This window comes from Sphingomonas sp. (assembly GCF_031372575.1).
In the GTDB taxonomy this organism is placed as follows: domain Bacteria; phylum Pseudomonadota; class Alphaproteobacteria; order Sphingomonadales; family Sphingomonadaceae; genus Sphingomicrobium.
On sequence record NZ_JANMLM010000109.1, the window covers coordinates 1 to 51,031 of the forward strand.

Consider the following 51,031-nt stretch of genomic DNA (forward strand, 5'->3'; position numbering starts at 1 on the left):
CTCGGCCTTGTGCGCGAGCATCGGGCCGGGGATGCAATCGCCAATCGCCCAGATGCTGGGAACCGACGTGCGGAAATCATGGTCGGTTTCGACCTGGCCGCGCGCGTTGACGGTCAGCCCGACCTTGTCGAGGCCGAGGCCGTCGGTGTTGGGGCGCCGCCCGATCGAGACGAGGACGACGTCGGCCTCAATGGTCGAAGCCTGGCCGCCGTTTGATGGCTCGACGGTAAGGCTCGCCTTGCCGCCGTTGACGCTCGCGCCGGTGACCTTGGTTCCGGTCTTGATGTCGAAGCCCTGCTTCTTGAAGATCTTGGCGCTTTCCCTGCGCACTTCCTCGTCCATGCCGGGGAGGATCTGGTCGAGATACTCCACAACCGTCACCTTGGCACCAAGCCGCAGCCAGACGCTGCCGAGCTCGAGCCCGATGACCCCGCCGCCGATCACGACCATATGGTCGGGGACCTTGGGCAGCGCCAGCGCGCCGGTCGAGTCGACGATCACGAACGACTCATTGTCGACCTCAACGCCGGGCAGCGGAGTGACTGACGATCCGGTGGCGATCATGATGTTTTTCGCGGTAACCGACTTACCGCCGACGTTGACTGCATTTGGGCCTTCGAACGTCGCATAGCCCTTGAGCCAGTCGACCTTGTTCTTCTTGAACAAAAATTCGATTCCGCCGGTCAATTCCTTGACCGCCTTGGCTTTTTCGGCGTGCATCTGGTCGAGGTTGAGCGAGACTCCCGAAAAATCGATCCCGAACTTGGCCAGCGCGCCGGAATGGGCTTCCTTGTACAGTTCGGACGCGTGGAGCATCGCCTTGGACGGGATGCAGCCGACGTTGAGGCAGGTGCCGCCAAGCGTCGCGCGCCCCTCGGCACAAGCCGTCTTCAGCCCGAGCTGTGCCGCGCGGATCGCCGCGACATAGCCGCCCGGGCCGGAGCCGATGACGAGAAGGTCGTAGTCGAAATTGTCAGCCATCAATTTTTCTCTTTCCGGTCATAGAATCCGGTCCACGGCAGACCCTGTTCGACTTCGGTAGGTTCCGGAAATTTCGCTCTATACTGAACTCGTTGCTCACTCGCGAGCGAGAGATACCAATCATCGAACTCCATCCAGTAATCTTCGCCATACCCCATTCGCCAGCCAATCGAGCCGAGCCCGATATGTGGGTATTTCAGCCATGGCGGAAGCAGCTCGTCAGGCATCATAAATCGATCAGAAGACGCGTCGGGTCCTCGATCGCTTCCTTGACGCGGACGAGGAAGGTGACCGCCTCGCGGCCGTCGATCAGGCGGTGGTCGTAGCTCAAGGCGAGATACATCATCTGCCGGGCGACGATCTGGCCGTCCTTGACCACCGGCCGCTCCTCGATGCGGTGCATGCCAAGCACCGCGGACTGGGGCGGGTTGATGATCGGGGTCGACAGCAAGCTGCCAAACACGCCGCCGTTGGAGATGGTGAAGGTGCCCCCGCGCATATCCTCGGCGGTCAGCGCGCCGTCCTTGGCCTTCTTGCCGTACGCCGCGATGGCTTTTTCGATCTCGGCGAAGGTCATGCGGTCGGCGTTGCGGACGACCGGCACGACCAGCCCCTTGGGCGCCGACACCGCGACCGAGACGTCGAGATAATCGTGATAGACGATCTCGTCGCCCTCGATGCTGGCGTTGACCGAGGGAACGTCCTTGGCCGCCAGAGCCACGGCCTTCACGAAGAAACCCATGAAGCCTAAGCGGATGCCGTGCTTTTTCTCGAACAGATCCTTGTAGCGCGCGCGGGCGTCGATGACGGCTGTCATGTCGACATCGTTGAAGGTGGTGAGCAACGCCGCAGTGTTCTGCGCTTCCTTCAGCCGGGTTGCGATCGTCTGGCGCATCCGCGTCATCTTGATCCGCTCTTCGCGGCGATCACCGGTCGGGGCAGGTTGCGTAGTGGACGATGCTGGCGCTTCGGGCGCGGATGCAGGCGCGCTGGTTTTGGCAGTCGCCGCCGCGAGGACGTCGTCCTTTGTGATCCGGCCGTCCTTGCCGCTGCCCTTGATGGCCGAGGGATCGACGTGGTTGGCTAGCACGGCACGGCGGACTGCGGGGGAGAGGGTTAGCGCGGCGTCTTGCGCGGTCGGTGCGGGCGGTGCTTCGGCAACCTTAGCTTCTGGCACCACGGCTCCGGCCTGCGCTGGAGGACTTGCTACGGCCCCGTCCCCGATCAAGGCAATCAGCGCGCCGACCGCGACCGTATCGCCTTCCTTGGCGACCTGCTCGGCGAGCGTTCCGGCGACTGGCGAAGGAACCTCGACCGAGACCTTGTCGGTTTCCAGGCTGACGATCGGCTCGTCGATCGCGACCGCGTCGCCGGGCGCCTTGAGCCACTGGCCGACGGTCGCTTCGGTGATCGATTCGCCCAGCACGGGGACTTTGACCTCGGTCGACATGATAATCCTAACTCCCGGCCTTGCCGGCTTGGTGAACGGTTTCGGTCGCGGCCAAAGCAGCGGCCGGGGCCGCATCGCGTTCGCCCAGCGCGTAGGCGACCAGCGCGGCTTGCTCGGCCACATGGCGCTTGGCAAGGCCGGTGGCGGGCGAGGCCGAGGCGGCGCGACCGGCATAGATCGGCCGCAGATTGGCAAAACCGGCGTCGGACAAGCTCTCCTCGAGCAAATTCTCGACGAAGCCCCACGCGCCATTATTCTTCGGTTCTTCCTGCGCCCAGACCAGCTCGGTGAGCTCGGGCATCGCCTTCAGGCGCTTTTCCAGTGGCTCCGACGGGAACGGATACAGCTGCTCGATGCGGAGGATTTCGGTCGTGGCATCCCCAGCCTTGTCGCGTGCTTCGATCAGTTCGTAAGCGAGCTTGCCCGAGCAAAGCACCAGCCGTTTGGTAGTGCCGGGCGCGGGCGGGTTTAGGTCACTGAGGATGCGCTTGAAATGCCCCTCGCCAATCAAATCGTCGCGGCTAGACACGGCCATCTTGTTCCGCAGCAGCGACTTGGGGGTCATGATGATCAACGGCTTGCGGAAATCGCGCAGCATCTGACGACGCAGGATGTGGAAATAATTGGCCGGCGTGGTGCAATTGGCGACTTGGATATTGTCCTGCGCGCACAGCTGGAGAAAGCGTTCGAGCCGCGCCGAACTATGCTCCGGCCCCTGCCCTTCGAAGCCGTGCGGCAGCAGCAGAACCAGCCCCGAGGCGCGCAGCCACTTGGCCTCCCCCGCCGCGATGAACTGGTCGATGATGGTCTGCGCGCCATTGGCGAAATCGCCGAACTGCGCTTCCCACAACACCAGCGTTTTGGGGTCGGCGATCGAATAGCCATATTCGAAGCCGAGCACGCCGAATTCGGACAGGGGACTGTCGCGGACTTCGAAGCGTGGCTTGTCGGTGTGGCCGTCGTTGATCTGGCGCAGCGGGATATATTTCTCGCCAGTCTGTTGGTCGATCCACGCGGCGTGGCGCTGGCTGAAGGTGCCGCGCCCCGAATCCTGGCCCGACAGGCGGACGCCATAGCCATCTTCGACCAAACTGCCGAACGCCAACGATTCCGCCGTCGCCCAGTCGATCCCCTGCCCGCCCTCCAGCGCGCCTTTCCGCGCATCGAGAATGCGGCCTAGCGTCTTGTGGATCGTCAGGCCCTCGGGCGGCGTCGTGGTCAGCTTGGCCAGCCGCGCGTACAGTTCGGCATCGATCGCGGTGTTGACGTTGCGGCGCGCATCGACCGGCTCGCCCGGCCGCCCGAGCCCCGCCCAGCGGCCTTCGAACCAGTCTGCCTTGTTGGGCAGATAGCTCGCCCCGGCGGCGAATTCGCCTTCGAGCAGCTTAGTGAATTCGGCGGTGCGCGCGTCGATCCACGCCTGGTCGACCACGCCCTCGGCAAGCAGCCGCTCGGCATAAACCGCGCTGATCGGCGCGTGCTTGGCGATCTCGGCATACATTAACGGCTGGGTGAAGCTCGGCTCGTCGCCCTCATTATGCCCGAACCGGCGATAGCACCACATGTCGATGACGATGTCGCGGTTGAATTCCTGGCGATACTCGATCGCCAGCTTGCAGCAGAAGGTGACCGCTTCGGGATCGTCGCCGTTGACGTGGAGGATCGGCGACTGGACGCCTTTCGCCACGTCCGACGGATATGGCGAGGAGCGGCCGAACTGTGGGCTCGTGGTGAAGCCGATCTGGTTGTTGATGATGAAGTGGATCGTGCCGCCGGTGCCATAACCGGGCAGGCCCGAGAAACTGAGGCATTCCCACACCACGCCCTGTCCGGCGAAGGCGGCGTCGCCGTGGAGCAGGATCGGCAGCACGGTATCGCCCTCGCGGTCGCCCTTGATGGTCTGCACCGCCCGGCTTTTCCCAAGCACGACCGGGTCGGCGGCTTCGAGATGCGAGGGATTGGGGACCAGGCTGAGATGCACCTTGATCCCGTCAAATTCGCGGTCGGACGAGGTGCCGAGGTGATACTTCACGTCGCCCGATCCGCCAACATCGGCCGGGTTGGCCGCGCCCCCGGCAAATTCGCTGAAGATCGCGCGATACGGTTTGCCCATGACGTTGGCGAGGACGTTGAGCCGGCCGCGGTGGGCCATGCCGATGGTGATTTCCTCGACCCCCATCTGGCCGCCATATTTGATGATCGATTCAAGCGCCGGGATCGCGCTTTCGCCGCCGTCGAGGCCGAAGCGCTTGGTACCGACATATTTCTTGGCGAGGAATTTCTCCCATTGCTCGCCATGGATGACCTTTTCGAGGATCGACTGCTTGCCCTCGGGGGTGAAGGTGATGGTGGCGTTCACGCCCTCCATCCGGTCTTGCAAGAAGCGGCGCTCGGAAAGGTCGTTGATGTGCATATATTCGAGGCCGACATGGCCGCAATAATTGGACTCGAGCACCGCGATGATCTGGCGGACAGAGGCGCTCTGGAAGCCCAATGCGCCGCCGAGCCAGATCGGGCGATCCATGTCGGCGTCGGTGAAGCCGTGGAAGGCGGGGGTCAACTCGGGCGGGATGTCGTGGTGGGCGAGGCCGAGCGGGTCAAGCTTGGCCGAAAGGTGCCCGCGCACGCGATACGAACGGATCAGCATCATCGCGCGGATGCTGTCCTCGGCGGCATGATGGATCGCGGCTTCGTCGGTTACGCCAGCGGCAGTCGCGGCGGCCTTTGCGGCTGTCGTGACTTGTTCGACCGTCGCCTCGGTCGGGTCGAGCCCGACATTGACCGGGTCGAGCGCCACCACCGGCCAATGCGGCCGCGCCCAGCTCGGGCCTTGTTCGCTCTCGACGGCCATCGGTTCCATGCTGGGACTAACCCTTGAGCAACGCACTTAGTGTCGTGCCAAGCTCGGATGGCGACGGGGAGACGCGGATACCAGCAGCTTCCATCGCCGCAATCTTGCTTGCCGCGTCGCCTTTGCCACCGGCGACGATCGCCCCGGCATGGCCCATCCGGCGGCCCGGGGGCGCGGTGAGGCCGGCGATGAAGCCGACGGTTGGCTTTGAGCGCCCGCGCTTCGCTTCGTCGGCAAGGAATTGCGCGGCGTCTTCTTCGGCCGATCCGCCAATCTCGCCGATCATGATGATCGACTTGGTGGCGTCGTCGGCGAGGAACAGTTCGAGCATGTCGATGAATTCGGTGCCCTTGACCGGATCGCCGCCGATCCCGACCGCGGTGGTCTGGCCCAAGCCCTCGTTGGTGGTCTGGAACACCGCTTCGTAGGTCAAGGTGCCCGATCGCGAGACAACGCCGACGCTGCCCTTGGAGAAGATGTTGCCGGGCATGATCCCGATCTTGCATTCGCCAGGCGTGAGCACGCCGGGGCAGTTCGGCCCGATCAGCCGCGACCTGGAGCCGCACAACGCGCGCTTGACCTTGACCATGTCGAGCACCGGAATGCCCTCGGTGATGCACACGATCAGCGGCACCTTGGCATCGATCGCCTCGAGGATCGAATCGGCGGCGAAGGGCGGCGGCACGTAGATCACGCTGGCGTCGGCCCCGGTCTGCTCGACCGCGTCGCGGACAGTGTCGAACACGGGCAGGCCGATGTGGGTCGATCCGCCCTTCCCCGGCGTCACCCCGCCGACCATCTGCGTGCCATAGGCAAGCGCCTGCTCGGTATGGAACGTCCCGGTCTCGCCGGTCATGCCCTGGGTGATGACCTTGGTGTTACGATTGACGAGAATGCTCACTTTTTTCTCCGGAAGAAATCGAACCAGCTCGCTTTCGGCGGGGCTATCGTAGTTTCAGTATCCTTGAATTGCTGAGAGACATCCCGCCATGCGCCGCCGGATGGTGGCCGCGGAGTGTCGCCGGGGAAATAGATTTCGCCGTCTCCGTCATCGCCACTAACGTCATAGAAGCCAACCCGGTGCTCAATGGCCAAGCGACGAACTGCTTCGTAGGCTTCTTCCGCCGCCGACCAGCGGAAATCGGCGTAAATTGAGCTTCTGCTGATCGTGTAGCCCGTCACGTGCGGATCATCGACTTGATCGTCGTTGATCTCCTGCATGTTCGGCCAAGCCGGGAGCATCGATCTATACCAACTTTGCAAGCCCTCGGCAGAAATGGCCGGATCTACGTCACTGTAAGCGTCCGTCCATTCAGTTTGTTGTCGATACCAAATTACAAACTGCTCCCGCTCCCGGGGGGCAGCCTCTGGATCAAACACCATCAGGTCATAGCTCATCGACTATGCCAAGCTCTCGTCGATCGCCTTGCACGCCTCGAGCAATTCCTTGACCGCATCCACGCTAACGGTGAAATTCTTCTGCGCTTCGGCGTCCAGCTCGATCTCGACGATCTTCTCGACCCCGCCCGCACCGATCACCACCGGGACTCCGACGTAGAGATTGTCGACGCCATACTGGCCGGTGAGGTTGGCGGCGGCGGGGAGGACGCGCTTCTTGTCCTTGAGGAAGCTGTCGGCCATCGCGATGGCGCTGGTCGCGGGGGCATAGAAGGCGCTGCCGTTGCCGAGCAAGGCGACGATCTCGCCGCCGCCGCCCCGCGTGCGCTTGACGATCGCGTCGATCCGCTCCTGGCTCGACCAGCCCATCTTGATCAAATCGGGGATCGGGATCCCGGCGACGGTCGAATATTGGACAATCGGGACCATCGTGTCGCCGTGGCCGCCGAGCACGAAGGCGGTGACATCCTCGACCGAGACCTTGAACTCATCGGCGAGGAAATGGCGGAACCGCGCGCTGTCGAGCACGCCCGCCATGCCGACCACCCTGTGGTGCGGCAGGCCGGAAAATTCGCGCAATGCCCAGACCATCGCGTCCAATGGGTTGGTGATGCAGATCACGAACGCGTTCGGGGCATTGGCCTTGATCCCCTCGCCGACCGCCTTCATCACCTTCAGATTGATGCCTATGAGGTCATCGCGGCTCATCCCCGGCTTGCGCGCGATCCCGGCGGTGACGATGCACACGTCGGCCCCGGCGATGTCGGCATAATCGTTCGAGCCCTTGAGCGTCACGTCAAAGCCGTCGACCGGGGCGGCCTGCGAAATGTCGAGCGCCTTGCCCTGCGGCGTTCCCTCGGCAATGTCGAACAGGACGATATCGCCCATTTCGCGCATCGCGGCGAGGTGGGCCAGCGTTCCGCCGATCATGCCCGCGCCGATCAGCGCGATTTTCTTGCGAGCCATAAAGTGCCGGTCCCTTGTTCGGTCGTGAGTCCCGCCCCGCGCCACTGCGGAGAGGAATTGGCGCGCGCTCTAGCCCGTGAAGACCAGACGGGCAACCGCCCGCCGCCTGCCTCGGACGTGGTGTGAGGACCCCGAGCGCGTCGTTCATCGGGCGGCAAGAAAGGAACCGGCGGCGCAGTCCGGTCGTTTCACCACCGACACACTCTTTGTAGCAGAGGGTATTTCCCAACTTGGAAGGACGACCAATGAAACATCTGTTCATTCTCGCCGGCATTGCAGCGCTCGCCGCGACTGCGCCTGCCGCTGCCAAACCGCACGGCGATAAGGGCCATCACGGCTATTCGAACAATGGGTATGGTTATAACGACCATCGCGCCAATTGCCCGCCGGGCCTCGCCAAGAAGCACAATGGCTGCATGGCGCCGGGCCAGTATAAGAAGCGCTTTGCCCAGGGTCAGCGCTACAATTCGACCTACGGCGAGCGCTATGGCTACAACCAACTGCCGTACAATGTGCGCAACCAGTACGACCTCGATCGCTCGAACCGTTATTATTACGATCAGGGCTATCTCTATCAGGTCGATCCGCGGACGATGCTGGTCGAGCGGGTGATCCAGACCCTTCTCGGCCGACGCTAATCGCTGATTGATGTTCGAAAGGGCCGTGCCGGGACCACCGGCGCGGCCCTTGTGCTATTTGCCGGCCAGGCTGCGGATCATCATCTCCCAATGCAGCACATTGTCGTAGAAGGCCTTGACCGGGATCCGCTCGTCGAGGCCGTGGGCGCGCTCGTCATCGGGGGAGATGCCGTAGGAGCCTTCGACCCCGTAGACCGGGATTCCGGCGGCGCGGAAGTATAACCCGTCGGTCGCCCCGGTCGACATTTGCGGGATGATCTGGGTGCCCGCGCCATGGGTCTGGCGGACCGCGTCGGTGTAGGCTTTGACAACATCGGGGCGGAGCGGCGAGGCCTGCGTGATTCGCCCCTGGTTGGCGAACGGCGTCACCTCGACCCCGGCCCCGACCGCCGCCTTCAACTCGGCCTCGACGGTCTTGGGATCGATCCCCGGCATGATCCGGCAATTGACCGTCGCCTGCGCCATTTGCGGAAGTGCATTCTGGGCATGGCCGCCGTCGAGCATGGTCGCGACGCAGCGCGTGCGCGTGATTCCTGTCTCGAGCGGATTTGCCTCAATGGCGTCGGCAGCGGCGGCATCGTCGGGATTGGCGAGCCAGGCGCGCATCTGCGCCCCAAGCGCCCCCGTCTCCTGCTTGGCGCGCTCGGTGAAATAGGCGCGCGTGGTTTCATTGAGCATCGGCGTGAAACGGTGAGTCGACAGCTTGGTCAGCGCCGCCGCCAGATCGTAAATCGCATTATCGGGGCGCGGACGGCTGCTGTGCCCGCCCTTGTTGCGCGCGATGAAATGATAGCTTTGAAAGATTTTCTCGGCGGTCTGCAGGCCGAAACCGAGCGATCGTCCGTCGGCGGTGAACGCGCCCCCGCCGGAATCGGCGTTGAGCGCATATTCGGAATCGATCAGCGCCCGCCAGTCGCTCGCCCCGAGCGCCGCGCCGCGACCCTCGGTTTCCTCGTCGCCCGAATAAAATATGATGATGTCGCGGCTCGGCTTGAACCCCGCCTCGCGAAGCTTGATCAGCGCCGCAGCGGTGGCGATCACGCCCTGCTTGTCGTCGCTCGTCCCGCGCCCGTAGAAATAGCCGTCCTTCTCGATGAAGGCGAACGGATCCTCCTTCCAGTCGGCGCGCTTGGCCTCGACCACGTCCATGTGGGCGAGGATCAGGATCGGCTTCTTGCCCTTGGCGCCGCTGCCCTTCCAGCGCGCGATCAGCGACACCGTCTGGTCGCCCTTGCGCCCCTCATGGGGCTTGATGCTGATGTCGCCGTCGGCCCAGCCGCCCTTCTTCAATTCGGCGGCAACGAAGTCGGCCATTTTGGGCATGTGGCCGCGCTCGGCGACGGTCGGGATTTCGATTGCGGTCTTGAACATCGCCCTCGATCGCACTTGCCACGCGGAATCGAGTTTCGACGGCCCAAGTACCGGATTGGCCGCCGCAGCGGCGGTTGTGGTCGACAGCATTAAAAGGCAGGCGGCAGCGAGTCGGCGCATCATCTTCTCCCCCATGTTGGCGGCGAAGCTAGGCGCTTTCACTGGCGCGTCAATCGGCCGACGGCTGCTCGCGCCGGTCGCGCTGCGACGTCCACCACACGATCGCGACGATCGCCACCAGCAGCGCTGCCGACGCCAGCGGCCGCGACAAAGCAAGCCCGCCCTTGGCCAATGGCTTGTCGAGGAAATCGCCGACCGTCGCGCCCAATGGCCGGGTCAGGATGAACGCCGCCCAGAACAAGGCCACACGGTTGATGCTGGTGGCGAAATAGAGGATTGCGACGACCGCGATCATCCCGCCGAACAGTAACGCCCCGCCGAGATAGCCCAGGCCGAGAGTCGCCGGATCGGCCGCCCAGTCGCCAAGCGCGGTGCCGAGCGTTTGCGAAAAGGTGATCGTCAGCCAATAAAATGCTTCGGTGCGCGGCGCGACGATATGGTCGGACGAAATCTTGCCCTCGACCTTGTACCAGGTGCCGAGCGAAACCAGTACCAGACCGAGCAGCAGGATCGAACCGCCGCTGTAGCCAAGCCCGAGCGAGCGGGTGGCGAAATCGGCCAGCGTCGTCCCCGCCGTGGTCGAAGCGATGATCGTCGCCCAGTACAGCGCCGGGTGGAATTTGCGGGCGCGAATCTGCATCACGACCAACGCCAGCAGGATCGCCCCGAAGAGCGCGGTTCCAACCAGGTAACCGTTGAGCCCACCAGACCCGGCCTGCGGGGTCGTTTCGCCAAGCCAGCTCATGCTCACCGTGTCGCCTGCCGTTTCACCCAAAGTGGTGGCGAAAATCTTGGCGATCCAGAAGCCCAAGGTGACCGCGGGGACCTTGCTCAACGTTTCATGTCTGTCGTCGCGGATCATCGGTCTCTCCTCAAAATACGCGTAGCCCATGGCCTTCGCCAAGGTAATCGGCGCTCTGCATTTCCTCGAGTCGGCTGACGGTGCGCTGGAATTCGAAATTGCCGTCGCCTGCGGGGTAAAGGCTTTCCGGCTCAGCGTCGGCGGCGGCGAGCAGTTTGACCTTATGCTCGTACAATTGATCGATCAGCGTCACGAACCGCGATGCTTCGTTGCGCATCTCGCGGGTCATGACCGGGATTCCGACCAGGATGATAGTGTGGAAGCGCCGCGCGATGGCGAGGTAATCCGCCGCGCCGCGCGCCTCGCCGCACAAGCGCTTGAAGCTGAACACCGCGACGCCCTTGAGCGATTTGGGGACATGCATCGTCCGCCCGCCGCCGACGTCCAGCTCCTCGACCGGCACATTGGCGCGATCTTCGACCGGATAATCGGTCAGGCGGAAAAAGGCTTCGCTCAGCCTGACGGTCGACGCGGGGCCATTGGGCACCAGCCACGTGTCGAGCCCGGCCAGCCGGTCGAGGCGATAATCGGTCGGGCCGTTCAAGGGCAGCACCGCCATCCGCGCCTCGATCAGGCGGATGAAGGGTAGGAACAAATCGCGGTTGAGCCCGTCCTTGTACAGATCGCCGGGCGGGCGGTTGGAGGTGGTGATGATCGCCACCCCGCCCTCGATCAAGGCGGTGAACAAGCGGCTCATGATCATCGCATCGGCCGGGTTGGTGACCATCATTTCGTCGAAGCACAATAATCGCAGCTCGTCGGCAATGTCGCCCGCGACCGCGATCACCGGGTCGCCAGACTCGGTCAGCCGCGCCTCACGCAGCCGTTCGTGCACCTCGATCATGAATGGCGCGAAATGGGTCCGGCGCTTGGGGCTCACGTCGATCGTGTCATACGCTAGGTCCATCAGCATCGACTTGCCGCGCCCGACCCCGCCCCACAGATAGATGCCGCTGCGCACCGGGGTCTCGCGCCCGAACAGGCGAGTAAGAAAGCCGGTGCGGGTGTTGCCAAGCTCACCGGCCAGCCGGTCGATCGCGACCGCCGCCGCTGCCTGTTCTGGATCGGCCTTGAGTTCGCCCGCCGCCACCAGAGCGGCATAAGCGTCAGCGACGCGCTTCATCGCCGGTTTCGGAGCGCGTCTTGATCCGTTTCAACGTGCCAGTGAAGCTGTAACAGATTGCCCCATCCTGCTCGCAATGGCCGGTTAAGAACACTAGCCCGCCGGGAGTCTGCTTGAGCAAGCGGACATGCGCGTCGAGCGGAATCCCCGATTGCCCGCGCGCAATGAACCGGGTGTGGAGATCGAGCGTGACGTAATGGCCGCGCCCCATCCCCGAGCAGAAGCCACCCGAGAATAATGCCATGTCGATGAAGCTCATCACCGCCCCACCGTGGATCGACCCGCCGAAGTTCATGTGTCGTTCCTCGGGGAACATCCGCACCACGGCATTGCCCGGCGCACGCGGCTGGAAGATGATCTTGCCGGTCTGCGCCGCGAACGACTCCGCGGGCAGCGCACCCCAGCCATACCAGCCGGGATGTTCGGGATCGTCGCGCGCTCCGGTGGGGAGCGTCGGCGCTTCGCTCACGCGACGCGCTCGGCGATCAGTTTCTTGGTTTCGGCGATCGCCTTGGCCGGGTTGAGCCCCTTGGGGCAGACGCTGGCGCAATTCATGATCGTGTGGCAGCGATAGAGGCGGAACGGATCCTCGAGATTGTCGAGCCGCTCGCCGGTCATTTCGTCGCGGCTGTCGGACAGCCAGCGATACGCCTGGAGCAGCACCGCCGGCCCAAGGAACTTGTCGCCGTTCCACCAATAGCTCGGGCAGCTGGTCGTACAGCAGAAGCACAAAATGCATTCGTACAACCCGTCGAGCTTGGCGCGATCGTCGGGCGACTGCAGCCGCTCCTTGCCCGACGGTTCGGGCGATTTCGACTTGAGCCACGGCTCGATCGACGCCAGCTGGGCGTAAGCGTGGGTCAGATCGGGGACGAGGTCCTTGACCACGTCCATGTGCGGCAAGGGCGTGATCCTGATTTCGCCCTTGAAGTCCTCGATCGCGGTGGTGCAGGCCAGCCCGTTGCGGCCGTCGATGTTCATCGCGCACGACCCGCAAATCCCCTCGCGGCACGATCGGCGGAAGGTCAGCGTCGGGTCGATTTCATTCTTGATCTTGATGATCGCGTCGAGCACCATCGGCCCGCATTTGTCGAGATCGATCGAAAAGGTGTCGAACCGCGGGTTGGCCTTGGTGTCGGGGTCGTAGCGATAGACTTTGAATTTCTTGGTGCGCCCGCCGCTGTCGGCCGGATAGGCCTTGCCCGACTTGATCTTGCTGTTTGCAGGAAGCGCGAATTCGGCCACGATCAATCCTCATTTCTCGGTGTTGCAGCGCCGCTAACATGACCCCGCACGCGGTTCAACGCTTCGTCGTACCCACCAACGGAAAAGCGGTGGTGCGTTTGACCGTTTCCATCGCGATCATCGAAGTGATGGTCTTGAGCGGCACGGCGGCAGTGATCGCGCGGTAAAAGGCGTCATAAGCAGCGATGTTCGGCACCGCGATCTTGAGCAGATAGTCGACCTCGCCCGCCATCCGGAACACTTCCATCACTTCAGGCATGGTGGCGATCGCGTCAGCGAAGGCGCGGGTCCAGGCTTCGCTATGGTCATCGGTTTCGACCGTGACGAAGATGGTCAGGTCAATCCCGACCTTGGCCGGATCGAGCAAAGCGACACGGCGCTCGATCACGCCGGCAGTCTCGAGTTTGTTGATCCGCCGCCAGCATGGCGTCGGCGACAAATTCACCTGCGCGGCGACTTCGGCCAGGGTCAGCGCGGCATCCTCCTGCAGCAAACCGAGGATTTTCAGGTCGGTGACATCCATCAAAATTCCACCCAATATTAGAATATTATTCCAATTCTTGCGCAGCGGCTGCAAATTTGCCGCTTTATCCTGCACGCTGGTCAATCTCGCTGGCTAGCAGGCGCGCGACAATCTATAGATTCTTAGATGGATTTTCCCAATGCCTCTCTGCACGCAATGACTCCCTAATTCTAGCGCGCATCCACTGGAGCCCCGTTCGCGGGGCTCCTTTTTTATTCGAGGACCTCCGCCGATGACCGAGAAATCCGCAATCTACCGCGAAGTTGTCGACGCCAATGCCGCTTATGCCGCCGATTTTGGCGACAAGGGCAATCTCGCGCTTCCACCGGCGCGCGGCTTCGCCATCCTTACCTGCATGGATGCGCGGCTCGACCCGGCCAAATATGCCGGACTTGCCGAAGGCGACGCGCACGTCATCCGCAACGCCGGCGGCCGCGCCAGCGACGATGCCATCCGCAGCCTCGTGATCAGCCACAAATTACTCGGCACGCGCGAATGGTTCGTCATCCACCACACCGATTGCGGGATGGAGTTGTTCAACGGGCCGACGATTGCCACTTTGCTCGAGCAAAGCCGCGCCACCGCTGCGTTCGACGGCACAATCTGGACCAATCCGCAGCATGAAGGCGGATCGACCGAGGGCTGGCACATCGCCTGGCTCAATTTCAAGGATCTCGCGCAAAGCGTCCGCGACGATGTGTCGCGCATCCGCAATCACCCGCTGACCCCCGAAACGATCCCGGTTCATGGCTTCATCTACGACGTCAAGAATGGCCAGCTGGTGCCGGTTGAAGCGGACGCCAGCACCTAAAGCGCGACCCGCTGCAACCGTTTCCGAAGGCTGGTCAGGCCGATTTCCTTGACCGCCTGCGCGGGCTGGTCGGTCACGAGCAGTGCCGCAACATGGCCAAGGATTTGCGACGCAATATCGAGATTCTGCAGTTTTTCGGCATGGCGAGCCACCACCAAAGGTTCGTTGCACAAATCGTCGCCGAGGCTTTCGAGCAGGCGGCCAACATAGGCCAATTCCTCGGCTAGTCGCTGCGGTAGGGCATCGATCAACGAATTCAGCGATTCGACTTTGGGCTCGGGCAGGATGTCGATGGAGCCCGACTTCGCCTGCTCAACCATCGCATCAACCACCAATTGGTCGCGCCACGCCGCGGCCGGCATCCATTGTTCGAGCGCCAGGGGAAGTTCGAAGCGGAGGCCGCATCCCTTATGGTCGCGCCACACGATCGTCCCGCTGGCTTGCAATGCGCCGCGCGTGATCAGTGCAGTCGCGCCAACCGACGGCAGGCTGCTGCCCTCGATCCGTGCTCCGGTGCTGGACAAATCGCGTAGCCGGATCGCGGCAGAAAACGCGCCGAAGCGGATCGTTGCCGACAGAAACAAGTGAGTCCGACGCTTGGACCGAGAATCACTTTCCTGGCGCAGGATCGGTTGGGCAATCATTCGAGCAATTCCTTCGCTCGAATATTACGATCCCGACATTAACACGAACGCGCTCAAACCTCCGTTTCGGATCATTCTCCCGCTGGTTTGACTTTTCGGTTGGGCTCGACCGGATCCATCAATTTGCGCGTGAGATAGACCATTTGCAGCGCCTGCGTGCGCGCCTGCTGCTTCAGATTCGCACCCGCCGCATGGCCGCCCTCGGTGTTCTCGTAATAATAGAAGGGCAGGCCGAGCTCCTCCATCCGCGCCGCGAACTTGCGGGCGTGCTGAGGACCGGTGCGATCGTCCTTGGTGGTAGTGTAGATGAACGGCACCGGGTAGCGCTTGCCCCGCTTGAGATTGTGATAGGGCGAGGTCTTCTCCCAGAATTTGCGCACCGCCGGATCGGTCGAGACGCTGCCATATTCGCCTTCCCACGAAGCGCCGGCGGCGATCTTCGAGATGCGCAGCATGTCGAGCAATGGAATGTCGATGATTACCGCATTCCACAAATCAGGTTGCTGGGTGAAGGAAACCCCGGTCAGCAGCCCGCCATTCGAGCCGCCGCGAATGCCCAACCGCCGCGCGCTGGTAATCTTGCGCCGCGCAAGGTCCTGCCCCACTGCGGCAAAATCGTCATAGACAATCTGGCGCTTGGTCTTGAGCCCGGCTTCATGCCAGGCAGGGCCGAATTCGCCACCGCCGCGGATGTTGGCGAGGACATAGACCCCGCCGCGTTCGAGCCACAATTTGCCGGTGCTGGCACCGTAGGACGGCGTCTGGCTGACCTCGAACCCGCCATAGGCGTACATCAAAGTCGGATTCTTGCCGTTGAACTTCATGTCGCGGCGGTGGACCACGAAATAGGGAATCTTGGTTCCGTCGCTCGATACCGCTTCATATTGATGGCTGACCAGCCCCGAGGCGTCGAATTTGGCCGGCTGCTCGCGGAACTTGGTCGCGGTGCCGGTGGCGGCGTCGACCAGCCATTGCGACGGCGGGGTGAGGAAGCTGGTGACACCAAGCAAGGCGCGATCATCGGTATTGCTGGCGTCCGCCACGCCGATGGTCGAATTGTCGGGCAATTCGAGCGCCGACTTCTGCCAGCCGCCATTCGCGCCGGGCTTGAACAGCAGGATACGGCTGCGGACATTGTCGAGGATCGACACGACCAGCATGTTCTTGGTCGCGGAGGCACCCTGCAGCGCTTCCTTGGCGGTCGGCGAATAGATCAACGTCGGCTGGACCCGTGCTGGATCGGCCTGCAATGCGACGAGATCGACCGAGAATAAAGAACCGGCCTGATAGGGCTTGCTCGCACCGACCGGGGTCCAGGCCTCCTGGCTCTGGATGATCACCCGACCGTCGACCATGTCGATCATGTTGGCCTTTTCGGGGATGACCAGCCGCTTCGGCCCGGAGTCGGTCAGGATGAAGGTCTCGCTGTGGAAGAAATCGGTCGCGCGGATGGCATACTTCAGGCTTGCGCCATGGCCATCGCGGAGCACCCCGCCTTGCGCCGCGACATCGTCGACCGTGCCGCGATAGACTTCGCGCGCCGCCGACAGCGGCTGGTCGCGCTTCAATGATTTGACGACATAGGCATAGCCCGACTTGGTCAGCTGCCCCGGCTCCCACTCGCGCCCGACCAGCAATTCATCGTCATTGACCCAGCTCGCGTCCTGCTTGCCCTTGGGCAGCACGAACCCGCCCTTGACGAAGCTCTTGGTGACCAGATCGAACTCGCGCACTGTCACCGCATCTTCGCCCGCGTCGGACAATTCGATCAGGCAGCGGCGCTCGGCCGGTCGCGAGCAGCTGGCGCCCTTCCACACCCAATTGGCCTTTTCTGCCTTTGCAAGCGCGTCGAGGTCGAGCACCGTTTCCCATTGCGGGATGGCGGTGGTGTAACTTTCCGCGCTGGTCCGCCGCCAGATCCCACGGACATGCTCGGCATCCTGCCAGAAATTATAGATTTGCCCGCCCAGAAATCGCCCCGTCGGGTTGCGGTCCTTGGCCTCGGCGATCGCCAGCGCCTGGTCGTAAAATTGCTTGTAGCGCGGGTCGGCCTCCAGCTCGGCGAAGGTCGGTGCATTGTGCGCCGCGATCCACTGGTCGACCTTGGGCGACGTGACCTCCTCCAGCCAGATGTAGGGATCGTCCGCCTGTACCGCACTCACCGCCACACCGCTTGCTCCAACCATCGCGGCCGCAGCCAGCAGGAAAAATTTCAAACCACGCATGACCATCCCCTTTGCCGAAATGCTTTAGCTCAGCCTTTGACGGCCGCAAGCACCTCGGCGGCATGGCCCGGGACCTTCACCTTGCGCCATTCGCGGACAATCTTGCCGTCGGCGTCGATCAGGAAGGTCGCGCGCTCCATTCCCATATATTTGCGGCCGTACATGCTCTTTTCGACCCACGTGCCGAAGGCGTCGCTGATCGCCCCGTCGGTGTCGGCGGCGAGCGGCACGGCGAGGTCATATTTGGCGATGAACTTGTCATGCTTCTTCATCTCGTCGCGCGAAACGCCGACGACCTTCGCGCCCGCTGCGGCAAAGTCGGCCGCCATCGCGGTAAAGTCCTGCGCTTCGCGCGTGCAGCCCGACGTGTCGTCCTTCGGATAGAAATACAGCACCAATTTGCCGCCCGGTGCGGCGAGATCGAGGGTCGATCCGTCGCTCAATACGGTCGAAATTGTGGGTGCCTTGTCGCCTATCGTCATTGTCCGTCCTTCACCTTAGCCCATAGCTCGGCGATCCTTTGCCGCGCCGCATCGTGCGCATCAAGCAGGCTTTGCCAGTCGGGGTGCCCGCACACCTGCGCTACCAGCGCCTGCGACTGCGGCAACGGCAGCCCGCCACCCGGCGTCACCAGCCGGCTGGTCACCAAAATCCGCGACAGCAAACGCAAATCGGCGTCGGCCTCCGCCTCGATCAGCCCGGCGTCGTGGAGCGCCTCGATCGCCACTTCGAGCCGCGAATCGAAGCCGATGCGGTGGGTCAATTGCAGCGTGTGGACGGCGAATTCGAGATCGACGAGGCCCCCCGGCCCAAGCTTGATATCGAGCGGGCCCGCAGGCGGTTTGTGCGCCGCCATGTCGCCCCGCATCTTGGCGGCATCGGCGCGCACCTTGGCCGGATCGCGCTCCAGCTTGAGCACGCGCTCGATGGTCGCCGCCAGCTTGGCCCGCCCGGCCTCGGTGCCATACAGCGGCCGCGCCCTCAGCAGCGCCATATGCTCCCACGTCCACGCCTCGCTGCGCTGGTACGTCTCGAACGCGTCGAGCCGGACGGCAAGCATCCCCTTCTCACCCTGCGGCCGCAGCCTTGTATCGACATCGTACAGCGGCCCCGCTGCGGTCGCGACCGACAGTGCCGCGACCACGCGCTTTGCCAGCCGGTTGAAATAATCGGTCGCGCCAAGCGATTTCGCGCCGTCGGACATGGCATCGTCAGGGGCGTCGAACAGGAAGATCAAATCGAGGTCGCTGGCGTGGGTCAGCGCCATCCCGCCGAGACGTCCAAGCCCGAGGATCATCATTTCGCCGCCCGGCACCCGGCCATGCGCACCCTCGAACTCATGGCGCGCGGCATCGGTCAGCGCGATGATCGCCCCTTCGGCAACCGCCGCATAGCCGAGCGTGATGTCGAGCGGGTCACGGTGGCGCGCGATCAATTGCACCCCGAGCGCGAACCGCCGCTCGCCGACCAACAGTCGCACCCGGTCGAGCCGTTCGTCATAGCTGGCGCGCGTCATCCCCTCGGCCAGTTTGCCCGCCACCGTCACAGCGTCGGGCGGGGCGGCGAAGCTCGATTCGTCGATCAGTCCATCGAACAGGCCCGGCCGCCGCGCCAGTTGCTCCGCCAGCGCGGGGGCATGGACCAAAATCTGGCTGAGGATCGCCGCCAGTGCGGGCCGCGCTTCGAGCAAGCGGTATAAATTCACCCCGCTCGACAGTCGCTCGACGATATCGCTGAAGCGGTTGAGCGCGTGGCCGGGATCGGGCCCCTCGGCAATCGCTGCCAGCAGCACCGGGAGCATCGCCTCGAACGCCGCGCGCGCGGGCTGGGAGCGCAACGATCGCACCTGCCCCGACCGCCAGCCGGCGATCATCCGCGCAACCTGCCCGGTGTCGGCATAGCCCATCGCCCGCAACTGATCGGCGAGCAAATCGGGATCGTTTGAGAGTTGCGATCCCTGATCTGGTGACAGGCCGTCGAACCGCTCGCGGACGAAATCGACGTGGGCCCGCAAACTCTCGATCAGCGCCGCGCCATCGGCCAGCCCGTCGAGCCCAGCCACCCCGTCGAGCGCGTCGGCCGCGACCGGCAGGCGGTGGGTCTGCTGGTCATCGATCATCTGCACCCGATGCTCGACCGTGCGCAGGCGGCGATAGGCATCGGCCAGCGCCTCGGCGACGTCGGCTTCCAGCCGATCAGCGGCAACCAGGGCCGGCAAGGCATCGAGCACCGCGCGCTGGCGAAGCCCAGGATCGCGCCCGCCGTGGATCAATTGCTGGACCTGGGTGTAAAATTCGACTTCGCGAATCCCGCCCAGCCCGCGCTTAAGGTCATAGCCGGGGGCAAGTGCGGCGCCTTGTGCATAATGGTCGCGAATCCGGCTGCTGATGGCGCGAATCTCGTCGATTGCGCCGAAATCCAGCACCCGTCGCCAGATGAATGGCTGGATTTCGCCCAGGAACCGCTCGCCGAGCGCGATATCGCCGGCGCAGGCCCGGGCGCGAATGAACGCCGCGCGTTCCCACGGCAACGCCTGCGATTCATAATAGGAGATGGCGGCTTCGGCGGGGAGCACGATCGGCGTTACTTCAGGCGACGGGCGGAGCCTGAGATCGACCCGCGCGACATAGCCATGCTCGGTCCGCTGCTGAAGCAGTTCGACCAGTCGCCGCCCGATCCGCACCGCCGCCTCGCTCGGGTCGTCGCGCTCGCGGCGCGGCATCACCCCCGGGTCGAACAAAAGGATCAAATCGACGTCGGACGAATAATTGAGTTCGCGGCTGCCCAGCTTGCCCAGCGCGAGCACCGTAAAACCGTCGGTCCCTGCCCCCGGCACCCGCTCGTCGATCGCCGCGCCCAGCGCCTGGTGGATGGCATGGTCGGCGAAGTCCGACAGCGCGGCGGTCAGCCGTTCGAGCGAAAGCTCGCCCGACAAATCGCCGAGTGCAACCGATAGCGCCAGCGCGCGGCGCTGATGGCGAAGCGCTTCACCGACCGTCGCGCCGCCCAGCGCAAGGGCGTCGCCGACCGCGGCATCGGCACCATCCGTGGCAAAGCGATTCGCGATTTCGGGGAAGGCCAGCATTCCGTCGCGAAGGAAGGGGGCGAAGCGCGTCGCGCGCTCGATCGCGCCGGCTCGACCGTCAGTTGGAACTGTGCTTTTCACGTCGCACGCTGTGCCCCAATTCGCGCGCCAACGAAACCGACCGCGTCGCGGTGCGTTGGTGCGGTCTGATGTCAATTGAATATGAAGCGAAAGCGACCGGCAAAGATCCCATGGAACGTCGAATCATCCGTGTTGATAATCTGCCTGACCAGGCCGGGATTGCCGCCGCACTTCGGCGTGCGTTTGCGCAACGTCCGGTTGCTGCGCTGCGCGAAGAGCTCGATCCTTTCGCGGCATTGCTCAAGCAAATCCACTAATTTTCTGGGTCAGTCGTTCTCGTCTTCGCCTCGTTCCGGGGCGGGCATCTTGTCGCGGCTAAGTTCGTCGACCTGGGCCATGATCACCGACAGCGCCGACACATTGGGGTCCGATACATGCTGGCGGCGCGAGGGCAGTTTGCCACCGGTCAGCAACGCTTCGAGCGCCACGCGGCCGCGCGCCACCCGGCTCTTGATCGTGCCTACCGCACAGCCGCAAATATCGGCCGCTTCTTCGTACGCAAAGCCACCCGCGCCGACCAGAATCAGCGCCTCGCGCTGCGGCTGCGGCAAGTGCAGCAACGCGCGCTGCATGTCGCCAAGCTCGATATGCTTGTCCTGGCTGGCGGGCGCGGCGAGGATCTTGGCGGCGGTGACATCGTCCCACTCGCCCTTGAACCGCGCACGGCGCATCTGGCTCAGAAACAGATTGCGCAAGATGATGAAGGTCCAGGCACGCATATTGGTCCCGGCCTGGAAGCGCTTGCGTGCGGCCCATGCCTTCAACAGTGTTTCCTGCACCAGATCGTCGGCGAGGTCGCGGCTGCCCGACAGCGAACGGCCGAACGCGCGCAGATGCGGGATGACCGCTGCAAGCTCGATCTTGAACTCGGGATCGTCGAGCGGCACCAGCTCGGGGCGCGGCGCTTCGACCTCGTCCTGATCGTCTTCGTCTGGCTGTTCGGACAAATTCCCACCCGTTCGCTCGGCCGGTGCGCGATACTGTCGCGCCTCGGCTGGATCATGCAGCACGTAAGATAAGGACTTAGCGGAAAATCACCAAGATCACCGCGAAAATGACGACGACCATCGCGAGGCCGATATATAATGGATAGCGATTGACGTCGGTCGACGATCCGGCGCGCGCCTCGGTGGTGGTCACATGTTCAACGGGGTCGGCCATGATGGCTCCAGCTGTGAAAGAAAATTGTTACGGATCGCCAACGCTGCGACGACAAAACCGGTTCCCTAAGACGCCGATCAATCGGCCGGGACGGTCGCGGCGTCGAAGAACAAGGCCTGGCTGATTGCTGCCTTTACCGTCGAGCGCTGGAACGGCTTGGTGATCAGGAAGGTCGGCTCGGGCCGGGTGCCGGTCAGCAATCGCTCTGGGAAAGCGGTGATGAAGATTACCGGCACGCTGAATTCGGCCAAAATGTCCTTAACCGCGTCAATCCCGCTCGAATCGTCTGCCAGCTGGATGTCGGCCAGCACCAGGCTCGGCGGCGACTGACGCGCCTGCGCCACTGCTTCCGACCGGGTAACCGCCACGCCGGTGACATTGTGACCAAGGTCGCGGACGATCATTTCGATATCCATCGCGATGATCGGCTCATCCTCGATAATCAGCACTTCGGCGTGGGTCTGGCGCTCGATCTCAGCCAGTGCCTCGGCGACCAGACTGTCGACGTCGTCGGGCTTGCTGTCGATCAGATAGGCCGTGTCCTCGGTCGAGAAACCTTCCAGGCTGGTCAGCAGCAACGCCTGGCGCGACAGCGGCGTGATCCGCGACAGGCGCGCCTGGGCAATCCCCTCCGCGCCGCCAAAGCCACTGTCATCGCCGTCGCCGCCGGTTTCGATATTGGCGGTCGACCAGATGGCGTGGAACGTCCGGTACAGGCCGAGCCGTGGCTCGACATCGCGCGGGAAGTCACCGGGGGATGCAACAATCGCCTCCAGCGCCGCGCGCACAAAGGCATCGCCATGCGTCTGGCTACCGGTCAATGCCCGTGCATAGCGGCGCAAAAAAGGAAGATGCGGGGCGAGTTCCTGGCCAAGCGACATAGATGAAAAGCTCCCTCGAAAACTTGGCGCCCTATTGGGCTGTGGCGAAATGCGTTGCAACCCCGGAACGGCCCCACGTGTCATATTAGTGACAGCATGCCCCTCGTGTCGTCCAAGGCTGGAACAAAGCATCGCGCCTTTGGTTTCCTTTTCTTAGCGACGGGGACGGAACGCAATTGACGATGCGCATCGCACCGATATAGGTGCGCGCATTAATCGGCCGACCCGAGTTGCGTTTAACGCCGAGTTGATTGGTGATCTTGTAGTTCAGGATCGCGGCTTAGGGGGACGAGAGGTTGAGTGACGCGACTGGTAAGAAACCCCGACCCTCAGCCGGTCGTGACAAGAGGTCGAGTGCGTTGCCGAAACCTGCCGGTCGTAGCTCCAGATCTTCAAGTGACGTGGGCAAGGCGCTACGCTCGGTCTATGACAACACGCTTGGCGAGCGTGTTCCCGACGATTTTCTCGATCTGCTCGGCAAGCTCAGTTAACCGCGCCGCGCGCGTCAACGCTTGATAAGCATGGCCCGCCAAAACCCATTTTACAGTCACTGGTCGACCGGCACCAAATTGTTGGTGTTGCTGACGCTCGCCCTGTTTCCGCTTGGGCTGGCACTGGCGTGGACCGCGCGCTCGGCGCTGGCGGACGCGCATGGCGCGGTCCTCGATGACACGTATCAGGATGGCACAGTTGCAGCGCGCGCGGTCGAAAATCTGATCACTCGCAACGGTCTGGCACTGCGGATTGCCGCCAACGCCGCGTTATTTAGCAATCCTGCCAAACCGTGCGAAGCAATCGCCCGATCGCTGGCGCTGACTCCGGCTGTCGCCAGCCGCTTCACTGTCCGTGACCCGCAGGGTGAATTGATCTGCATTCAGGGCGTTTACAGACCGAGCGACAATCGCGACCTGGTTGCGCCCGGTGCGCTGCAGCTTTGGATCAACCGCGAGGCCAATTCGATACGCTATCGGGTCGGGGTCAATGGCGGGATGGCGACGGGCGAGCTGACTCGTGACGAAATTGCCAAGGCAGTTCGAAGCGTGAGCCCGACAATCGATGCAATTGCGGTGCGCGATCGCCAAGCGACGCTCGACGTCATCACGCACAGCAGCCCAAGGGCGACCCGGATGCTGCAATTTCCAATTGGCAGCGGCCAGCTGACTGCGCTTGTCCGCACCCCATTGGCCGATGCGACGATCATGGATCGGCTGGCCGTTTTCCTGCCGATGCTGATGTGGGTCATCGCCGCCTTGCTCAGCTGGTATCTCGCGCGGCATTTATTGCTGGTCCCGCTCGCCAGGCTCGAACGTGCGGTCGGCGATTATCAGCCCGGCGGCGAGAGCATGGTGCTGCCCGAACAGCGTGGTGGGGCGGACGAGATCCGCTCGCTCGGCGCGGCGTTCGAACGCGCGGTCGATCGGATCGAATCAAGCGAGCAGCAGATGGCCGAGGCGCTTCACGGTCAGCGCCGGCTGGTCCGCGAAGTCCATCACCGGGTGAAGAATAATCTCCAGGTCATCGCCTCATTGCTCAACATTCATGGGCGCAGTGCCAACACCCCCGAATCGCGCGCTGCGTATGCCGCGATCAGTCGCCGGGTCGATGCCTTGTCGGTGGTTCACCGCAACCATTTTGCCGAGGTCGAGGAAAGCCGCGGGATCGCGCTTCGCCCGTTGCTGACCGAGCTTGGCCAAATCCTCAAGGCGTCGGCGCCCGAAGGTTCGCGAGGCGCGGCGATCCAGATCGAAACCGACTCGCTCAGCACGACCCAGGACGCTGCGGTGGCCGTCGCTTTCTTCGTCACCGAGCTGGTCGAGTTCGCGCTCCTCCAGGGCGCCGCCGAGCCGATCGAGATCGAGCTCAAGCGGATCAGCGAACTTGCCGCCAGCTTGACTGTCTCGAGCGATGCGTTGGTCGATAATGACCCCGAGCCAAGTATTGCCCGCAAGCAATTCGAACGGGTCGTCGGCGGACTGGCGCGGCAATTGCGCTCGCCGCTCGAACAGAAAATGGGGCGGATGTGCGTTAATCTGCCGGTGTTTCCCGACTAACCCACGGGACTCGCGGGATTTCACCGATTTTCCACAAAAAAAGATCATTTGGCGTGGAACCCGCCTCTGGGGTCGGCGTTATGATATTCGGATAGCGACCTTTTGCCCCCCCGCTCTCGCTATCCACGTAAATGGGCCCGAAACCGTCAACCCTCCCCCCCCCGGTGACGATTTCGGGCCCAAATTGCGCCCGGGCTCCTAACCCTCGTCAGTATCGGTCGCTTCAGGGGTCGCCTTGCGCGAGGCACGCCAGTGGGTCAGCCGGATCGCGATCAGCGCCAATTCGTAGAGCGAGTAGAGCGGCACCAGCAGCAGCAGCATCGACACCACGTCGGGCGGGGTCAGCACCGCTGACACCGCAGCGCAGGCGACGATTGCATAGCGGCGCGACTTGGACAGCTGCTCGAGCGTCACGATCCCGGCGCGCTCGAGGATCATCAGCAGCACCGGCGCCAGGAACGCGACCCCGAACCCGAACAGGAAGCGCGTCGTGAAATTCAGATAATTGCCGATCGCCGGCAGCGCCTCCTGCTCGACCCCGCCCACATTGCCTTCAAACCCGAGCAGGAATTTGAGCGCCCACGGCATCGCGACGAAATAAGCAAAGCTCGCCCCGGCCGCGAAAAACACCGGGGTCGCCAGCAGGAACGGCAGAAAGGCGCGCTTCTCTTTGGCATAGAGTCCGGGCGCAACGAATCGCCAGATCTGGGTCGCCAGCACCGGGAAGCTGATCATCAGCGACGCGAAGAAAGCGACCTTCACTTCGACGAAGAAGGCCTCGAAAATGTCGGTGTAGATCAATTTGCCCTGCCCGGCGGCGAGCAATGGCTGGACCAGCACCGCGAAGATCGGCTTGGCGAACGACAGGCACACGAAGAAGCCGACCAGCAAGGTCGCGACCACCCACAGCAAGCGCTTGCGAAGCTCGATCAGATGGTCGAGCAACGGCGCCTTGCTGTCGTCGAGGTCGCGGATCATGGCAGCGGCCGTTCGGCTGGCGGGGTTGGATCGTCATCGGGCGCAGCGGGGACTTCGAACGGCAACGGCGGCTGGTCGGGGTCGAGTGCAGCGGGCGGCAAGGCGGTCATCACCGGCACCGCCCCGGTCTCGGTCGCGGCGGGCACCGGGTCGGGATACAGCCCGTCAGCCGGGTAAGCGGCAAGAATCTTCTGATTTTCCTCGCGCCATTTCTTTTCCATCTCGTCCAGCTCGGCTTCGCGAATGACATTTTCGATACCCGAGGTGAAATGCCGCGCATAGCCGCGCGCCTTGCCTACCCAGCGCCCGATCTGCATCATCACGCGCGGCAGATCCTTGGGGCCGATGAACAGCAAGGCGATCACCGCCACGACCAGGAATTCCGACGTATCGACGCCGAACATCGGCGCTGCTCCGGTCTAGCGGGCTTGGTCGTCGACCGGCGGCGGCGGCGCCACCGGATCGGCGGCTCGCGGCGTGATATCGATCGGTGGCTGCGGCGCCTGGGCCTGCGGCGGAAGCTGCTGCGGCGGCGGCACGGGCTGGCGGTTCTTGGCCTCATCGTCGTCCGACAGGCCCTGCTTGAAGCTCTTCATGCCCTTGGCGATGTCGCCCATCATGTTCGAAAAGCGGCTTCCGCCGAACAATAACAGCACGAGGATCGCCAGGATCAGGATATGCCAGAGGCTGAAACCGCCCATCAGTAATACTCCGCGAAAAGAGGATATGCCCCCTCTTAGCCCTCCTCGTCGCCGCTTTCCAGTTGAAGCTCAAACATCGCTTCCTCGAGCGGATCGAGCAGCCCTGCGGCCTTGAGATCGTCGATTCCCGGCAAATCCTTGCGCGATCCAAGCCCGAAGTGGGTCAGGAAGTCGGGCGTCGTCGCGTACAGCAATGGCCGCCCCGGCCCTTCGCGGCGGCCCGCCGTGCGCACCCACCCCGCCTCCATCAGCACGTCCAGCGTGCCCTTGGATATCTGCACCCCGCGGATCGCCTCGATCTCGGCGCGGCTGGTCGGCTCGTGGTAAGCGATGATCGCCAGACATTCGGTCGCCGCGCGCGACAATCGCCGTTGCTCCTCGCGCGTCCGGCGCAGCAGATGCGCAAGATCGGGCGCGGTCTGGAAATGCCACCGCCCGCCGCGTTCGACCAGTTCGATGCCGTGACCGACAAAGCGTTCGGCCAGCCCGGCAAGCACACCCTCGACGCTGTCCGCCCCGACATGCGCTGCAATCTCCTCGGCGCTCATCGGCTCGGCGGCGGCGAACAGGGTCGCCTCGACTGATCGTTCAAGCTCGTTCATGCCACCCGCCGCACGTAAAGATCATCGAACGCTTCGGCCTGCTCCAGCTCGAGCCGCCCCTGCCGTGCCAGCTCCAAAGCCGCCACAAACGAACTCGCCAGCGCCGACTTGCGATAGGCATGGTCCCCGGTCACCGGCAAAAACGACTCCAATATCGTCCAGTCGATCGCCGCGCCGAGCAACGCCAACACCCGTGTAATCGCATCGTCGAGCGTCATCACCGAGCGGTGCGCAACGACATGCATCGCCGGCTGGGTCCGTGCCCGCACCCGCCCATAGGCCGCGTAAAGGTCGAACGCATTCGCCTGCCATAAAGCCTTCTTGACCAGCCGCAGCCCCTCGGGCCATCCGCGCACGAACACGTCGCGGCCGGTGCGGTCGCGCCCCATCAGCCGCGCCCCGGCCTCACGCATCGCGTCGAGCCGCTGCAGCCTGAGCTGGAGCCGAAGCGCCAGTTCCTCGGGGCTCGGATCGATGTCCGGATCCTTGGGCAGCAGCAGGCACGATTTGAGGTAGGCCAGCCACGCCGCCATCACGAGATAGTCCGCCGCGACCTCGAGCTTCAACGCGCGGGCATCGTCAATGTAGGCGATATATTGATCGGTCAGCGCGAGGATCGAGATTTGCGCCAGATCGACCTTCTGCGCCCGGGCCAGCGTCAGCAGCAAATCGAGCGGCCCCTCCCACCCGTCGAGGGTCAGGGTGAGAATGTCGCCTTCACGCGGAGAAAGATCGAACGCGTCCATCGGCGCAGTCTGTCACACCAATGCCAGCAACGCATCCCTCTTCGCTACCGCTGCGGCATAATCGAGCCCGTCCTCAGGCGTAAAGCGCATCGCCATTGCCCGCGTCAGCCGCGCTTCACCATCGTCGGACAATGTCGGCACCGCTTTCGCCACCGCCACCATATTGTCCATCTTGCCATCGCAATGCAGCGCCACGTCGCACCCTGCCGCAACACATTCCGAAGCGCGCTGGCCGTGGTCCCCGGCGAGCGCTTGCATCCCAATATCGTCGCTCATCAGGAAGCCGTCGAAGCCGATTCGACCGCGGATGATATCGTGGATGATGGTCGGCGATTGGCTCGCGGGCCTGATCGCGTCCCACTGGGTGTAAAGCAAATGGCTGGTCATCCCCATCGCCGCGTCGCGCAAGCGCTCAAACGGCTCGAGGTCGATCGCCAGTTCGTCCTCGCCCGCGTCGACCACTGGCAGCGTCAGATGGCTGTCGAACAAGGCGCGGCCGTGCCCAGGGATGTGCTTGATCACCCCAAGCACCCCGGCCGAGGCCAGCCCGTCGAGAATGGCCCGCCCGAGCGCCGCGACCTGCATCGGCTCCGACCCCAAGGCGCGGTCGCCGACGATGTCGGTCGCGCCCGGCTGGCGGACGTCGAGCATCGGCAGGCAATCGACATTTATCCCGACCTCGTGGAGCATCAGCCCCAATGCGCGCGCGTTGACCCGCGCCGCCTCGATCGCCGACGATGGCGCGAGCTGGTATAAGGCGTCGAACTTCTCGCCGCTCGGGAACGCATGCCATTCGGGCGGCCGCATCCGCGCCACCCGCCCGCCTTCCTGGTCGATCAGGATCGGGACGCCGTCATGCCCTTCGAGCTCGCGCAAGGAATCGGTCAGCCGCTTCAATTGCTCGCGAGTCTCGATATTGCGGCGGAACAATATGTAGCCGGCCGGGCTGGCGTCAGCGAAAAACCCTCGCTCCGCTGCGCTCAGTTCCAGCCCTTCGATCCCGTAAATCGCTGCTTGCATTACCTTACCACGAAGCAATTCTCGCCGCCTGCGGTAACCGCTGCACATGCTGCCTTGGCCTGCTCGGTCGACGCAGCCCCGGCACGCAAGCGGAAGCCCCCGCTATAGGGCACGATTTGCTTGGTCAGGCTGCCCACCGCGGGGAAGCGTGACGACAGCATCCGCCACGCGGTCTCGGCCTTGGCGGTCGATCCATAAGCGCCCAGCTGGACCGTCGGTCCGGCCGCGCCTGGCACAGCGGGGGTCGCCTCGGCCACCACCGGCGGCGCCACCGGCTTGGGTGCGGGCGGCGGGGTGGGTTTCTCCTCGCCCGCCACCGGCAATGGCGGTGGCGGCTCGGCCATCTTGCCGACGTCGAGCCGCGAATCCTGGTCCTCGCCAGCCCCGGTGGCAAACGCCGTCCCGCTGTCGCCCGCGACATCGAGTCCGCCGGGATCGGTCGGCTTGATCTTGTACGGCCCGGCGTCGGCGCGGATCAGCTCGGGCGGGCCGGATCCGCCGCTTTGCCGTCCCAGGTAAAACAGCGTCCCGGCGATGATCGCCACCGCAATCCCGACCATCAGCAACGCGCCGAACATCTTCCTCGCCGACACGCCGCGCGGCTGGTCTTCGTCATCGACTGCCTCGAGCCACGGCAGCGCCTCATTATCGCCTGACGTGGCCCTGTCATTCATCTTGCATCGCTCCTCAGCCGATCACCAGGCAATGGTCGCCGCTGGCCCGAAGGTTCTTGCAGACGATTGCCGATTGTTGGCGCGAAGTCGTGCCGAGGCGCAAGACGTAAAGCACTTGCCCGCGCGGGCGGGTTATCACCGGCACCACGACGCGCGGCATCTGACCGAGCGATGGATATCGCGCCAGGCGGCGGCGAAGCGCGGCATTGGCCCGCGCCGGATTTTTGAACGCGCCCAACTGGATCACCTGGCCCGCGGGGCCGGGCGACGGCATCCTGGGCCATGGCCGACTGACGACGCGCGGCGGCGTTGGGATTGACGGCGTCAATACCCGTGGCTGTTCCTGCGCAGCGAGGACCGCCTTGATCTGCGCCGATTCGATCCCCGCGCTGCGGATCTTGCGCTGGCGAGCGGACTGCCGCGACGATTGCCGCGATGACGACTGCGCCACGCGCACGGTGGGCCGACGCTCGACCTTCGCTGCGGCGGGCGCTTCGGTGACCGGCGGCGCAATTACTGGCGCGGGAATAGTCGCGGCCGGCACTGTCCTGACCGCAATTTCCGCCGTCGGCGTGACCGGCGCGGGCTTGCGCTGGCCGATGATGTAGCCGCCGCCCGCCGCGACCAGCACTGCCACCGCCGCAACCGCCGCCAGCATTCCGCCGCGCGATTTGCGCTGGGGGCGGACCAGTTTCGCCGCCGCCTTGCTGTCGCGATACGGCTCGAGCCACGGCAGCCGTTCCTCGTCATTGGCGGGCCCCGGCTTGGCCATCAGCGCATCTCCTCGGCGGCCTCGACTCCCATCAAGCCTAGGCCATTCTTCAACACCTGCCCGGTTCCGCGCGCCAGTTCCAGCCGCGCGCGGGTCAAATCGGGCCGGTCCTCGATCAGGAAGCGCCGCCCCGGATCGTCATTGCCCCGGTTCCATAGGCTGTGGAATGCCGACGCCAGATCATTGAGATAGAAAGCGATCCGATGCGGCTCATGGCTCAGCGCCGCCGCCTCGATCGCGCGCGGATATTGCGCCATCACTTTGACCAGCCCCAATTCCTCGGCATCGAGCAGAGCGAGATCGGCCGCCGTATCGAGCGACACCCCCGCTTCCGCCGCCTTGCGCCCCAGCGACGCAATTCGCGCATGGGCGTATTGGACGTAGAATACCGGATTTTCCTTCGACGCCTCGACCACTTTGGCGAAGTCGAACTCGAGCGGCGTGTCGGCGCGCTTGGTCAGCATCATGAACCGCACCACGTCCTTGCCGACTTCGCGGACGACATCGGCCAACGTAACGAAATTGCCCGACCGCTTCGACATCTTGATCGGCTCGCCAGTGCGCAGCAGCTTCACCATCTGGATGATCTTCACATCCAAATCGACCCGCCCGTTGGTCAGCGCGGACACCGCCGCCTGCACCCGTTTGACCGTCCCGGCATGGTCGGCGCCCCAGATATTGACCAGATGATCGGCCTTCTCGGCCTTCTGCAAATGATACGCCGCATCGCCGCCGAAGTACGTCCAGCTGCCGTCCGACTTCTTGAGCGGCCGGTCCTGGTCGTCACCGAACTGGGTCGAGCGAAAGAGGGTCAGTTCGACCGGCTCCCACTCGTCATCGTCGGTCAGGCTCTTGGGCCGCTCGAGCTCGCCCTGATAGACCAGCCCCTTGGCCTTAAGCGCCTCCATCGCGCGATCTGGCCCGCCCGCGGCGGCCAGCGCAGCCTCCGACGCGAACAGATCGTGGTGGATCCCGAGCAAGGCGAGGTCATGCTTGATCAGCTCGATCATCGCCGCAACAGTCTTGGCCTTGAACAGTTCGAGCCAATCGCTTTCGGGCGCGGCAACATAAGTGTCGCCAAATTCCGCTGCGAGCGCCTGGCCGACCGGGACCAGATAATCCCCCGGATAAAGCCCTTCCGGAATATCGCCGATGGTCGCGCCAAGCGACTCGCGGTACCGCAGGTGCGCCGATCTCGCCAACGTATCGACCTGGCTGCCGGCGTCGTTGACATAATATTCGCGCGTGACCGCAAACCCCGCCGCTTCGAGCACGGATGCCAGCGCATCGCCGACCACCGCGCCGCGGCAATGGCCCATGTGCATCGGCCCGGTCGGATTGGCCGAGACATATTCGACATTGACCCGCTCTTGCCGGCCGATCTTGCTCAGCCCGTAGGCCGAGCCTTCGCTTAAAATCGCCTGCAACTCGTCGCGCCAGATCTTGGCATCGATCCTCAAGTTGATAAATCCCGGCCCGGCAATCTCGACCCCGGTTACCCCCGGCAGGGCGGCCAGCTTGGACTCGATCAGCCCCGCCAGCGCGCGCGGATTGGTCTCTGCCGCCTTGGCCAATACCATCGCCGCATTGGTCGCTAGGTCGCCATGCGACGCGTCGCGCGGCGGCTCGACCGCGACATGCTTGCGCTCGATCCCGGACGGCAACGCGCCCTCGGCAACAAGCTGATCCAGCACCCCGTCGAGGAGCGCGCCATAACGTGCATAAAGTGACATCCCGCGCCTCTAGCGCAGGCAAGGCCGTGCGTCACGCGGCAAGCGTCGGTCTAGCGCCCCGCGCGAGGGGCGTAGACCACCCGCCATTGGGTGACTTCGCCACGGCCCGCGAAGACCATCTTCGGGCTGGCGCGGCGCGGCTTGGTTTCGCCGGCCAATCCGAAGGCGAAATGGCTGTGGTCGCCCTCGTCGAGCGATTCGAGCAGCGAATAACCGGCAGCCCGAAGCGCCGACGCAATTTCCCAATGACCGACGCCGGGGCGCCGCGCGATGTCGATCGCCCGCCCGCGAAGATGATGGCTGTTGGCGACTCCGCCGACCGCGCGATTATGCTGCGCGCTGCGCAACATGCTCGTCACCCGCCCCCAGCGCGCGCCGAGCCGGGCGATATCACTCATGTCGATCGACCGGCCGCCGCCCTGGTAGCTCAGCGAGGGGTCGGGATTGTTGCTATTGTCGAACGCCGGATCGCGCTCGCGGCCCATCACGCGCAGCGCGTTGGGCGGGGCCATCGACGGGTAGGTGACTTCCTTGGGAGTCGACGCGCCGACCGTGCGGATCGCGAACTTGCCCGATGACGCGGCCTGCGCCCCACCCGCAATCGCCGTTAAGAACAACGCAGTCACAACCCGTCGCATGCCGAAATCCCCCTCAGCCCAGCGACTCGTATAACATAAATTTAACGCGCGGATCAAAGATGCGGCGGATTGCCCGCTTCAGGCGACCAGTCGTTGCCCCAGCAGCCCCGGCCTGGTCTCGGGGAACAGCAGTGCAGCGGTGCGCGCGCCGTCGAGCCCGAAATGCTGGCTAAGCGCGCTTGCAATCAGCGCGTCGAGGTTGATCGTCGGCTTGAGGTCGCGCCCTTCGTAGAGCGCGCTTGGTCCCAAGCCCGGCCAGTCGGCAATCACCTTGCCGCCCGCCACCGCGCCGCCGATCAGCATCGCCATCGCGCCGGTGCCATGATCGGTCCCGCCGGTGCCATTGGCCTTCGCCGTGCGCCCGAATTCGGTCGCCACCAGCACAAATGTATTGCTCCAATCCGCGCCCAGCCCGGCCTTCAAATTTGCCACGAGCGCATCGAGCCCGCGCAATTGCGCTGCCAGCCGCCCGCGCTGGCCATTGTGCGTGTCCCAGCCATTGGTCTCGATCATCGCGATCCGCGCGCCGTCGGCCCCGCTCATCAGCTTCGCCGCGAGTTGTCCCGCCGCCGCGCCGCCCTTGGCATCGCCCAGCTCGCCGGCCTTCATCCGCGCCGCTTGCGCCTGGGTCCACAGCGGCCCCAATTGCGCGTCCTGCGCATATAATTCGCCAATCCGGATCAGCAGGTCATCGCCCGCTTGCGGCAGGTTCGACGGCGCATAGCTTTGCACTGGAGCGCTCCCACGCAACGCCAGCGGCACGGTCGGCGCCAGCGCCACCGCCTTGCCCCCGGGAAGCTCGGTCAGCAGCCGGTTGAGCCACCCGTCCTTGACCCGATACGCCCCGGCCCCGCCGCTCTCGAGCACATTCTGCCCGTCGAAATGCGACCGGTCGCGATAGGGGGAGGCGACCGCTTGGACGAACAACGCCTGCTTCGCCGCATAGAGCTTGGCCGTCTCGACCATCCCTGGGTGAAGCGTGAACATCGCATCGAGCTTCGCCCCGCCCGCGACATCCGCCGCCAGATCGCCGCGCAAGCCCGCATAAGCCGGATCGCCGGTCGGAGCGAGCGTCGCCAGCCCGTCGGCCGCGCCGCGCTGGATGACGAACAGGAAGCGCTTGTCGGTCCGCGCGGTGGCGGCAAAGGCGATCGTCGGCAGCCCGAGCCCAAAGCCCAGCGACGCCGCCCCGGCTCCACCAAATTGCAGCAATCTGCGGCGATTCAACATTTCTACCTCCGCAACATTTCAGGGGATGCAAGTAACAGTGCGAGCCCGGTCGTCGGGCTTTCCGATCGCGCAATCGCCGTCTTGGTCTTGTCGCTCAACCGGGCGCCAAGCAAATTCGGCGCGAGCGCCCGCGCATCGACGCGGTCACCCGCCCGCACCGCAATCCGCTGCGCCGCTTCAACCCGCCGCACCAGCGCGTCGGGCCCGGCCCAGCTGGCGGCGTCATCGTCCCAGCCGGCCGGGCTCGGCGGCATCCACACTGGCTGCCCCAATTCGCGGAACGTGCCGACTGACACCATCGGCTCAAGCGCGCTGATGCCCACCGCGCGCAGTGATGCGATCGTCCAGTCCCACGGGCTGCGGAACTTGACCGATGCCGGGTCCCACGCCTCGGGACTATCAATCAAGGCGCGATAGACCGTCGGCAAATCGCCACCGCTTTTGAGGAACGCCTGCTCCAGCCGAACGACCATCGTCGGCGGCGGATCGTCGGCGGCGAAATGCCGTGCCAGCTTGGTCGCGATATGCCGCGCCGTCGCCGGATGAACCGCCAATGCTTCGAGCACTGCGCGGCCCTGCGCTACGCCGCCCTCGGCATAGCGCCGCCCGATGATGGTCCGCGCGCCGGGCTCATGCAGCAGTTCGACGAAGCTGAAGTCGCCCGGTTCGCCAGTCGCAAACCGCGCCCCCGGCCCGCGCGCGATCCCCGCCACCGTCCACCCGGTCAGGGCCCGCGCAAATTCGGTGACATCGGCCTGAGCGTAGCCGGTGCGCACGCCCAACGTGTGCAATTCCAAAATCTCGCGCGCCAGATTCTCGTTGAGCCCGCGATTGTTGCCCCGCGCTGCGGCTCGCGTTCCGAGCTGGCTGTTCGGCCCGATCGACTGCGCTTGGTCGAGGTAGAATAGCATCGCCGGATGCTGTTCGACCGCGAGCAGCATGTCGCCGAACCGTCCCGTCACATGCGGCCGGATCGCTTCCATCTCGAGCAAACCAGCGAACCCCAGCGTCGTCTGCTTCTGCGCCGAGACCGCGAAGTGATTAGCCCAGAAATGACTCATCCGCTCAAGGAACGGGGTCTGCGTCGTCAGCGCCGCATTGACCCGCGCCGCGACCAGCCGGGCGTAGGTCTCGCGCCCCTCGCGCCGCGCCATCCTGACGTCGGGATCGATCTGCTTCTTGGCCGCCGCCGAATCGCCCTTGGGCATGTCGGCGGCCGTCATCATCGCCGCTGGGGCGGGCGCCGCCTCGCGCCGCTCTATCCTGGCTTCACGCTGCACCGCCAGATAATCCGCCAGCCCCTCGGCCACCTCGCGCCGGCTCGGCACCCCGGCCAGTCGCGGCGGCGCGCCGCGCACCTGCGCCGCAGCCCAGCCGCGCGGATCACCCCCAGCCGCCGCATCGCCGCGCGGCCCAAGCCCGAACCTGTTCTCGGCAAATGCCAGATCGACCATGCGCGCTCCTCGTCAACGCGAAAGCTGCGCCGCCAAGCCTGAACCCCCGATGAGCCGCTATGGTGAACGGGTTGGTTCATGCTCCAGGGACTTGCCGATCTGCTTGAGCTCATGCTGCAAGCTGAGCTCGTCAATGCTGTCGAGCGGCAGAGCGAGAAATAATTGAATGCGCCGCTGCAAGGATTGATAGGCGGTCCAGAAGGCGTGGTGCTGCTGCTCGCCGTCGATTGCGGCGGGGTCCTCGATTCCCCAGTGTGCTGTCATCGGCTGCCCCGGCCAGGCCGGGCACATTTCACCCGCCGCATTGTCGCAAACAGTAAACACGAAGTCGAGCGGTGGCGCGCCGGGCTGTGCAAACTCGTCCCAGCTTTTCGAGCGCAGTCCATCAGTCGGCAGCCCAAGCTCGTCGAGCAAAGCGATCGCGGCAGGGTGCACCGCGCCTTTCGGATAGCTCCCGGCCGAAAAGCCACGGAACCGGCCCTTTCCGTGGCGATTGAGGATCACCTCCGCCAGGATCGAGCGCGCCGAATTGCCGGTGCACAGGAACAGCACATTATAAATTTTGTCGGTCATGTCGCTCACCCGCAATTGGCGTTGCGCGCCGGTCCGGCGGTCATTGCCGGGGCGCAGCAGCTATCGTTCGATGCACTGGCCGACATCGCACCAAGCGCGGGGCTGTCGCCATAGACGGTCGCCTCGCCATTGGTGTGGAAGGCTTCCCACACCACGCCGTCGGGATCGCTGATCCATGACTTCTCGCTCCTGGCGTAGCAGCAGGTGGTTGTGCCTTCCTCCAGCATCGGCCGATCGGCGGCCTTGAGCCGGGCGTAGACGTCGCTCAGTTCGCCCTCATTTTCGGCCTGGATGCCGAGATGTTCGATTCCCTTGGCGGCATGATGCTCGGCCGAGATGGCGAAGTTCACGCGCGGGTCGTCGAGCATCCACTTGGCATAATCGGCCTTGGTCACCGTCGGTTGCGCGCCGAACAAGGTGGAATAGAAAGCAATCGACTGATCGAGGTCGCTGACCCCGACGTGGACGTGGAAGCGCTTCATGCAGATTTCCTTTCGCGCATGGGGGTGGCGGCAGGCGAGCAATCCGCCCCGCTGCAGCAATTTTCCATGAGGTAACCTACCAAGTTGTTCATCGCGGCATAATTGGCCGAGTAGATCAGCGACCGTCCGTCGCGGCGCTGCTCGATCAGCCCCGCGCGGTTGAGGTGGGCGAGGTGGAACGACAGCGACGAGTTGGGGACCGACAAGGCTGCGGCCAGCGCCCCTGCCGACAGACCGTCCTGGCCGGCCTGGACCAGCAGCCGGAACAAGGCCAGCCGATGTTCCTGCGCAAGCGCGCCCAGCGCGTCGATGGCATTGGCCGATTGCATCACAATCTCACAGACGTTTCGACTTATCTCGAAATGACTGAGCGGTCCTTATTTGTCAATAACATTTCTACTTTGATCGAAATGTCACCAACCTCAACCCGCCGGACGGACGGCCCTGACCTGTGCTTCCAGTTCAGCAGCAGTGATCCCGATCGTCCCCGAACCGTCGGCCCCGATCGCAATCCCCGATCGCGGAATGCTGATCTTCTGCCCACCGGCCAGCTTGATCGTGACACTGTCGCCAGTGGCGGAATCGACCGTTCCGATTGGCGTTCCGCCCTTGCCCTTGACCTCGGCTCCAATCGCCAAGGCCGCGGTAGCAGTGCTCGCAAGGCTATTCTCGACCGACGCATTCAATTCGGCCTGGGTCATCCCGAACAGCGCCTTGCCGTCGCTGATGGTCAGGCTGGACTTCGGCAATTGCGCCTGATGCCGGTCGGTTTTGACGGTCACGCTATCTGCGGCCACTGCGGTCAGGACGCCGACTGCCATGCCCTGGCCATCGACCACGTCCATGCCGATTCCGAACGTCGTCATCACCGGCGCAACCGGCGCAACCGGGGGTTGCGGCGCCGTCTCTACCGCCACTTGCTTGGCTTTGACGACCGTGCACACTCGCCGCATAAAGCGGCTGTTGGGGAGCTTTTCGTCACGACAGACCTTGCGCGTCGCGGGCACGTCGGTGGCAACGCTGACCTCGGCCAACGGCAGCATGGATGGCGAGGAACTGGTTGCCGTGAGCAACTCGGCAAGAATCAACACAAACATCATGATCTCCTATTTCACGATGATTGTTGGCATTTACGGTCCCGGCCAGCAAGCCCCTGATCGCCAGCGTGCGGATGACGCCGCCAATACGCCATTACGCGCACTGGCGAGGCTCAGCTTGCCAGCCGCTTGAGATCGCGGTTGAAGTGAATGCGCCGTCCTTTGCCCTCGGCACCCACCAGCACCGCCATTGCCGCCGCGACCGTGTCGGCGTCGATCGCCGCGAACCGGTCGAGCGAGCCGCGCAGCAGTAGATTGGCGAGTGGGCTGAGCGCACTCCCGATCCGCTCAGCCATCCTTTGCTCGCCACCGCGATCGCCGCGCAGCAAGCCGGGACGAACAAGGTCCAGCCGCTCGAAGCCGATCGCTGACAGCCCGCGCTCGGTCTCGCCCTTCATCGCCAGATAGTTGTTGCGCGCCCCGTGGAGCGCCCCGACCGATGACACGCACAGCATCTGTCGCGCGCCCGCGACGTGCGCGGCCTGCGCAAAGCCAAGCACCGCCTCGACATCGACCGCCCGAAACGCCGCCCAATTACCGGCCTGCCTGATGGTGGTCCCCAGCGTCGAAATCGCGACGTCGAAGGTTTCCCCGGCAAGCAGGGCCGGCCACTCCCCAATCGGCCCGACCCGTTCCTCGACCCCGTCGATCCCCGCCGACCGCCGCCCGAGCAGCAGCACTTCATGCTTTGCTGCCAGCCGCGGCGCCAACGCCCGCCCGACCAGCCCGGTCGCCCCGATCATCGCGATCCGCATCAGAATCGATCCGGGAGGTGCACCGGCCCGCACAATTTCGCGTGTTGGCGAATGGCAAAGCCGTCGGTCATTCCGGCAATGTAATCGGCAATCCCGCGCAAGCGTCCCGTCTCGCCCTCGCCCGCCCAGCCGTCGGGCAGCAGCGATGCGTCGGCGCGATAGGCGGCGGCGAGATTGGTGATCACGCGCTGCGCCTCGATCCGCACCGGCTGAAGCGTCGCGCTATTGTACAATCGGTCGTACAGAAACCGCTTGAGCGCGCGCTCCTCGGCGCCAAGCTCGGCCGAAAAACCGACCAACTGCCGCCCCGCGCCGCGCACGTCGTCGATGCTCGTCACGCCAGCTTCGGCCACCCGCCGCGCGGTCTCATCAAGCACGTCGCCGACCATCGTCCCGATTCCGTCGCGGACCAAGGCCTTGACCTTGAGCGCCTCGCCCAGCCCCGGATGCCGCGCCTCGATCCTTGCCCACAATTGCGCCACCAGCGGCAATTCGAGCAATTCCCCGAGCTCGAGAATCCCCGCCCGCAGGCCATCGTCGATATCGTGATTGTCATAGGCGATATCGTCGGCAATCGCCGCGACCTGCGCCTCCAGGCTCGGCCATGCGCCAAGCTCCAGCCCGAACGCCGCATCCGCCGCCGTCAAGGCCCAGCCCGGCGCGTCCGCCGGCCCATTATGCTTGGCCAGCCCCTCAAGCGTCTCCCAGCTCAAATTGAGCCCGGCGAAGTCGGGGTAAGGCGCCTCGATCCGCGTCACAATCCGCAGCGTGTGGCCATTGTGGTCGAACCCGCCGCCATCGGCCAGCGCCACCGACAGCGCGTCCTCCCCGGCATGGCCGAACGGCGGGTGGCCAAGATCGTGCGCCAGGCACAACGCCTCGGTCAGATCCTCGTTGAGCCCGAGCGCGCGGGCCATTGAGCGGCCGATCTGCGCGACCTCGATCGAATGCGTCAGCCGAACCCGGAAATGGTCGCCATCGGGGGCGACGAACACTTGCGTCTTGTGGCGCAGGCGACGGAAGGCGACCGAGTGGACGATCCGGTCCCGATCACGCTGGAAGGCGTCGCGTGGCCCGCGTGGGCCGTCGGGCGCTTCCGCAAAGGCCCGGCCGCGCGACGATGCTGGCTGCGCGGCGAGGCCCCCGAATGACCTCATTTCGCCGGGATTTTGTCGAACATCATCCCGTCGGGCGCGGTGTAACTGAACCCATCGATCCCAGCTTTCGACAGCTGGTTGACGAACTCACTGCTGTCACTTTTCGTCTTGAACGGGCCGATCACCAGCCGGAACAGGTCCTTGCCGCGCGTCACCCGCGCGTTGCGTCCGGCGAACAGCCCCGGCTTCTTGGCCTTGATCCGCGCAAATTCGGTCCCCATCCGCGCGGCATGCGCCCCGCTCGCCAGCTGGACGTAGAGCAGACTGGCGGGTTCTTTTTTGACGACTTCCTTCGTCTTGGGCGGCTCGACCGGCTTCTTCACCTTGACCAATTCTACCTTCGGCTTTGACGGCGGCGGCCGTTTGATCTCAAGCTTGGGAAGCGGGCGCGGCGGCGGCTCAAGCGCGGCCTCGCGTATCACGATCGGCGCGACCTCGCCCGTTACGATCGGCTCGCCCTCGGGGTTGAGCAATGGCCCGGCATTGACCGGCACCAGCGGCTCTTCGATCTCGGCCACCGGCGCCAGCTCATCGGGCTTGAACCCCGGTCGCGGTTCGGGATCGGCCTCCTTGGCCGCCGGTTTCAACGACACCGCTGCAGTGTCCGGCTTGCGCCGCTTCGAAGCATAGCGCGACGGATCAAGCGACGGGCGGCTCATCGCGAAATAGGTCGACGGTTTTGGAGCTTCGCGAACCGCCCGGCGCGGCGCTTCGGTCGTCGCCACCTGGACCACCGGCGGCTTGGCCTTGGCATTCTTCGGCGGGGTCACCTGGATTTGGTTACGCGCCTGTCGCGGCTCGATCTGCACTTCGGCCCGATTGCCGATCGACAGCACCGGCGACGAGGAAATCGGCTGGGCCCGCGCATAACGCTGCGCCGCATCCTTGGGGAATTCGCCAAGGTGCACCGCCATCGCTTTCTCGTCGGCCCGGAGCACTGGCAGCAGGCGGAAGAATGGCTCGAACCGTGCCCCCGCACCGGGCAGCGCCGCATCGATCGTTCGCCGCGCGCCTTCGCGGTCGCCGGCCAGCGCCAGCACGAACGCATTGGTCCGCACCGCCGCCGCGTCACGCCGCGCCAGCAGCGGCTCGATCGTTGCCGCCGCGCCTTTGATATCCTTCGAGATCGCGAGGCTCAGCGCCAGCCGCCGACGCGCTTCATCGGCTTGTGGACCGAACATCGCCGCTCGATAATCCGCTTGCGCGCGCGATTGCTGGCCGAGCAGATCGAACGCCAGCCCGCGATCGAGCGCCAGCATCGATTGCGGCGCGCCCAGCGTCTGCGCCCGGTCGAACACAGCCATTGCGCCGATGGCATCGCCCATCATCGTCATTGCCGCGCCAACCCCGACCTTGGCCGCCGGGCTCGATGGATAATATTCCTCCGCCCGACCGAAGAACCCCGCCGCAGCTTGCATGTCGCCCATCTCGAGCGAGGCGCGCCCGGCGGCCATCAGCGCGGCCAGATCCTTGGGCTGGGTCGCGAGCGTGCGCAGCGCCCCGGCCAGCGCCGCGCCGGGATCGGCCGGGGTCGCGGCCGCCGCATAAGGCGAATATTGCGCCGCCGCCGGAAGGGCCGGTGCGGACAGCACGGCAAGGACGAAAATGGTGCGGGCTGCGCGGGCACGGTGATTCGGCATGACCCGGCTAATGGCCGACCCGAGCTTGCTCCAACATTGCTGGAGGTTAAGACGCGCCAAAGGGTGGCCGGGCGGCGATGAGCGGAAGGGCCATCTCGTCGCCCCGCCTACCAGCCGGCGGGCGGTCCCGAAAATTATTGGTTATTCTGCCGATTGAGGAACCGCGGAATATCGAGCGGCTCGCGGCGGAACGTCGCCTGCTCGCCGTCGGTCCCCTCGGCCTGCGCCGCACCGCGCGCGATGTTCGACTTCCGCTCGAACAACGTCCCGCCACCCGGCGCAAGCTTTGGCTTGTCCGTGTCGGTCGTGGATTCGGTGTCGATCGTCATCGGCTCATCATCGGCCGGCGGTCCGACCGGGGCCGATCCGACCGGCTGGGTCAGGATGTCGTCACCGTCGAGCACCAATTCCTCAGCTTCGTCGTCCTGAGTCAACTCGAGCATGTCGTCATCGCTCGACGTGTCGGTCGTGTCGTCGATCATCGGCGTGGGCGCCGTCGGGGTCACGGCAGCCGGGGTCGCGGTGCGGCCGGGGAAGCTGAACACCTTGGCCGGGGTCGCCATCGTCCCGGTTTCGGCTTCGATCCCGGTGGCGACGACGCTGACCCGGATCTTGCCTTCCAAGCCATTGTTGAACGCGCTGCCCCAGATGATATTGGCGTCGGGGTCGACCAATTCCTTGATGTGGCTTGCGGCCTCGTCGACTTCCATCAGCTTCATGTCCTCGCCGCCGGTGATCGAGATGATCACGCCCTTGGCGCCCTTCATGCTGACCCCGTCGAGCAACGGGTTGGAGATAGCCTTTTCGGCGGCTTCGATGGCGCGATTCTCGCCCGACGCTTCGCCGGTGCCCATCATCGCCTTGCCCATCTCGCCCATCACCGAGCGAACGTCGGCGAAGTCGAGGTTGATCAAGCCCGGCATGACCATCAGATCGGTGATTCCGCGGACGCCCTGCTGGAGCACCTCGTCGGCCATTTCGAACGCTTCCTTGAAGGTCGTGTCCGAATTGGCGAGGCGGAACAAATTCTGGTTCGGAATGACGATCAAAGTATCGACATGCTGCTGCAATTCTTCGATTCCGCTGTCAGCCGAGCGGCCACGGCGCGCGCCTTCGAACGCGAACGGCTTGGTCACCACGCCGACCGTCAGGATGCCGCGATCGCGCGCGATCTTGGCGATCACTGGCGCGGCGCCGGTGCCGGTGCCCCCGCCCATGCCCGCGGCGATGAAGCACATGTGCGCGCCCTCGAGCGCCTTTTCAATTTCCTCGATCGTCTCTTCGGCAGCAGCGCGGCCGATTTCAGGCCGCGATCCGGCACCGAGGCCCTGCGTGATCTTGAGCCCGAGCTGGATCCGGCGATCGGCTTCCGACGCGTTCAAGGCCTGCGCGTCGGTGTTGGCGACGATGAAGTCGACCCCCTGCACGTCGCGCTTGATCATGTTGGCGACGGCGTTGCCCCCCGCACCACCGACGCCAATGACGCTGATCCGCGGGCGGAGTTCGTCGACTTCCGGCCGGATGAAATCGATGCTCATGGGTCTGGACCCTCCCCTGTTCGCTTTGCGCGTTGAATCTTCAGGGTGAATCAATGAATCATCATGAGTCCAGCGGCAAGCGAAAACGTTAACGGAAGCGAAAAAACTGCTCCGCCGTGGCGCTAGCGACTCACCCGTGATTCATAACGGGACGGTTCAGTCGAATGCGATCTGGCGGATCGCCGGGACCGCGAATGCCCACCATAACGCCCCGATTAGCGCTACCCCCGCAGTAAGATAGAAGGCGCTGCCGTACCCCGCTTGGTCGATCATCATGCCGGTGATGATCGGGCCGACGATGCCCGACACGTTGCCGAGAGCATTCTGGATCCCGACCCAAGTGCCGACCGCGCGCGGGCCGGCGAACATCTGGGCGATGGCATAGAGGTTCAGCGATAGCGCCGCGGTCGCCGCCCCGCCGAGGCACAGCCAGAACAGCAACGCCCCGACGCTCTCGCTTCGGTAGATGCCGAAGATCGCCACGCCCGCGAGCAACTGGCTGACGATCATCATTGCCCGGCGGATGGTCGCTTCCGACCGGCCCGAGCGGGTCCAGCGGTCACTGATCGCGCCATAGGCCATTGCCGCCACCGCCTGCACGCCATAGCCGATGCTGGCGAGGATCGTCATTTCGCCGATCGAATAGCCGCGCGACTGGACAAGATAGAGCGGCAGCCAGGCGAGCAGGAAATAGAAGCAGAAATTGCCCAGCGAATGGCCGATCCCCATCGCCCACAGCGACCAGTTGCCGAGCAGTTTGCCCGCCGGCACCCGCGCCAGTGCCCCACCGGCCGCAACCGTCGGCAATTGCCGCACCACCCGCTGCCACGGCACTAGCCATAGCAGCGTGGCAAGCCCGAAGATGATGAACATCGCCCGCCACCCGAGCGAGGCGACGATCAGTCCGCCGGTCAGCGTCCCGATCGCCGGCCCAAGCGCGAGACCCGCCGCGACCGCCGCATTGGCCATGCCGCGCTGCTCGGGTGGAACGTTCATGGCGATGATCTTCGACGTGCCGGGAAAGGCGATGCTTTCGCCCACGCCAAGCATCACCCGAAGCACCAGCAGCGACGCGAATCCGCCAACGAAGCCGATCAGCAACGTGCTCGCCGCCCATAAAACGATCCCACCCGCCATCAGGCGATAGACCGAGAAGCGATCGCATAGCCAGCCGACCAACAATTGCACCGGCGCATAAACCCAGAAAAAGGCCGAGACCGCGATCCCGAACGCGGTCGCGCTCATCCCGAGCTCGCCCTTCATCACCGGCGCCGCCACCGCGATCGCGCCGCGGTCGACATAGTTGAGGAACACCGCCGCACCGAGCAGCAGCACCAGCCAGCGAGTCAGATTGCCCGATTGCGTGCGCGCCAGCGTTGCCATGTGCGTCCCCCCGAACCCGGCGGCAACGCTATCACGCGGGCGAAACGACTAATAGCCCTGCTTCAGCGCATTCATTAGCCGCGACACGAACCCGCCGCCACTCTTGCGCTCGACGGTCGATCCCAGCGCGATGTCGCGAATGTCCCCCGACAGACCCGACGCCAGCATCGCCAGCCCGACCAGGGTCGCGAACGCCGGCCCGCTATGCGCTTCGGGCAGCCCGGTGATCGATCGCGGCCGCCCGACCCGCACCGCACGCCCGAGCACGCCCTGCATGTAATCGGCGATATTCTTCAATTCCGCACCACCGCCGGTCAGTACCACCTGCCGCCCAACCGGACCGGTGAAACCAAGGCTTTTCAACGCCGCGTCGATCTGGTTGGTCAGGTTTTCGACCTGCTGGCGGATCACGGTCATCAATTGCGCGCGGGTGATGCGGGTCGGCTCGTCGCCATCGTCCGCCCCGATCAGATTGGCCTCGATCATCTCGTGATTGTCGCGCGGCGAGGTCATCGCCGATCCGTAAAAGCATTTCAGCCGCTCGGCATCGCGCCGTTGCACCCCGAAGGCGCAGGCGATGTCGTCGGTGATATCCTTCGCGCCGAGCGGGATCGAACGCAGCCCGACCAGCATCCCCCCGGCGTGAAGCGAGACATTGGTCACGTCCGCGCCAAGCTCGACCAGCGCCACCCCAAGCTCGCGCTCCTCCGGGGTCAAACACGCCAGCGCCGCCGCGACTGGCGACGCAACGATCGCGGTCACCCCGAGATGCGCCGATCGGATTACGAAATCGAGATTGCGCAACGGCGCCGGGTCGGCCGCGACAACATGGATGTCGACCCCCAGGCGGTCGGCGTGAAGCCCGATCGGATGCTTGACCCCTTCGACCCCGTCGATCGTATACAGCGCCGGATGCGCGTGGAGCACGGTGCGGTCACCGCTGTGGATCGCCGCCTTGCCGCCGCGCAACAATTCCTCAATGTCCGATTGCTCGACTTGGTGCCCGCCAAGCTCGACCTCGACATTGGCGACATCGCTGACCAGCCCGCCCGCGCCGAAGCTGGCCCACACGTCGTCGATCGTCACCTGGCTCATCCGCTCGGCGCTTTCGACCGCCTCGCGCACCGCGACTTCGGATGATTCCATGTCGGTAACATAGCCGCGCTTGACTCCGCGGCTTTCGCGCTGGCCCGACCCTAGCACCCGCAACCGCCCGTCCTCGTCGCGCGTGACGATCAGCGCGCTGACCTTCGACGATCCGATATCGAGTGCAGTGATGAGGGGTTGCTGGGTTGGTGCGGCCATGATGGTGGGTGGTTCAGCTTTCGGTCTTGGCGGCGGTTTCGGGGACTTGCGGCAGGCGGACGATCATCTTGCCGGGGATGCGAAGGTCGAAGCGCTTGATCCCGCGCCCGAGCAATCCCGCCGATTTGTCCAGCTTGGCGAATTTTGCAAGCGCTTGTCGCGCCTCGGCGTCGCCTTCGGGCAGCACCACCGTCTCACCCGACTGGAAAACCAGGTCCCAGCGCCGCCCGCCGACCCAGTTGGCCGATTCGAGCTGCGGCTTGAGGCTCGGCACCGCGCCAAGCAACGCATTGAGCCCGCCGCTTTGGGCATTGGCCCCCGGCCCGACCAGCAACGGCAAATCGGGCATGTCGCTGACCTTGACCTTGTCGAGCACCACGCCGTCGGCATCGATCAGCGACAATCGGCTGGCATCCTGCCACAGTGCCGCGGGCTCGCGCTCGACGATGTCGATCACCAGCGTATCGGGCAGCCGCCGCGACACCCGGGCATCCTTGACCCAGCCATAGCCAAGCAATTTCTGGCGGATCGTCGCGACATCGACCAACGGCATCGCCATGCTTTTCTGGTCGAGCGCGATCTGGAACACCGGGCGGCTGTCCATCCGCTGGACCCCGGTGACATCGACGCTTTTCACGCGGAATCCTGCCTCGCCCATCGCTTCGCCCAGGCTCGCCCCGACTTTGGCCGGGATTTGCAGTGCGATCATCGCCACCGCGACAATCGCCGCTGCGAACAATCCAACCGTCCACCGCGCCAGCCGATTGGCCCCGCCCTGATCGACCGGCAATCTGGCGACCAGCCGCTTGGGGACATTGACCCGCGATCCGCCGGTGCGCGCGCGCGGCCGTCCCTTGCCGGGCGATCCGCGACGGACCCGCGATCCGCTCACGGTGCGGTTTCGTTCAAGGCATCCGCGTTGCCTGTCGCACCGGCCAAGGCCTCAACGATCAGCCGTTCAACCAAATCGCCATAATCAATCCCGCGCTGCTTGGCCTGCTCGGGCACCAGGCTGAGCGGGGTCATCCCCGGCTGGGTATTGACCTCGAGCAGATACAGCCCGGCCTCGCCAAGTTCGTCATCCCAGCGGAAGTCCGACCGCGACGCCCCCTTGCAGCCGAGCAAACGGTGCGACGCCAGCGCCATGTCCATCATCGATTTGGCGATGTTCGCGGGCACCTCGGCGGGGCAGATATGGTCGGTTTCGCCATCGGTATATTTGGCCGCGAAATCATAAAATTCGCCGTGCGGGACCAATTCGGTGACGCACAATGCCTCGTCGTTGAGCACCGCCACGGTCAGCTCGCGTCCGCGAATGAATGGCTCGGCCAACAACCGCTCGAAATGCAGCCACGGCCCCTCGGCCTTGGCGCTGATCGGGTGGCCGTAATTGCAGCCGTCGGTGACGATCGCGACCCCGACCGAGCTGCCCTCATTGACCGGCTTCAAGACATATGGCCGCGCCATCGGGTCGCCCTCGTACAGCCGCGCGCTATCGACCATCTTGCCTACCGGCATGCGAATTCCGTGCGGCACCAGCACCGCCTTGGTCAGTTCTTTGTCGATCGCGATCGCCGAAGTGGTGCAGCCCGAATGGGTGTAGGGGATTTGCATCAAATCGAGCATCCCCTGGACCGTACCATCCTCCCCGGGCGTGCCGTGAAGCGCGTTGAACACTACGTCGGGCCGAAGCGCGGTCAGCACCGCGCCGATGTTGCGATCCATGTCGATCGCGGTGACATCGCTCCAGCCGCGCGCCTCGAGCGCCTCGACCACGCCACGCCCGCTCATCAGCGACACTTCGCGCTCGGCCGACCACCCGCCCATCAGCACGGCGACTTTGATGTCCTTGTTCACGTTCCAATATCTTTCAGCAATTCTGATTGCAGTCGGACAACATGCGGATCCGCCGCTTCGTCCCAGGGGAATAGGCCGTCAGACGCTCCGGGCCAGAAAATTTGGAACGCCCGGTCCATTTTTTCGCCCATGATGACGCGCCGATACCAAATCGCACTATTGAAATGCTCGGCATCGATTGCGTCTTCCGGGACCGCGCGAAGCACGCAATTGAAGCCTTCAAGCAGCCCGGCGATAACAGCACCGTCTTGGAGAGTTAAGGCGTCCTCTGAACATTGCCGCTGCGTCTCGTTGATCATGCTTTGCATCAAGTCACTAGACAGCCCGAAAACGATAACTTCTGGCTGGCTTACACTCGTGGGGAAGCCAATCGAGTAGGCAAAGGCGGGGTCATCGCCGTCTGGATCACTTACGACATTGATGCTGCAACCATGTTGATCGACATTGGCGATAATTTTCGCCTCAAATTCGGAATCGGAGATTCTCACTTCTGACCAACTCGCTGAATTTCCCATTCCAGCATGATGTTGGTTTTCGCGGCCACGCGGCGGCGCACTTCCTCGCCCAAGGCCTCGATCTCGCTACTGGTCGCCGCGCCGGTGTTCAAAAGAAAATTGCAATGTTTTTCTGAAACTTGCGCCCCGCCCAGCATCAACCCGCGACACCCAGCGGCGTCAATCAGCGCCCATGCCTTGTGGCCGTCGGGGTTCTTGAAGGTCGACCCGCCGGTGCGGCTCCTGAGCGGCTGCGATTCTTCGCGGCTGGCGGCGATGCGGTCCATCTCGGCCTGGATCACCGCCGGGTCGCCGGGCTGCCCACGAAAGGTCGCGCTGACGACGATTGCCTGCTCGGGCAGTGCGCTGTGGCGGTAGGTATAGCCAAGCTCCTCGAGCGCCATCGTCCGCATTTCGCCCGAGCGAAGCACTACTTCGCATTCAACCAGGATATCCTTCACTTCGCGGCCATAGGCCCCGCCGTTCATCCGCACGAAACCACCGACCGTGCCCGGGATCGAGCGCAAAAATTCGACCCCCGCGATCCCCGTGTCGCGCGCGGTCGAGGAGACCAAAATCCCGCTCGCCCCGCCGCCGCATTTCAGCGTGACCGCGTCCAGACGCTCGACCTTGGCCAGCGCCTTGCCGAGCCGCACCACGACACCCGTCACCCCGCCATCGCGGACGATGAGATTGGAGCCGAGGCCAAGCGCCATGACGGGCACGCCAGCGTCGAGCGACCGCAAGTAACCGACCAGATCGTCGACATCGGCCGGCTCAAACAACGTCTCCGCCGGGCCGCCCGACTTGAACCACACGAGCGGCGCAAGCGGGGCATCGGGCTTCAGTTTGCCTCGCACCGCTGTGGCGGCCGTGACACTCACTTCTTTCTCGCCCGCGCCTTGGCAATTCCCGCCGCCAGGCCGCCGGCCCACTTGGTGATGTCGCCCGCGCCCATGCACACCACAATGTCGCCCTTCGCCGCCACGTCGCGCAGATTGCCCGCCAAGTCGGCGGGGTTGTCGACCGGCTTGACCATGCGATGCCCGTGGTGGCGCAAGCCGTCGGCCAGGGCATGCGCGTCGATCCCCTCGATCGGCGCCTCGCCCGCCGGATAAACCGGCGCGACATAGACGATATCGGCGTCGTTGAAGGCGTTCTGGAAGTCGTCCATCATATCGCGCAGCCGGGTGAAGCGGTGCGGCTGGACCACCGCGATCACGCGGCCTCCGTCGGCGATGCCGTCATGGCCGCTGCTCGGCTGGATGCTGTCGCGCGCCGCCGACAATACCGCGCGAATCTCGACCGGATGATGGGCATAATCGTCGATGATCGTCGCGCCGCCAATCTCGCCAACCTTGCTGAAGCGCCGTTTGACTCCGCCAAATTTGGCAAACCCGCCGGCGATCGTCGCATCGTCCATGCCAAGCTCGATCGCGACCGCAATCGCGGCCAGCGCGTTGGACACATTATGCTTGCCCGGCATCGGCAAATAGATGTCGGGGATGCTGCGCCTGGCATCGTCGCGCCCGCGCACCACCGCGTCGAACCGCGTCCCGCCATCCTCGCTGCGCAAATTCTCGCCTCGCAGATCGGCCAAAGCGGAAAAGCCGTAGGTTACCACCCGCCGGTCGCGGATCCGCCCCAGTACCGACTGCACTTCGGCATGATCGATGTTCATCACCGCAAGCCCGTAGAATGGCACATTTTCGACAAACTCGACGAACGCATCCTTGGCGCGGTCGAAGCTGCCATAATGATCGAGATGTTCGGGATCGATGTTGGTGACGATCGCAATCGTCCCGTCGAGCCGCAGGAAACTGCCGTCGCTTTCGTCGGCCTCGACCACCATCCAGTCGGATTTGCCCAATCGCGCGTTCGAGCCATAGCCGTTGATGATCCCGCCGTTGATCACCGTCGGGTCGACCCCGCCAGCATCCAGCATGCACGCCACCATCGATGTCGTCGTCGTCTTGCCATGCGTCCCCGCGACCGCGATCGTCGACTGCATCCGCATCAGCTCGGCGAGCATTTCCGCACGGCGCACGCGGGGCAGCCGCCGCTCGACCGCAGCGATAACTTCAGGATTATCGGGCCGGATCGCGGTCGAGGTGACAATCACCGCAGCATCGCCAAGATTATCCGCCGACTGGCCGATCATCACCGGGATGCCGACCTTGCGCAGCCCTTCCACAACGTAATTTTCGGCGACGTCCGATCCTTGGACCTTATAGCCCAATTGATGCATCACCTCGGCGATCCCCGACATGCCGATCCCGCCGATTCCGACGAAGTGGATCGTCCCCATTTCGGTGCCCATCGCCTTCATGCCGGGACTCCAACGGGCATCGCGCTAGGGGTCGCAACCTTTTCAGGCCCGACCAGCACCGCCCCGCCCGCAATCCGCTCGACCAAATCGGCCAGGTCGCTTGCCGCATTGGGCCGCCCGACCGACAGCGACCGCGCCGCCGCATTGGCCAGCGCTTCTGGGTCGTGCGCCAGCGCCTCGATCTGGCGCGCAAGCGTCTCGGGCGTGAACTCGCTCTGGACGATCATCCGCGCCCCGCCCGCCTTGGCCATTTCGCGCGCATTGGCGGTCTGGTGATCGTCGGTCGCGCTTGGCAGCGGGATCAGGATTGCGGGCCGACCGGCGGCGGTAAGCTCGGCAATCGTCGATGCACCCGCGCGAGCGATGATCAAGTGCGCCTCGGCCAATTTCGCTGGCATATCAGTGATATAGGTCATCAGCTCGGCCGGGATTTTAAGCGCGGCATATGATGCTCGGACTGCGACTATGTCGTCGGGTCGGCATTGCTGCACAACCTGCAAACGATGCCGGATCGACGGTTCGAGCTTGCCCAGCCCGGCTGGCACCACCATTCCCAAGATGCTCGCCCCCTGGCTCCCGCCGGTGACCAATATCTTGAGCGGCGCCACCTCGTCGAATGGCGGCAGCGGCGCTTCGCCCAGCCGCGCCACCGCCTCGCGCACCGGATTGCCGACCAGTTCGACCTTGGCCAGATACGCAGGCTTCAGCCGATCGACTTCGGGATACGCCGTCGCAATTGCCTCCGCTTCCCCCGCCAGCAACCGGTTGACCCGCCCCAATACCGCATTCTGTTCGTGCAGGATGGTCGGGATCTTCGCCGCGCTTGCCGCCAGCAAGGACGGGAACGCCGGATAACCGCCGAAGCCGACCACTGCATCGGGCTTGAACTCGCGATACAGCCGCCGCGCCTGGCCGCGCCCCTTGATCACCGCGCCGACCGCCTTGAGCCAGCCGATCGGCCCGCCGCCCAGCCGCCCCGCAGGCAGGATGTGCACCGGCACCCCGTCTAACAGCCCGGGGATCCGTGCCCCGCGCTCGTCGGTGATCAATGCCACGCCAATCTTGCGTCGCGTCAGCTCGGCGGCCAGCGCGTGCGCCGGGATCATGTGCCCGCCGGTACCCCCGGCCGCGAGGATGATGTTCATTTGCTTGACGACACTTTGGGCCGCTCCCCGCTCCATTTCACGACATAAGGCGAGCGCGTCAGATAGGGATTTCGCCGCGTGAAGGCGAGCAGCAATCCCATCCCGATGCTCAGCGCCAGCATCGAGCTTCCGCCATAGCTGATGAACGGCAGGGTCATGCCCTTCGATGGCGCGATCTGGACATTGACCGCCATGTTGATCATCGCTTGGAGCCCGAAGGCGATGGCGAGACCGGCCGCGGCGAGGATCGCAAACGAGCTC

54 protein-coding genes are annotated in these 51,031 nt (G+C 64.5%); 5 read left to right on the plus strand and 49 right to left on the minus strand.

Annotated elements, in window-relative coordinates; genetic code table 11:
- The 7 genes from RMN73_RS10910 to mdh form a co-directional block, all read right to left on the minus strand.
- Positions 1–981, minus strand: a 981-nt coding sequence (locus RMN73_RS10910) for an NAD(P)/FAD-dependent oxidoreductase (protein WP_309603357.1), incomplete at its 3' end; no start/stop codon positions are given.
- A complete protein-coding gene (locus tag RMN73_RS10915) occupies positions 981–1,208 on the minus strand; it encodes a hypothetical protein (protein WP_309603358.1) in 228 nt (75 codons plus the stop codon). The genes RMN73_RS10910 and RMN73_RS10915, both read right to left, overlap by 1 nt.
- On the minus strand, positions 1,208–2,431 hold the full coding sequence (gene odhB / locus RMN73_RS10920; protein ID WP_309603359.1) for a 2-oxoglutarate dehydrogenase complex dihydrolipoyllysine-residue succinyltransferase: 1,224 nt from the start codon (positions 2,429–2,431) through the stop codon (positions 1,208–1,210). The genes RMN73_RS10915 and odhB overlap by 1 nt, the downstream gene beginning before the upstream one ends.
- A gap of 7 nt (positions 2,432–2,438) precedes the next feature.
- Positions 2,439–5,291 (minus strand): 2-oxoglutarate dehydrogenase E1 component, encoded by a 2,853-nt coding sequence (locus tag RMN73_RS10925; protein WP_309603360.1) that lies wholly within the window; start codon positions 5,289–5,291, stop codon positions 2,439–2,441.
- A gap of 7 nt (positions 5,292–5,298) precedes the next feature.
- On the minus strand, positions 5,299–6,183 hold the full coding sequence (gene sucD / locus RMN73_RS10930) for a succinate--CoA ligase subunit alpha (protein ID WP_309603361.1): 885 nt from the start codon (positions 6,181–6,183) through the stop codon (positions 5,299–5,301).
- Positions 6,180–6,680, minus strand: coding sequence for a hypothetical protein (locus tag RMN73_RS10935; protein WP_309603362.1), 501 nt, complete (start codon positions 6,678–6,680; stop codon positions 6,180–6,182). The genes sucD and RMN73_RS10935 overlap by 4 nt, the downstream gene beginning before the upstream one ends.
- Positions 6,681–6,683: 3 nt before the next feature.
- A complete protein-coding gene (gene mdh, locus RMN73_RS10940; RefSeq protein ID WP_309603363.1) occupies positions 6,684–7,646 on the minus strand; it encodes a malate dehydrogenase in 963 nt (320 codons plus the stop codon).
- Between the two features lie 245 nt (positions 7,647–7,891).
- Between mdh and RMN73_RS10945 the strand changes: the two genes are divergently transcribed.
- Positions 7,892–8,284 carry a hypothetical protein gene (locus RMN73_RS10945; RefSeq protein ID WP_309603364.1) on the plus strand — a complete coding sequence of 131 codons (393 nt, stop codon included), beginning with the start codon at positions 7,892–7,894 and terminating at the stop codon, positions 8,282–8,284.
- A 54-nt stretch (positions 8,285–8,338) separates the two neighbouring features.
- Here the strand turns inward: RMN73_RS10945 and RMN73_RS10950 are convergent, their stop codons facing one another.
- Genes RMN73_RS10950 through RMN73_RS10975 form a run of 6 tightly spaced genes read right to left on the minus strand, consistent with a single transcriptional unit; the run spans position 8,339 to position 13,528 of the window.
- Positions 8,339–9,817, minus strand: coding sequence for a M20/M25/M40 family metallo-hydrolase (locus tag RMN73_RS10950; protein ID WP_309603365.1), 1,479 nt, complete (start codon positions 9,815–9,817; stop codon positions 8,339–8,341).
- A 7-nt stretch (positions 9,818–9,824) separates the two neighbouring features.
- The gene (locus tag RMN73_RS10955; protein ID WP_405051564.1) at positions 9,825–10,634 is read right to left on the minus strand and encodes a hypothetical protein; all 810 of its coding nucleotides are present in this window, start codon (positions 10,632–10,634) and stop codon (positions 9,825–9,827) included.
- A gap of 13 nt (positions 10,635–10,647) precedes the next feature.
- Positions 10,648–11,760 (minus strand): cell division protein ZapE, encoded by a 1,113-nt coding sequence (zapE, locus tag RMN73_RS10960; RefSeq protein WP_309603367.1) that lies wholly within the window; start codon positions 11,758–11,760, stop codon positions 10,648–10,650.
- Positions 11,744–12,229: a PaaI family thioesterase gene (locus RMN73_RS10965; protein WP_309603368.1), complete on the minus strand. Its 486-nt coding sequence runs from the start codon at positions 12,227–12,229 to the stop codon at positions 11,744–11,746. The genes zapE and RMN73_RS10965 overlap by 17 nt, the downstream gene beginning before the upstream one ends.
- Positions 12,226–13,005, minus strand: a complete 780-nt coding sequence (locus RMN73_RS10970) for a succinate dehydrogenase iron-sulfur subunit (protein ID WP_309603369.1) — start codon at positions 13,003–13,005, stop codon at positions 12,226–12,228. The genes RMN73_RS10965 and RMN73_RS10970 overlap by 4 nt, the downstream gene beginning before the upstream one ends.
- A gap of 55 nt (positions 13,006–13,060) precedes the next feature.
- Entirely contained in the window at positions 13,061–13,528 is a 468-nt protein-coding gene (locus RMN73_RS10975) for an Lrp/AsnC family transcriptional regulator (protein WP_309603370.1), read from the minus strand.
- 232 nt (positions 13,529–13,760) lie between these two features.
- Between RMN73_RS10975 and RMN73_RS10980 the strand changes: the two genes are divergently transcribed.
- The gene (locus RMN73_RS10980; RefSeq protein WP_309603371.1) at positions 13,761–14,339 is read left to right on the plus strand and encodes a carbonic anhydrase; all 579 of its coding nucleotides are present in this window, start codon (positions 13,761–13,763) and stop codon (positions 14,337–14,339) included.
- Here the strand turns inward: RMN73_RS10980 and RMN73_RS10985 are convergent.
- From RMN73_RS10985 to RMN73_RS11000, 4 genes are all read right to left on the minus strand, one after another.
- Positions 14,336–14,983, minus strand: a complete 648-nt coding sequence (locus RMN73_RS10985; RefSeq protein ID WP_309603372.1) for a hypothetical protein — start codon at positions 14,981–14,983, stop codon at positions 14,336–14,338. The genes RMN73_RS10980 and RMN73_RS10985 overlap by 4 nt on opposite strands.
- A 71-nt stretch (positions 14,984–15,054) precedes the next feature.
- Positions 15,055–17,214 (minus strand): prolyl oligopeptidase family protein, encoded by a 2,160-nt coding sequence (locus RMN73_RS10990; protein ID WP_405051563.1) that lies wholly within the window; start codon positions 17,212–17,214, stop codon positions 15,055–15,057.
- Between the two features lie 23 nt (positions 17,215–17,237).
- Positions 17,238–17,690 (minus strand): peroxiredoxin, encoded by a 453-nt coding sequence (locus RMN73_RS10995; RefSeq protein ID WP_309603374.1) that lies wholly within the window; start codon positions 17,688–17,690, stop codon positions 17,238–17,240.
- Positions 17,687–20,374, minus strand: a complete 2,688-nt coding sequence (locus RMN73_RS11000) for a bifunctional [glutamine synthetase] adenylyltransferase/[glutamine synthetase]-adenylyl-L-tyrosine phosphorylase (protein ID WP_309603375.1) — start codon at positions 20,372–20,374, stop codon at positions 17,687–17,689. Before RMN73_RS11000 ends, RMN73_RS10995 begins: the two co-directional genes overlap by 4 nt.
- A gap of 110 nt (positions 20,375–20,484) precedes the next feature.
- Here RMN73_RS11000 and RMN73_RS11005 point away from each other — a divergent pair, with 110 nt between their 5' ends.
- The gene (locus tag RMN73_RS11005; RefSeq protein ID WP_309603376.1) at positions 20,485–20,631 is read left to right on the plus strand and encodes a hypothetical protein; all 147 of its coding nucleotides are present in this window, start codon (positions 20,485–20,487) and stop codon (positions 20,629–20,631) included.
- Between the two features lie 9 nt (positions 20,632–20,640).
- On the opposite strand, the gene RMN73_RS11010 is transcribed toward RMN73_RS11005, so the two are convergent.
- From RMN73_RS11010 to RMN73_RS11020, 3 genes are all read right to left on the minus strand, one after another.
- Positions 20,641–21,321: a sigma-70 family RNA polymerase sigma factor gene (locus RMN73_RS11010; RefSeq protein WP_405051565.1), complete on the minus strand. Its 681-nt coding sequence runs from the start codon at positions 21,319–21,321 to the stop codon at positions 20,641–20,643.
- A gap of 76 nt (positions 21,322–21,397) precedes the next feature.
- Positions 21,398–21,535, minus strand: a complete 138-nt coding sequence (locus RMN73_RS11015; RefSeq protein ID WP_309603377.1) for a hypothetical protein — start codon at positions 21,533–21,535, stop codon at positions 21,398–21,400.
- A gap of 77 nt (positions 21,536–21,612) precedes the next feature.
- The gene (locus tag RMN73_RS11020) at positions 21,613–22,416 is read right to left on the minus strand and encodes a response regulator (RefSeq protein ID WP_309603378.1); all 804 of its coding nucleotides are present in this window, start codon (positions 22,414–22,416) and stop codon (positions 21,613–21,615) included.
- A gap of 401 nt (positions 22,417–22,817) precedes the next feature.
- On the opposite strand from RMN73_RS11020, the gene RMN73_RS11025 reads away from it, so the two are divergent.
- Positions 22,818–22,907, plus strand: a complete 90-nt coding sequence (locus tag RMN73_RS11025; RefSeq protein ID WP_309603379.1) for a NepR family anti-sigma factor — start codon at positions 22,818–22,820, stop codon at positions 22,905–22,907.
- 30 nt (positions 22,908–22,937) lie between these two features.
- Positions 22,938–24,467, plus strand: a complete 1,530-nt coding sequence (locus tag RMN73_RS11030) for a sensor histidine kinase (protein ID WP_309603380.1) — start codon at positions 22,938–22,940, stop codon at positions 24,465–24,467.
- A 198-nt stretch (positions 24,468–24,665) separates the two neighbouring features.
- Here RMN73_RS11030 and tatC read toward each other — a convergent pair whose 3' ends face one another.
- The 29 genes from tatC to RMN73_RS11175 form a co-directional block, all read right to left on the minus strand.
- Positions 24,666–25,445 carry a twin-arginine translocase subunit TatC gene (gene tatC / locus RMN73_RS11035; RefSeq protein WP_309603381.1) on the minus strand — a complete coding sequence of 260 codons (780 nt, stop codon included), beginning with the start codon at positions 25,443–25,445 and terminating at the stop codon, positions 24,666–24,668.
- Positions 25,442–25,849, minus strand: coding sequence for a twin-arginine translocase TatA/TatE family subunit (locus RMN73_RS11040; protein ID WP_309603382.1), 408 nt, complete (start codon positions 25,847–25,849; stop codon positions 25,442–25,444). Before RMN73_RS11040 ends, tatC begins: the two co-directional genes overlap by 4 nt.
- Positions 25,850–25,864: 15 nt before the next feature.
- Entirely contained in the window at positions 25,865–26,146 is a 282-nt protein-coding gene (locus RMN73_RS11045) for a twin-arginine translocase TatA/TatE family subunit (protein WP_309603383.1), read from the minus strand.
- Positions 26,147–26,181: 35 nt separating this feature from the next.
- A complete protein-coding gene (scpB, locus tag RMN73_RS11050; protein WP_309603384.1) occupies positions 26,182–26,748 on the minus strand; it encodes an SMC-Scp complex subunit ScpB in 567 nt (188 codons plus the stop codon).
- On the minus strand, positions 26,745–27,494 hold the full coding sequence (locus RMN73_RS11055; protein ID WP_309603385.1) for a ScpA family protein: 750 nt from the start codon (positions 27,492–27,494) through the stop codon (positions 26,745–26,747). The genes scpB and RMN73_RS11055 overlap by 4 nt, the downstream gene beginning before the upstream one ends.
- Positions 27,495–27,506: 12 nt before the next feature.
- Positions 27,507–28,514 (minus strand): beta-N-acetylhexosaminidase, encoded by a 1,008-nt coding sequence (gene nagZ / locus RMN73_RS11060; protein WP_309603386.1) that lies wholly within the window; start codon positions 28,512–28,514, stop codon positions 27,507–27,509.
- The gene (locus tag RMN73_RS11065; protein WP_309603387.1) at positions 28,514–29,188 is read right to left on the minus strand and encodes an SPOR domain-containing protein; all 675 of its coding nucleotides are present in this window, start codon (positions 29,186–29,188) and stop codon (positions 28,514–28,516) included. Before RMN73_RS11065 ends, nagZ begins: the two co-directional genes overlap by 1 nt.
- Before the next feature lie 13 nt (positions 29,189–29,201).
- Positions 29,202–29,960 carry an SPOR domain-containing protein gene (locus RMN73_RS11070; protein ID WP_309603388.1) on the minus strand — a complete coding sequence of 253 codons (759 nt, stop codon included), beginning with the start codon at positions 29,958–29,960 and terminating at the stop codon, positions 29,202–29,204.
- Positions 29,960–31,693, minus strand: coding sequence for an arginine--tRNA ligase (gene argS / locus RMN73_RS11075; protein WP_309603389.1), 1,734 nt, complete (start codon positions 31,691–31,693; stop codon positions 29,960–29,962). The genes RMN73_RS11070 and argS overlap by 1 nt, the downstream gene beginning before the upstream one ends.
- A gap of 50 nt (positions 31,694–31,743) precedes the next feature.
- The gene (locus RMN73_RS11080) at positions 31,744–32,331 is read right to left on the minus strand and encodes a D-Ala-D-Ala carboxypeptidase family metallohydrolase (RefSeq protein ID WP_309603390.1); all 588 of its coding nucleotides are present in this window, start codon (positions 32,329–32,331) and stop codon (positions 31,744–31,746) included.
- A gap of 78 nt (positions 32,332–32,409) precedes the next feature.
- The gene (locus tag RMN73_RS11085) at positions 32,410–33,561 is read right to left on the minus strand and encodes a DUF1501 domain-containing protein (RefSeq protein ID WP_309603391.1); all 1,152 of its coding nucleotides are present in this window, start codon (positions 33,559–33,561) and stop codon (positions 32,410–32,412) included.
- Between the two features lie 2 nt (positions 33,562–33,563).
- A complete protein-coding gene (locus RMN73_RS11090) occupies positions 33,564–35,015 on the minus strand; it encodes a DUF1800 domain-containing protein (RefSeq protein WP_309603392.1) in 1,452 nt (483 codons plus the stop codon).
- A 57-nt stretch (positions 35,016–35,072) separates the two neighbouring features.
- Entirely contained in the window at positions 35,073–35,588 is a 516-nt protein-coding gene (locus RMN73_RS11095; RefSeq protein WP_309603393.1) for an arsenate reductase ArsC, read from the minus strand.
- A 5-nt stretch (positions 35,589–35,593) separates the two neighbouring features.
- Positions 35,594–36,070 (minus strand): ArsI/CadI family heavy metal resistance metalloenzyme, encoded by a 477-nt coding sequence (locus tag RMN73_RS11100; RefSeq protein ID WP_309603394.1) that lies wholly within the window; start codon positions 36,068–36,070, stop codon positions 35,594–35,596.
- The gene (locus tag RMN73_RS11105) at positions 36,067–36,399 is read right to left on the minus strand and encodes a metalloregulator ArsR/SmtB family transcription factor (RefSeq protein WP_309603395.1); all 333 of its coding nucleotides are present in this window, start codon (positions 36,397–36,399) and stop codon (positions 36,067–36,069) included. Before RMN73_RS11105 ends, RMN73_RS11100 begins: the two co-directional genes overlap by 4 nt.
- 93 nt (positions 36,400–36,492) lie before the next feature.
- A complete protein-coding gene (locus RMN73_RS11110; RefSeq protein WP_309603396.1) occupies positions 36,493–37,167 on the minus strand; it encodes a hypothetical protein in 675 nt (224 codons plus the stop codon).
- Between the two features lie 113 nt (positions 37,168–37,280).
- On the minus strand, positions 37,281–37,922 hold the full coding sequence (locus RMN73_RS11115) for an NAD-dependent dehydratase (RefSeq protein WP_309603397.1): 642 nt from the start codon (positions 37,920–37,922) through the stop codon (positions 37,281–37,283).
- Complete coding sequence (locus RMN73_RS11120) at positions 37,922–39,079, minus strand: deoxyguanosinetriphosphate triphosphohydrolase (RefSeq protein WP_309603398.1); 1,158 nt, start codon at positions 39,077–39,079, stop codon at positions 37,922–37,924. The genes RMN73_RS11115 and RMN73_RS11120 overlap by 1 nt, the downstream gene beginning before the upstream one ends.
- On the minus strand, positions 39,076–40,719 hold the full coding sequence (locus RMN73_RS11125; protein ID WP_309603399.1) for an SPOR domain-containing protein: 1,644 nt from the start codon (positions 40,717–40,719) through the stop codon (positions 39,076–39,078). The genes RMN73_RS11120 and RMN73_RS11125 overlap by 4 nt, the downstream gene beginning before the upstream one ends.
- A 134-nt stretch (positions 40,720–40,853) precedes the next feature.
- Complete coding sequence (gene ftsZ, locus RMN73_RS11130; protein ID WP_309603400.1) at positions 40,854–42,257, minus strand: cell division protein FtsZ; 1,404 nt, start codon at positions 42,255–42,257, stop codon at positions 40,854–40,856.
- Between the two features lie 156 nt (positions 42,258–42,413).
- Positions 42,414–43,640, minus strand: coding sequence for an MFS transporter (locus RMN73_RS11135; RefSeq protein WP_309603401.1), 1,227 nt, complete (start codon positions 43,638–43,640; stop codon positions 42,414–42,416).
- Between the two features lie 48 nt (positions 43,641–43,688).
- Complete coding sequence (gene ftsA, locus RMN73_RS11140; RefSeq protein ID WP_309603402.1) at positions 43,689–44,945, minus strand: cell division protein FtsA; 1,257 nt, start codon at positions 44,943–44,945, stop codon at positions 43,689–43,691.
- A gap of 13 nt (positions 44,946–44,958) precedes the next feature.
- A complete protein-coding gene (locus tag RMN73_RS11145; RefSeq protein WP_309603403.1) occupies positions 44,959–45,837 on the minus strand; it encodes a cell division protein FtsQ/DivIB in 879 nt (292 codons plus the stop codon).
- Positions 45,834–46,802 carry a D-alanine--D-alanine ligase gene (locus RMN73_RS11150; RefSeq protein ID WP_309603404.1) on the minus strand — a complete coding sequence of 323 codons (969 nt, stop codon included), beginning with the start codon at positions 46,800–46,802 and terminating at the stop codon, positions 45,834–45,836. The genes RMN73_RS11145 and RMN73_RS11150 overlap by 4 nt, the downstream gene beginning before the upstream one ends.
- Positions 46,799–47,290 carry a DUF4262 domain-containing protein gene (locus RMN73_RS11155; protein WP_309603405.1) on the minus strand — a complete coding sequence of 164 codons (492 nt, stop codon included), beginning with the start codon at positions 47,288–47,290 and terminating at the stop codon, positions 46,799–46,801. Before RMN73_RS11155 ends, RMN73_RS11150 begins: the two co-directional genes overlap by 4 nt.
- Entirely contained in the window at positions 47,287–48,180 is an 894-nt protein-coding gene (murB, locus tag RMN73_RS11160; protein ID WP_309603406.1) for a UDP-N-acetylmuramate dehydrogenase, read from the minus strand. The genes RMN73_RS11155 and murB overlap by 4 nt, the downstream gene beginning before the upstream one ends.
- On the minus strand, positions 48,177–49,625 hold the full coding sequence (gene murC, locus RMN73_RS11165) for a UDP-N-acetylmuramate--L-alanine ligase (protein ID WP_309603407.1): 1,449 nt from the start codon (positions 49,623–49,625) through the stop codon (positions 48,177–48,179). Before murC ends, murB begins: the two co-directional genes overlap by 4 nt.
- Positions 49,622–50,770, minus strand: coding sequence for an undecaprenyldiphospho-muramoylpentapeptide beta-N-acetylglucosaminyltransferase (gene murG, locus RMN73_RS11170; RefSeq protein ID WP_309603408.1), 1,149 nt, complete (start codon positions 50,768–50,770; stop codon positions 49,622–49,624). The genes murC and murG overlap by 4 nt, the downstream gene beginning before the upstream one ends.
- Positions 50,767–51,031 (minus strand): FtsW/RodA/SpoVE family cell cycle protein (locus RMN73_RS11175; protein ID WP_309603409.1); only part of this gene is annotated, 265 nt, incomplete at its 5' end. The genes murG and RMN73_RS11175, both read right to left, overlap by 4 nt.

Bases quoted from the DNA above. Each gene is read 5' to 3' on its own strand.
- RMN73_RS10915 (WP_309603358.1), bottom strand. From the start codon at position 1,208: ATGCCTGACGAGCTGCTTCCGCCATGGCTGAAATACCCACATATCGGG.
- odhB (WP_309603359.1), bottom strand. From the start codon at position 2,431: ATGTCGACCGAGGTCAAAGTCCCCGTGCTGGGCGAATCGATCACCGAA.
- RMN73_RS10925 (WP_309603360.1), bottom strand. From the start codon at position 5,291: ATGGAACCGATGGCCGTCGAGAGCGAACAAGGCCCGAGCTGGGCGCGG.
- RMN73_RS10935 (WP_309603362.1), bottom strand. From the start codon at position 6,680: ATGAGCTATGACCTGATGGTGTTTGATCCAGAGGCTGCCCCCCGGGAG.
- mdh (WP_309603363.1), bottom strand. From the start codon at position 7,646: ATGGCTCGCAAGAAAATCGCGCTGATCGGCGCGGGCATGATCGGCGGA.
- RMN73_RS10945 (WP_309603364.1), top strand. From the start codon at position 7,892: ATGAAACATCTGTTCATTCTCGCCGGCATTGCAGCGCTCGCCGCGACT.
- zapE (WP_309603367.1), bottom strand. From the start codon at position 11,760: ATGAAGCGCGTCGCTGACGCTTATGCCGCTCTGGTGGCGGCGGGCGAA.
- RMN73_RS10975 (WP_309603370.1), bottom strand. From the start codon at position 13,528: ATGGATGTCACCGACCTGAAAATCCTCGGTTTGCTGCAGGAGGATGCC.
- RMN73_RS10980 (WP_309603371.1), top strand. From the start codon at position 13,761: ATGACCGAGAAATCCGCAATCTACCGCGAAGTTGTCGACGCCAATGCC.
- RMN73_RS10985 (WP_309603372.1), bottom strand. From the start codon at position 14,983: ATGATTGCCCAACCGATCCTGCGCCAGGAAAGTGATTCTCGGTCCAAG.
- RMN73_RS10990 (WP_405051563.1), bottom strand. From the start codon at position 17,214: ATGGTCATGCGTGGTTTGAAATTTTTCCTGCTGGCTGCGGCCGCGATG.
- RMN73_RS10995 (WP_309603374.1), bottom strand. From the start codon at position 17,690: ATGACGATAGGCGACAAGGCACCCACAATTTCGACCGTATTGAGCGAC.
- RMN73_RS11005 (WP_309603376.1), top strand. From the start codon at position 20,485: ATGGAACGTCGAATCATCCGTGTTGATAATCTGCCTGACCAGGCCGGG.
- RMN73_RS11015 (WP_309603377.1), bottom strand. From the start codon at position 21,535: ATGGCCGACCCCGTTGAACATGTGACCACCACCGAGGCGCGCGCCGGA.
- RMN73_RS11020 (WP_309603378.1), bottom strand. From the start codon at position 22,416: ATGTCGCTTGGCCAGGAACTCGCCCCGCATCTTCCTTTTTTGCGCCGC.
- RMN73_RS11030 (WP_309603380.1), top strand. From the start codon at position 22,938: ATGGCCCGCCAAAACCCATTTTACAGTCACTGGTCGACCGGCACCAAA.
- tatC (WP_309603381.1), bottom strand. From the start codon at position 25,445: ATGATCCGCGACCTCGACGACAGCAAGGCGCCGTTGCTCGACCATCTG.
- RMN73_RS11040 (WP_309603382.1), bottom strand. From the start codon at position 25,849: ATGTTCGGCGTCGATACGTCGGAATTCCTGGTCGTGGCGGTGATCGCC.
- RMN73_RS11045 (WP_309603383.1), bottom strand. From the start codon at position 26,146: ATGGGCGGTTTCAGCCTCTGGCATATCCTGATCCTGGCGATCCTCGTG.
- scpB (WP_309603384.1), bottom strand. From the start codon at position 26,748: ATGAACGAGCTTGAACGATCAGTCGAGGCGACCCTGTTCGCCGCCGCC.
- RMN73_RS11055 (WP_309603385.1), bottom strand. From the start codon at position 27,494: ATGGACGCGTTCGATCTTTCTCCGCGTGAAGGCGACATTCTCACCCTG.
- nagZ (WP_309603386.1), bottom strand. From the start codon at position 28,514: ATGCAAGCAGCGATTTACGGGATCGAAGGGCTGGAACTGAGCGCAGCG.
- RMN73_RS11065 (WP_309603387.1), bottom strand. From the start codon at position 29,188: ATGAATGACAGGGCCACGTCAGGCGATAATGAGGCGCTGCCGTGGCTC.
- RMN73_RS11070 (WP_309603388.1), bottom strand. From the start codon at position 29,960: ATGGCCAAGCCGGGGCCCGCCAATGACGAGGAACGGCTGCCGTGGCTC.
- argS (WP_309603389.1), bottom strand. From the start codon at position 31,693: ATGTCACTTTATGCACGTTATGGCGCGCTCCTCGACGGGGTGCTGGAT.
- RMN73_RS11080 (WP_309603390.1), bottom strand. From the start codon at position 32,331: ATGCGACGGGTTGTGACTGCGTTGTTCTTAACGGCGATTGCGGGTGGG.
- RMN73_RS11085 (WP_309603391.1), bottom strand. From the start codon at position 33,561: ATGTTGAATCGCCGCAGATTGCTGCAATTTGGTGGAGCCGGGGCGGCG.
- RMN73_RS11090 (WP_309603392.1), bottom strand. From the start codon at position 35,015: ATGGTCGATCTGGCATTTGCCGAGAACAGGTTCGGGCTTGGGCCGCGC.
- RMN73_RS11095 (WP_309603393.1), bottom strand. From the start codon at position 35,588: ATGACCGACAAAATTTATAATGTGCTGTTCCTGTGCACCGGCAATTCG.
- RMN73_RS11100 (WP_309603394.1), bottom strand. From the start codon at position 36,070: ATGAAGCGCTTCCACGTCCACGTCGGGGTCAGCGACCTCGATCAGTCG.
- RMN73_RS11105 (WP_309603395.1), bottom strand. From the start codon at position 36,399: ATGCAATCGGCCAATGCCATCGACGCGCTGGGCGCGCTTGCGCAGGAA.
- RMN73_RS11110 (WP_309603396.1), bottom strand. From the start codon at position 37,167: ATGTTTGTGTTGATTCTTGCCGAGTTGCTCACGGCAACCAGTTCCTCG.
- RMN73_RS11115 (WP_309603397.1), bottom strand. From the start codon at position 37,922: ATGCGGATCGCGATGATCGGGGCGACCGGGCTGGTCGGGCGGGCGTTG.
- RMN73_RS11120 (WP_309603398.1), bottom strand. From the start codon at position 39,079: ATGAGGTCATTCGGGGGCCTCGCCGCGCAGCCAGCATCGTCGCGCGGC.
- RMN73_RS11125 (WP_309603399.1), bottom strand. From the start codon at position 40,719: ATGCCGAATCACCGTGCCCGCGCAGCCCGCACCATTTTCGTCCTTGCC.
- ftsZ (WP_309603400.1), bottom strand. From the start codon at position 42,257: ATGAGCATCGATTTCATCCGGCCGGAAGTCGACGAACTCCGCCCGCGG.
- RMN73_RS11135 (WP_309603401.1), bottom strand. From the start codon at position 43,640: ATGGCAACGCTGGCGCGCACGCAATCGGGCAATCTGACTCGCTGGCTG.
- ftsA (WP_309603402.1), bottom strand. From the start codon at position 44,945: ATGGCCGCACCAACCCAGCAACCCCTCATCACTGCACTCGATATCGGA.
- murC (WP_309603407.1), bottom strand. From the start codon at position 49,625: ATGAAGGCGATGGGCACCGAAATGGGGACGATCCACTTCGTCGGAATC.
- murG (WP_309603408.1), bottom strand. From the start codon at position 50,770: ATGAACATCATCCTCGCGGCCGGGGGTACCGGCGGGCACATGATCCCG.